Annotated in this window: 53 protein-coding genes (2 of these 53 cut by a window edge); 35 read left to right on the plus strand and 18 right to left on the minus strand. The window is 70.4% G+C overall.

Annotated elements, in window-relative coordinates; translation table 11 throughout:
- Positions 1–634: the 3' portion of an AraC family transcriptional regulator gene (locus H5411_RS48940; RefSeq protein WP_101433918.1), read on the plus strand. 356 nt of this gene lie to the left of the window's left edge; 634 of the gene's 990 nt are visible here — the last part of the coding sequence; its start codon lies off the left edge, out of view; the stop codon is at positions 632–634.
- A gap of 119 nt (positions 635–753) precedes the next feature.
- Here H5411_RS48940 and H5411_RS15010 read toward each other — a convergent pair whose 3' ends face one another.
- A complete protein-coding gene (locus H5411_RS15010; protein WP_183124135.1) occupies positions 754–1191 on the minus strand; it encodes a hypothetical protein in 438 nt (145 codons plus the stop codon).
- Between the two features lie 80 nt (positions 1192–1271).
- Positions 1272–1628 carry a hypothetical protein gene (locus H5411_RS15015; protein WP_183124136.1) on the minus strand — a complete coding sequence of 119 codons (357 nt, stop codon included), beginning with the start codon at positions 1626–1628 and terminating at the stop codon, positions 1272–1274.
- 538 nt (positions 1629–2166) lie between these two features.
- On the opposite strand from H5411_RS15015, the gene H5411_RS15020 reads away from it, so the two are divergent.
- Positions 2167–2865, plus strand: a complete 699-nt coding sequence (locus H5411_RS15020; protein ID WP_312878278.1) for a hypothetical protein — start codon at positions 2167–2169, stop codon at positions 2863–2865.
- A gap of 115 nt (positions 2866–2980) precedes the next feature.
- On the opposite strand, the gene H5411_RS15025 is transcribed toward H5411_RS15020, so the two are convergent.
- Positions 2981–4417: an MFS transporter gene (locus H5411_RS15025; protein WP_244194460.1), complete on the minus strand. Its 1437-nt coding sequence runs from the start codon at positions 4415–4417 to the stop codon at positions 2981–2983.
- Positions 4418–4596: 179 nt separating this feature from the next.
- On the minus strand, positions 4597–5361 hold the full coding sequence (locus H5411_RS15030) for an IclR family transcriptional regulator (protein ID WP_101433915.1): 765 nt from the start codon (positions 5359–5361) through the stop codon (positions 4597–4599).
- A gap of 122 nt (positions 5362–5483) precedes the next feature.
- Here H5411_RS15030 and H5411_RS15035 point away from each other — a divergent pair, with 122 nt between their 5' ends.
- The 15 genes from H5411_RS15035 to folP all read left to right on the plus strand — a co-directional run bounded on the left by H5411_RS15035 (position 5484) and on the right by folP (position 23368).
- Positions 5484–5825, plus strand: coding sequence for a bifunctional 3-phenylpropionate/cinnamic acid dioxygenase ferredoxin subunit (locus tag H5411_RS15035; RefSeq protein ID WP_101433914.1), 342 nt, complete (start codon positions 5484–5486; stop codon positions 5823–5825).
- Positions 5825–7000, plus strand: a complete 1176-nt coding sequence (locus tag H5411_RS15040; RefSeq protein WP_101433913.1) for an NAD(P)/FAD-dependent oxidoreductase — start codon at positions 5825–5827, stop codon at positions 6998–7000. The genes H5411_RS15035 and H5411_RS15040 overlap by 1 nt, the downstream gene beginning before the upstream one ends.
- A 39-nt stretch (positions 7001–7039) precedes the next feature.
- Positions 7040–8173, plus strand: coding sequence for an aromatic ring-hydroxylating oxygenase subunit alpha (locus H5411_RS15045; RefSeq protein WP_101433912.1), 1134 nt, complete (start codon positions 7040–7042; stop codon positions 8171–8173).
- Between the two features lie 37 nt (positions 8174–8210).
- Positions 8211–10496 carry an FdhF/YdeP family oxidoreductase gene (locus H5411_RS15050; RefSeq protein WP_101433911.1) on the plus strand — a complete coding sequence of 762 codons (2286 nt, stop codon included), beginning with the start codon at positions 8211–8213 and terminating at the stop codon, positions 10494–10496.
- A 14-nt stretch (positions 10497–10510) separates the two neighbouring features.
- On the plus strand, positions 10511–11599 hold the full coding sequence (locus tag H5411_RS15055; protein WP_101433910.1) for an S-(hydroxymethyl)mycothiol dehydrogenase: 1089 nt from the start codon (positions 10511–10513) through the stop codon (positions 11597–11599).
- Positions 11596–12222 carry an MBL fold metallo-hydrolase gene (locus H5411_RS15060; protein ID WP_101433909.1) on the plus strand — a complete coding sequence of 209 codons (627 nt, stop codon included), beginning with the start codon at positions 11596–11598 and terminating at the stop codon, positions 12220–12222. The genes H5411_RS15055 and H5411_RS15060 overlap by 4 nt, the downstream gene beginning before the upstream one ends.
- 111 nt (positions 12223–12333) lie before the next feature.
- Entirely contained in the window at positions 12334–13632 is a 1299-nt protein-coding gene (locus tag H5411_RS15065) for a serine hydroxymethyltransferase (RefSeq protein ID WP_183124137.1), read from the plus strand.
- Complete coding sequence (locus tag H5411_RS15070; protein ID WP_183124138.1) at positions 13629–14858, plus strand: sarcosine oxidase subunit beta family protein; 1230 nt, start codon at positions 13629–13631, stop codon at positions 14856–14858. Before H5411_RS15065 ends, H5411_RS15070 begins: the two co-directional genes overlap by 4 nt.
- Positions 14859–14869: 11 nt before the next feature.
- On the plus strand, positions 14870–15151 hold the full coding sequence (locus tag H5411_RS15075; RefSeq protein WP_101433906.1) for a sarcosine oxidase subunit delta: 282 nt from the start codon (positions 14870–14872) through the stop codon (positions 15149–15151).
- 82 nt (positions 15152–15233) lie between these two features.
- Positions 15234–17948 (plus strand): 2Fe-2S iron-sulfur cluster-binding protein, encoded by a 2715-nt coding sequence (locus H5411_RS15080; RefSeq protein WP_183124139.1) that lies wholly within the window; start codon positions 15234–15236, stop codon positions 17946–17948.
- Positions 17941–18531 carry a sarcosine oxidase subunit gamma gene (locus tag H5411_RS15085; RefSeq protein ID WP_101433904.1) on the plus strand — a complete coding sequence of 197 codons (591 nt, stop codon included), beginning with the start codon at positions 17941–17943 and terminating at the stop codon, positions 18529–18531. Before H5411_RS15080 ends, H5411_RS15085 begins: the two co-directional genes overlap by 8 nt.
- Before the next feature lie 40 nt (positions 18532–18571).
- Positions 18572–21046, plus strand: a complete 2475-nt coding sequence (locus H5411_RS15090) for a GcvT family protein (RefSeq protein WP_183124140.1) — start codon at positions 18572–18574, stop codon at positions 21044–21046.
- A 23-nt stretch (positions 21047–21069) separates the two neighbouring features.
- Positions 21070–21690 (plus strand): cyclodeaminase/cyclohydrolase family protein, encoded by a 621-nt coding sequence (locus H5411_RS15095; RefSeq protein ID WP_183124141.1) that lies wholly within the window; start codon positions 21070–21072, stop codon positions 21688–21690.
- The gene (locus H5411_RS15100; RefSeq protein ID WP_183124142.1) at positions 21687–22535 is read left to right on the plus strand and encodes a bifunctional 5,10-methylenetetrahydrofolate dehydrogenase/5,10-methenyltetrahydrofolate cyclohydrolase; all 849 of its coding nucleotides are present in this window, start codon (positions 21687–21689) and stop codon (positions 22533–22535) included. Before H5411_RS15095 ends, H5411_RS15100 begins: the two co-directional genes overlap by 4 nt.
- The gene (gene folP, locus H5411_RS15105) at positions 22532–23368 is read left to right on the plus strand and encodes a dihydropteroate synthase (protein WP_183124143.1); all 837 of its coding nucleotides are present in this window, start codon (positions 22532–22534) and stop codon (positions 23366–23368) included. Before H5411_RS15100 ends, folP begins: the two co-directional genes overlap by 4 nt.
- Before the next feature lie 23 nt (positions 23369–23391).
- Here the strand turns inward: folP and H5411_RS15110 are convergent, their stop codons facing one another.
- On the minus strand, positions 23392–24066 hold the full coding sequence (locus H5411_RS15110; protein WP_101433899.1) for a GntR family transcriptional regulator: 675 nt from the start codon (positions 24064–24066) through the stop codon (positions 23392–23394).
- Positions 24067–24176: 110 nt separating this feature from the next.
- Here H5411_RS15110 and H5411_RS15115 point away from each other — a divergent pair, with 110 nt between their 5' ends.
- From H5411_RS15115 to H5411_RS15125, 3 genes are read left to right on the plus strand one after another with little or no spacing between them, the layout of a single operon-like run.
- On the plus strand, positions 24177–25550 hold the full coding sequence (locus H5411_RS15115; protein WP_183124144.1) for an L-serine ammonia-lyase: 1374 nt from the start codon (positions 24177–24179) through the stop codon (positions 25548–25550).
- A 10-nt stretch (positions 25551–25560) separates the two neighbouring features.
- Positions 25561–26409 carry a formyltetrahydrofolate deformylase gene (gene purU / locus H5411_RS15120; protein ID WP_101433897.1) on the plus strand — a complete coding sequence of 283 codons (849 nt, stop codon included), beginning with the start codon at positions 25561–25563 and terminating at the stop codon, positions 26407–26409.
- Positions 26406–27545, plus strand: coding sequence for a chorismate-binding protein (locus H5411_RS15125; RefSeq protein ID WP_183124145.1), 1140 nt, complete (start codon positions 26406–26408; stop codon positions 27543–27545). The genes purU and H5411_RS15125 overlap by 4 nt, the downstream gene beginning before the upstream one ends.
- 68 nt (positions 27546–27613) lie before the next feature.
- Here the strand turns inward: H5411_RS15125 and H5411_RS15130 are convergent, their stop codons facing one another.
- Both H5411_RS15130 and H5411_RS15135 read right to left on the minus strand, forming a co-directional pair.
- Positions 27614–28708, minus strand: a complete 1095-nt coding sequence (locus tag H5411_RS15130; protein ID WP_183124146.1) for a hypothetical protein — start codon at positions 28706–28708, stop codon at positions 27614–27616.
- A 164-nt stretch (positions 28709–28872) separates the two neighbouring features.
- Entirely contained in the window at positions 28873–29013 is a 141-nt protein-coding gene (locus H5411_RS15135) for a hypothetical protein (RefSeq protein WP_183124147.1), read from the minus strand.
- Between the two features lie 323 nt (positions 29014–29336).
- On the opposite strand from H5411_RS15135, the gene H5411_RS15140 reads away from it, so the two are divergent.
- Complete coding sequence (locus H5411_RS15140) at positions 29337–29795, plus strand: DUF6292 family protein (RefSeq protein ID WP_183124148.1); 459 nt, start codon at positions 29337–29339, stop codon at positions 29793–29795.
- Between the two features lie 428 nt (positions 29796–30223).
- Positions 30224–31036 (plus strand): ANTAR domain-containing protein, encoded by an 813-nt coding sequence (locus H5411_RS15145; RefSeq protein WP_183124186.1) that lies wholly within the window; start codon positions 30224–30226, stop codon positions 31034–31036.
- Positions 31037–31141: 105 nt separating this feature from the next.
- On the opposite strand, the gene H5411_RS15150 is transcribed toward H5411_RS15145, so the two are convergent.
- The 3 genes from H5411_RS15150 to H5411_RS15160 all read right to left on the minus strand — a co-directional run bounded on the left by H5411_RS15150 (position 31142) and on the right by H5411_RS15160 (position 35090).
- Positions 31142–33127, minus strand: coding sequence for an erythromycin esterase family protein (locus H5411_RS15150; protein WP_183124149.1), 1986 nt, complete (start codon positions 33125–33127; stop codon positions 31142–31144).
- A gap of 132 nt (positions 33128–33259) precedes the next feature.
- Positions 33260–34456 carry a tRNA uracil 4-sulfurtransferase ThiI gene (thiI, locus tag H5411_RS15155; RefSeq protein ID WP_312878282.1) on the minus strand — a complete coding sequence of 399 codons (1197 nt, stop codon included), beginning with the start codon at positions 34454–34456 and terminating at the stop codon, positions 33260–33262.
- A gap of 256 nt (positions 34457–34712) precedes the next feature.
- Positions 34713–35090, minus strand: coding sequence for a hypothetical protein (locus H5411_RS15160; protein WP_183124151.1), 378 nt, complete (start codon positions 35088–35090; stop codon positions 34713–34715).
- A gap of 478 nt (positions 35091–35568) precedes the next feature.
- Here H5411_RS15160 and H5411_RS15165 point away from each other — a divergent pair, with 478 nt between their 5' ends.
- Positions 35569–36009 carry an Hsp20/alpha crystallin family protein gene (locus H5411_RS15165; RefSeq protein WP_183124152.1) on the plus strand — a complete coding sequence of 147 codons (441 nt, stop codon included), beginning with the start codon at positions 35569–35571 and terminating at the stop codon, positions 36007–36009.
- 369 nt (positions 36010–36378) lie between these two features.
- Positions 36379–36951, plus strand: a complete 573-nt coding sequence (locus H5411_RS15170) for a DUF6292 family protein (RefSeq protein WP_183124153.1) — start codon at positions 36379–36381, stop codon at positions 36949–36951.
- Between the two features lie 571 nt (positions 36952–37522).
- Here the strand turns inward: H5411_RS15170 and H5411_RS15175 are convergent.
- Both H5411_RS15175 and H5411_RS15180 read right to left on the minus strand, forming a co-directional pair.
- Positions 37523–38242, minus strand: coding sequence for a DUF6292 family protein (locus H5411_RS15175; protein ID WP_183124154.1), 720 nt, complete (start codon positions 38240–38242; stop codon positions 37523–37525).
- 109 nt (positions 38243–38351) lie between these two features.
- Positions 38352–38555, minus strand: coding sequence for a cold-shock protein (locus H5411_RS15180; RefSeq protein WP_101433882.1), 204 nt, complete (start codon positions 38553–38555; stop codon positions 38352–38354).
- 419 nt (positions 38556–38974) lie between these two features.
- Here H5411_RS15180 and H5411_RS15185 point away from each other — a divergent pair, with 419 nt between their 5' ends.
- The 3 genes from H5411_RS15185 (at position 38975) to H5411_RS15195 (ending at position 41463) form a co-directional block, all read left to right on the plus strand.
- Entirely contained in the window at positions 38975–39142 is a 168-nt protein-coding gene (locus H5411_RS15185; protein WP_183124190.1) for a hypothetical protein, read from the plus strand.
- Complete coding sequence (locus tag H5411_RS15190) at positions 39139–40155, plus strand: fatty acid desaturase family protein (protein ID WP_312878283.1); 1017 nt, start codon at positions 39139–39141, stop codon at positions 40153–40155. Before H5411_RS15185 ends, H5411_RS15190 begins: the two co-directional genes overlap by 4 nt.
- Before the next feature lie 117 nt (positions 40156–40272).
- Positions 40273–41463 (plus strand): permease, encoded by a 1191-nt coding sequence (locus H5411_RS15195; RefSeq protein WP_312878284.1) that lies wholly within the window; start codon positions 40273–40275, stop codon positions 41461–41463.
- A gap of 106 nt (positions 41464–41569) precedes the next feature.
- Here H5411_RS15195 and H5411_RS15200 read toward each other — a convergent pair whose 3' ends face one another.
- On the minus strand, positions 41570–42523 hold the full coding sequence (locus H5411_RS15200; protein WP_183124156.1) for an aldo/keto reductase: 954 nt from the start codon (positions 42521–42523) through the stop codon (positions 41570–41572).
- 129 nt (positions 42524–42652) lie between these two features.
- Here H5411_RS15200 and H5411_RS15205 point away from each other — a divergent pair, with 129 nt between their 5' ends.
- A complete protein-coding gene (locus H5411_RS15205; RefSeq protein ID WP_183124157.1) occupies positions 42653–43594 on the plus strand; it encodes a helix-turn-helix transcriptional regulator in 942 nt (313 codons plus the stop codon).
- 34 nt (positions 43595–43628) lie between these two features.
- Here the strand turns inward: H5411_RS15205 and H5411_RS15210 are convergent, their stop codons facing one another.
- Entirely contained in the window at positions 43629–45101 is a 1473-nt protein-coding gene (locus H5411_RS15210; RefSeq protein WP_246368984.1) for a sulfatase family protein, read from the minus strand.
- 308 nt (positions 45102–45409) lie between these two features.
- Here H5411_RS15210 and H5411_RS15215 point away from each other — a divergent pair, with 308 nt between their 5' ends.
- Together H5411_RS15215 and H5411_RS15220 are read left to right on the plus strand one after the other, a co-directional pair.
- A complete protein-coding gene (locus tag H5411_RS15215; RefSeq protein ID WP_183124158.1) occupies positions 45410–46006 on the plus strand; it encodes a bifunctional DNA primase/polymerase in 597 nt (198 codons plus the stop codon).
- Positions 46007–46089: 83 nt separating this feature from the next.
- Positions 46090–47031: a glycoside hydrolase family 43 protein gene (locus tag H5411_RS15220; RefSeq protein WP_183124159.1), complete on the plus strand. Its 942-nt coding sequence runs from the start codon at positions 46090–46092 to the stop codon at positions 47029–47031.
- Between the two features lie 6 nt (positions 47032–47037).
- Here the strand turns inward: H5411_RS15220 and H5411_RS15225 are convergent, their stop codons facing one another.
- Both H5411_RS15225 and H5411_RS15230 read right to left on the minus strand, forming a co-directional pair.
- Positions 47038–48303 (minus strand): cation:proton antiporter, encoded by a 1266-nt coding sequence (locus tag H5411_RS15225; protein ID WP_183124160.1) that lies wholly within the window; start codon positions 48301–48303, stop codon positions 47038–47040.
- A gap of 1 nt (position 48304) precedes the next feature.
- Positions 48305–50806 carry an ATP-dependent Clp protease ATP-binding subunit gene (locus tag H5411_RS15230; protein ID WP_183124161.1) on the minus strand — a complete coding sequence of 834 codons (2502 nt, stop codon included), beginning with the start codon at positions 50804–50806 and terminating at the stop codon, positions 48305–48307.
- Positions 50807–50936: 130 nt separating this feature from the next.
- On the opposite strand from H5411_RS15230, the gene H5411_RS15235 reads away from it, so the two are divergent.
- Positions 50937–51203 carry an adhesin gene (locus H5411_RS15235; protein WP_101433874.1) on the plus strand — a complete coding sequence of 89 codons (267 nt, stop codon included), beginning with the start codon at positions 50937–50939 and terminating at the stop codon, positions 51201–51203.
- On the opposite strand, the gene H5411_RS15240 is transcribed toward H5411_RS15235, so the two are convergent.
- Positions 51190–51588 (minus strand): hypothetical protein, encoded by a 399-nt coding sequence (locus H5411_RS15240; RefSeq protein WP_101433873.1) that lies wholly within the window; start codon positions 51586–51588, stop codon positions 51190–51192. The genes H5411_RS15235 and H5411_RS15240 overlap by 14 nt on opposite strands.
- Positions 51589–51694: 106 nt before the next feature.
- Here H5411_RS15240 and H5411_RS15245 point away from each other — a divergent pair, with 106 nt between their 5' ends.
- From H5411_RS15245 to ligD (H5411_RS15255), 3 genes are read left to right on the plus strand one after another with little or no spacing between them, the layout of a single operon-like run.
- Positions 51695–52255 carry a DNA polymerase ligase N-terminal domain-containing protein gene (locus tag H5411_RS15245; RefSeq protein WP_183124162.1) on the plus strand — a complete coding sequence of 187 codons (561 nt, stop codon included), beginning with the start codon at positions 51695–51697 and terminating at the stop codon, positions 52253–52255.
- Positions 52252–53196, plus strand: coding sequence for a non-homologous end-joining DNA ligase (gene ligD / locus H5411_RS15250; protein WP_183124163.1), 945 nt, complete (start codon positions 52252–52254; stop codon positions 53194–53196). Before H5411_RS15245 ends, ligD (H5411_RS15250) begins: the two co-directional genes overlap by 4 nt.
- On the plus strand, positions 53193–54056 hold the full coding sequence (ligD, locus tag H5411_RS15255; RefSeq protein WP_183124164.1) for a non-homologous end-joining DNA ligase: 864 nt from the start codon (positions 53193–53195) through the stop codon (positions 54054–54056). Before ligD (H5411_RS15250) ends, ligD (H5411_RS15255) begins: the two co-directional genes overlap by 4 nt.
- A gap of 59 nt (positions 54057–54115) precedes the next feature.
- Here ligD (H5411_RS15255) and H5411_RS15260 read toward each other — a convergent pair whose 3' ends face one another.
- Entirely contained in the window at positions 54116–54859 is a 744-nt protein-coding gene (locus tag H5411_RS15260; protein ID WP_183124165.1) for a S1 family peptidase, read from the minus strand.
- A gap of 187 nt (positions 54860–55046) precedes the next feature.
- On the opposite strand from H5411_RS15260, the gene H5411_RS15265 reads away from it, so the two are divergent.
- Positions 55047–55770, plus strand: partial view of a hypothetical protein gene (locus H5411_RS15265; protein ID WP_183124166.1) — the 5' portion only. It continues 191 nt past the right edge of the window; the window shows 724 of its 915 coding nt (coding positions 1–724); the start codon lies at positions 55047–55049; the stop codon falls past the right edge of the window.

Consider the following 55770-nt stretch of genomic DNA (forward strand, 5'->3'; position numbering starts at 1 on the left):
CGACGGTCCCGAGACCGTTCTGGTCTGCGGCGCGTACCTGGTCGAACGGACGCCGCAGCACCCGTTCATCGCCTCCTTGCCCGACGTCGTGCATGTCACGGCGGGCCAGATGCGCGGCACCAGCCTCGCCGCCGCCGTGCACTTGCTCACCACCGAGGTCGACCACGCCGGCCGCGGCACGCCCGCCGTGGTGGCTTCGCTGCTCGACCTGCTGTTCACCTACACTTTGCGGTCCTGGTTCCTTGACCAGCCTGATCAGCCGGCCGGGTGGGCCCGCGCGCTCCACGACCCCGCGGTGGGCCCCGCGCTCGCGCTCTTGCACGACGACCCCGGCAGACCCTGGACCGTGGAGGCGCTCGCGCGCGCCGTCGGCGTCCCGCGTGCCCGGTTCAGTCGCCGCTTCACGTCGACGACCGGGCACACGCCGATGGAATACCTCGGTATCTGGCGGATGACCGTGGCCGCCCGCCTGCTGCGCGAGGGCCAAGCCCCGCTGCGCCAGATCGCCCGGAAGGTGGGTTACGACTCGGAATTCGCGTTCGCTCGTGCTTTCAAACGGGTCGTCGGTCACGCTCCCGGTCGTTATCGGGCGATGCACCATAGCCAGGAGGATTCCGCTGATACGCGGCAGTGACCCGTGGTTGCCTTCGCGGATCGGCCAACGGTGCCTCACCAAAATCGGGGAACCAACGGCACCGACGCTACGGATTCACCGCCTGGGGGTTTTGAAAGAAACCGCGCGCTCGGAGCTGGTCACGGTGCGAGGGTTTGCAGGGCCGACGGGGCGTTGTAGCAGCGAGGGGAGCCGACTGGGCCGCTGGGCACCGGGATCCGGGTGCTGCCGATCGCGGCGGTCGCGCCGCACACCTGCACCGGCAGCAGGCTCGTGCCGGGACGTCCGGGCTCGCCGCCGTTGTCGCATTCCCGTGCGGACGCGGGGCCGCCGACCACGGGCACGCTGTATCCGCATACCTGCACGGGCGCGGCCGAGATGTTCGGATTTCCGCCGTCCGCGTTGGCGCACCGGCCCGACGACGCGGAGCCGCCGATCGTGCCGATCGGCGCGCTGCTGCCGCAGATCTGCAGCGGTACTCCGTTCACGTTGGCGGCCGAAGCGGGCGACTGCGCGAGCAGGAGTCCCGCGGCGGCGCTCCCGAGGGTTAGTGCGAGGGCGGTGACTGCGCGTTTCATGGCAATCCCTTTCTGCCGGGTGCGGGGCGGCCCGAATCGGTGGAAATACTCGGGCCGCCCGCGCCCGCTGTGGGTGTGTGTCAGTTGACCGAAGCGTTCGTGCAGTCGCCGCTCTTCGCGGGCGATCCCGCGAGCACGCCGCCGCCGACAATCGGCGTGTTCGAGCCGCAAATCTGCCACGGCAGCACATTCGCGTTGGTCCCGGAGGGCGTGTACGCATTCCGGCAATTCCCGGAGGTCGCGCCCGAGCCGGCTCCCAGCAACCCGCCCACGATCGGCGTGTTCGAACCGCAGATCTGCCACGGAGCGCCGTTGAGATTGTTATTTCCGGGCGGGGTCGGAAGCGTCGCCGCCGACGCGGTGCCCCCGCCGAACGCGAACATGCCCGCGGCCGCCGCGGCGATCGCACCTGCCGCCGCCAATTTCCTGATCTGCATGATTGTCCTTTCCCTGCTGGTGAATTCAAGGCAATTCTCCGGTGCGGGGACCAGTGCAACCGAGTGTTGGTTATGCGACAGGAATGGGCAACCATTCGGACGCGAACGGGGTCACCCCGGCGGCGGCTCGATACCCGTCATAGCGCCGCCGTCGATATTCGAAGCCGCTGAATCGCTCGCCTGGGTATTCTCTCCCGGCCGCGAGACACCCGGGGTAGCCCGCGAAGAAGCGCGTCGGCAGTTTCATGCGGAGTGGCATCGGTGACGACCGGCTGTGCTGGCAGCCGCTTCCGCTGCCGCGCGGCGCCCGTGACGGTCCATCCGGCAGCGATCATCCGGGCTTCCCGGCTGGTGCCCGTCCGTCTCGTCGACGGCTCAGCTCGCCGCGCGGTGACGGAAGAGTCACGTGGGCTTTGTGACGCGGGTGGGATTCCGCCGACGCCGCGTGTCGCGCCCACGCGGATCGCGTCGCGTCGGAGAGTCTGTGCCGGCTGGCGTCCCGGACGGGCAGGGACGCCTCCGGCAGGAAGGGAAAAGCGTGCGGAATAAGGGTTTTCGTCCGGCTAGGGCGGTTCGTCTGGCTGGTGTCGTCGCGGCGGGGGTGCTGGCGTGCGCCGCGTGCACGTCGAGCCATAGCTCAGGCCACCAGGCCGCGGGCGGCGAATCGCCGAGCCTGGCCGGCGACCATGCGGGCCTGGCCGCCGGGAACTCCTCGACCCCGGTGCCGGGCACGGGCTCGTGTCGTCTGGGCAGCCGCAACGGGCAGCCGGTCCCGGATCCGGCCTGCACGCCCGGGGCGGTGAATCCGCAGGTGAACCAGGCGGACATCGGGTCCACGGTGTGCAAGAGCGGCTGGACCAAGACCGTGCGGCCTCCGACGTCCAAGACCAACAGCATGAAGGCGGCCACGGCGAAGGCTTACAGCCTCCAGCCGGGTGCGACCGGCGAGTACGACCATCTCGTCTCGCTCGAGCTCGGGGGCGCGCCGGACGACCCGCGCAATCTGTGGGTCGAGCCGGGGAAGATCCCCAACCCGAAGGACGCGGTCGAGAACAAGCTCAAGGACGCCGTCTGCAGCGGCCTGATTCCGTTGACCACCGCGCAGACCGCGATCGCGCATTCCTGGACCACCGCGTTCGACGACGCCGGGTTGCGCGTCAACGGCGGAACCGTGTGCCTGCGCGCCGACCCCCACAAATGTGTCAAAGGGCAGCGGGGAGACGACACCGGCGAGTAGTCGCTGCCTGCCGGGTTCCCCCGGAACCGTCCGGATCCGGGGGAACCGGTCCCGTTCAGGAACGTCGAGCTTCCCGGCCGGGAGGCCAACCGCCGGAGTTCCAGTGAAGGCGCCGTCAACGCGCGGACGGATCTTCGACTGGAACTCCGCCGGTCGCCTGGTCCGGCGTGAGCAGCTCCGAGGTGGAGGCGAGAGGTGCCGAACCCGGCAGGGCGCGGCCGGCTGGCTCCTTCAGGGACAGCGTGGCCAGGAGTCCGATCACGCCGGCTCCGATCAGGTAGTAGCCCGGCCAGTCCAGGTTGCCGGTGCCGGTCACCGCGACACCGATGACAGTCGGGGCGGTGCCGGCGAACGCGGAGACGAAGATGTTGAAGATGATCGACAGGCTGCCGTAGCGGATGAAGGTCGGGAACAGAGCGGGCAAAGTGGACGGTGTCACGGCGGCGAAGCACAGCAGGGTGAAGCCCATGATGAACAGACCGGCGACCTGTCCGGCCAGACCGTGGCGCAGCAGCCAGACCGAGGGAAGGCCGGCGACGACGAGCAAGAGACTGCCGGTGAGCAGGATCGGTTTGCGGCCGATGCGGTCGCTCAGCTTGCCGACGAAGAGGATCACGGCGAGCATCGCGATCATGACGATCACCTGCAGCGTGCTCGACACCGACTCGCTGGTGCCGGTCACGCCGTGGCTGGGGAGCGTGCCGGTGAGGTAGGTCGGCACGTAGTTCGTCAGCACGTAGTTGGTGACGTTCCAGGCGATGACGAGACCGCCCGCGATCCAGGCCTCCGACCGGTGTTTCGTGAGCAGGACGCGGAACATCCGGCGCAGCGACATGGTGGCCATGGCCGGCGACCGGCGCATCAGCTGGCGGAACGCCGGAGTCTCTTCGAGCCGCAGCCGGAGGTAGATCCCGACCGCGCCGACCGGGAGCGCGATCATGAACGGGATCCGCCAGCCCCACGCCAGCAGGTCGTCCTGCGGCAGCACGGTGATCAGCAGGGCGCTGATCCCTGCGCCGAGCGTGTAGCCGACCAGGGTGCCGAATTCCAGCCAGCTGCCGAAGAAGCCGCGGCGGCGGTCCGGGGCGTACTCGGCGACCAGGGTGAGCGCTCCGGCGTATTCGCCGCCGGCGGAGAAGCCTTGCAGCATCCGGATGAACAGCACGATCAGCGGCGCGGCGATCCCGATCGTGCCGTAGCTGGGCACGAGCCCGAGCAGAAGCGTGGCGCCCGCCATCAGGAGGACGGTCGCGGACAGCACCCGGGTGCGGCCGATCCGGTCGCCGAGCGGGCCCAGGATGAACCCGCCGAGCGGGCGGACCAGGAACGCCGCGGCGAACGTGGCGAGTGTGAGCACCGGCGCCCAGCTTCCTGCTTCGGGGAAGAAAACCCGGTCCAGCGCGATGGCGGCGAGATAGGAATAAATGCCGAAGTCGTACCATTCGGCGACATTGCCGACCGCGGCGGCCATCGAGGCTCGGCGGATCGTTTTCTCGTCTTCGATCGCGATCGCGCCGACGGTCCCTCCGGGGCCCTCCGGTGCCGCGGTCACCGCGTTTCCTCCGTTCGGCCGGTCATGGATTCGGGCGGCGTGCAGCGGCAGGGATTCATGATCGTCCTTGAGTCATGAGGCGGCTGATATATCTATTGACGCTATTAGGTGTGTCACGGCTGGTCAAGGGCGTCCGCGAAGCGTCCATTGAGGACAGTGGGGTTACCGGCGGGTTCGGATCAGGCGTCCGCGAAGCGGTGGAGGCGCTCGAGGATCTCTTCGGCGCCGTCGGCGAGAATTCGCGCGACCTCGCGGAAATCCCTGGGGCGCAAGGATGTTTTTCCGGCTGACACGCTGAGCGCGCCGACGATCCGGCCGCCTGGTCCGCGCACCGCGACGGCGACCGAGTTGAGGTCCGGTTCGAGTTCCCCGCTCGTCGCCGCCCAGCCGCGGTCGCGCGTCCGGTTCAGATCGGCGAGCAGCACGCCGGGTGCGGTGATGGTGTGCGGGGTGAAGCGTTCGCGCGGCCGCTCGAGCATTTCGCCGAGTTCTTCGAAGCCGAAACTGGCGAGCAGGACTTTCCCGCTCGCGGTCGCGTGCAGCGGCGCGCGCAGGCCGATCCAGTTGCGTTCCGTCTCCGGCTCTTGGACGACGGCGGTGACGCCGTCTGCTTCCCGGACGCTCAGGCTCACGGTGCCGCGGAGTTCGGCGGCGAGGCGGACGCAGACCGGGCGGCTTTCGCGCGCGATGTCCAGTTGCGTGGCAGTCGCCCCGGCGAGCCGGACGATCCCGAAGCCGAGCCGGTACCGGCCCCGGTTCCCGGTCTGCTCGACGAGCCGGAACCGTTCGAGCGCCGACATCATCCGCGACGCGGTCGACTTGTGCACGCCTATTTCGCGGGCCAGATCGGTCAGTCGGGACGGCCCGTTCCGGGCCAGCAGCACCAGGATCGACAGTGCTCTTTCGACGGCCTGGGTGGTCGAGCGCGGCTCGGTGTTGTTCATTGCGCAACTCCTCGTCCGGGTGGGCGAAGCAGGAAATCCATCGTTGACGGATGGGGGCGGCTGCCTCATCGTGTGTTGCGGATAGTGTCACGCGTTCCGCAATACGCAACAGGAGTCGAGCGATGATCTGTGCCGGCGCGGTGTCCGACCTCCCCGACGGAGAGTCCGTCCGGATCGAGGCCGAGGTCCCGATCGCGGTCTTCAACGTCGAGGGCGAGTTCTACGCGATCGACGACACGTGCACCCATCAGGACGCGTCCCTTTCGGACGGCTGGGTCGAGGGGTGCGCGGTCGAATGTCCTTTGCACGCAGCGTGTTTCGACTTGCGGACCGGTGTGCCGAGCGGGCCGCCGGCGCGCCGGCCGGTGCGGACCCACGAGGTGGTCGTGTCCGACGGCCTGCTCTATGTGAACGTGCCCGCCACCGCGCCGGCCGCCGGAACGCTCGTGGCCGAGGCCGTCTGATGCGTGCGGTGACCATCGTCGGCGCCTCGCTCGCCGGTCTCAGCGCGGCGAGGGCGTTGCGGGACAAGGGGTTCGAAGGACGGCTCGTCGTCGTCGGGGACGAACCGCACGCCCCGTACGACCGGCCGCCGCTGTCGAAGGAATTCCTCGCCGGCACCGCCTCCGAGGCCGACCTGGCGCTGGCGACTCCGGAAGACGAGTCGCTTGCAGCGGAGTGGCGGCTCGGCTGCCGGGCCGTTTCGCTCGACGCCGCCGAGCGGGCGGTCGTTCTCGAGGGCGGCGAGCGCATCGTCTCGGACGGCGTCGTCGTGGCGACCGGGGCACGGGCGCGCGAACTGCCGGGCCCGGTGCCCGACGGAGTCCACACTCTCCGGACGTTCGACGACGCGCTCGCCTTGCGCAAGGCGCTGGTTCCCGGTGCCCGGCTCGTGGTCATCGGCGCCGGCTTCATTGGCTCGGAGGTGGCGTCGACCGCAGCCGCGCTCGGCGTCGAGGTCGATGTGGTCGAGGCCGCCCCGGTCCCGCTGGAGAAGCCGCTGGGCGCGGAGATGGGCGCGGTGTGCGCCCGGCTCCACGCCACCCGGGGCGTCCGGCTGCGCACCGGTGCCGGTCTGGCCGAGGTGACGGGGTCTCCGCAGGCGACCGGCGTCCGGCTGACCGATGGCACCGAGTTGCCGGCGGACGTGGTGCTCCTCGGCATCGGTGCGGCACCCCAGGTGGAGTGGCTCGCCGGCTCCGGACTCGAGCTCGACGACGGGGTGGTCACCGACGCCCGCGGCGCTACCTCCGTCCCCGGCGTGTTCGCGGTCGGCGACTGCGCGAAGTCGCACCGGACGCTGATCGGTGCGGCGACGCGGCTCGAACACTGGACCAATGCGGTGCAGCAACCGTCCGCCGCGGCCGCCGCCCTCCTCGGTCAGGAGCACACCGCGCCGGCGCATCACGAAGTGCCCTATTTCTGGTCGGATCAGTACGGCCACCGCATCCAGTTCGCCGGGCACCGCGGCCGCGCCGCGCGGGTCGAAGTGGTCGAAGGCGACCCGGACTCCTTCGATTTCCTCGCGCTCTACCGCGATCGGGACGGCGATCCGGTCGCGGTGCTGGCCATCGGCCGGGTCCGCTCGTTCGGGCGCTGGCGCCGGCAGCTGGCCGCCCCGCGCGCGGCACGGCTCTGAACCCCCCGAACTCTTCTCCCACGCACAGAAGGACCGCACATGAGCTCTGTCGAAACCCGCCCGGAGCAGACCGGGTCGAGCCTCATCCCGACGCTGCCGGGCGCGCACTACACCGATCCCGCGATCTTCGAACTCGAACAGTCGCGGATCTTCCAAGCGCACTGGTTCGCGGTCGCGCGCGGTTCGGACCTGCCGACCGCCGGGAATTTCCGGAAGGTCGACGTCGGCGGCGAAAGCGTGCTGCTCGTGCGCGGCCGCGACGGCGCTCTGCGCGCCTTCCTCAACGTCTGCCGCCACCGCGGTGCCCAGTTGTGCGTGGAGGACTCCGGCAGCGTCCGCCGGAACCTGCAGTGCCCCTACCACGCGTGGACCTACGGGCTCGACGGTTCGCTCGTCGCCGCGCCGAATCTCAACTCGATGGCGGACGTGGACCGGAAGGAATACGGGCTGATCCCGGTCGCGCTGCGGGAATGGCTCGGCACTGCCTGGGTGTGCCTCGCCGACGAGCCGCCTTCCTTCGAGGAGACGGTGCAGGGCGCGGTGACCGCCCGGCTGGGGGACCCGGCGGCGATCGACGGCTGGGGCATCGACACCCTCGTCGTCGGCCGCCGGATCGTCTACGACGTCAAGGCGAACTGGAAGCTGATCGTCGAGAACTTCATGGAGTGCTATCACTGCGCGACGATCCACCCGGAGCTCACCGAGGTCCTGCCGGAGTTCGCCGACGGGTACGCGGCGCAGTACTACGTGGGCCACGGCGCGGAATTCGGAGACGAGGTCGCCGGGTTCACCGTCGACGGCCGGGCCGGCTTCGACACCCTGTCCGGCGTCGGCGAGAACCACGACCGCCGCTACTACGCGATCACCGTCAACCCGCAGGTGTTCATCAACCTGGTGCCCGACCACGTGATCTTCCACCGGATGTACCCGATGGCGGTCGACCGCACGATCGTCGAATGCGACTGGCTGTACCCGCAGGAGGTCGTCGACAGCGGCGCGGACCTGGCGCATTCGGTCGAGCTCTTCCACCGGGTGAACCAGCAGGACTTCGACGCCTGCGAACGGTGCCAGCCGGCGATGTCCTCGAAGGCCTACGCCAAGGGCGGCGTGCTCGTCCCGTCCGAGCACCACATCGGCGAGTTCCGGGACTGGGCCGCCGCGGCGATCAGCTGACGGCGAGCGGGAAACACGGAGAGGTCCGAGGTCGACGGTGTCCGACGAATACCCCGAAGAAGCCGGATTGACAGTCCGCCCGCCGGCGACGCACGCGGCGGGGCTGAAGGCGGTCCGGGTTTCGCTCCGCCGCGCGCTGGCCCAGATGGGGCCGGCGAAATCGGCGAAGAACCTGTTGTCGCTCAACCAGGTCGACGGATTCGACTGCATGTCCTGCGCGTGGCCGGATCCGCTGGAGGGCCGGCACACCGCGGAGTTCTGCGAGAACGGCGCGAAAGCTGTCTCGTGGGAGGGGCAGCGCGACACCGTCGGCCCGGACTTCTTCGCCCGGCATTCGATCTCCGAGCTGGCCGGCCGGAGCGGGTACTGGCTGGAAAGCCAGGGCCGGCTGGCGCACCCGATGGTGCGCCGGGACGGTGCCGACCACTACGAGCCGATCTCCTGGGCTGACGCGTTCGCGCTCGTGGGCGAGCATTTGCGTGCACTCGAGTCCCAGGACGAGGCGCTCTTCTACACGTCCGGCCGGGCCTCGAATGAAGCCGCGTTCGTCTATCAGCTGTTCGCCCGCGCATTCGGCACCAACAACCTGCCGGACTGCTCGAACATGTGCCACGAGTCGACGTCCGTCGGCCTCGCCCGCACGATCGGCGTCGGCAAGGGCACGGTGACCCTCCAGGACCTGCACGAGGCCGACTTGATCGTGATCTCCGGCCAGAACCCGGGCACGAACCACCCGCGGATGCTGTCCGCGCTGGAAAAGGCCAAGCGCAACGGCGCCAAGATCCTCGCGGTCAACCCGCTGCGCGAGGCCGGGCTGCTCAAGTTCAACAATCCGCAGACCCCGCGGGGGCTGACGATCGGCACCGGCCTCGCCGACCGGTATCTGCGGATCCGGTCGAACGGCGACCTGGCCCTGTGGCGCGGCGTCGCCCGGCTGCTGCTGGAGGCCGAGGACGCGAATCCCGGCACGATCGTCGACCGCGAGTTCGTCCGGCAGTCGACCACCGGCTGGGAAGCCTGGGAAAAGCACGTCCGCGGCGTCGACTGGGACGAGGTCGTCGCCGCCACTGGGTTGGCTCGCGAGGAGATCGAAGCGGCCGCGGCGATGATGGCCGAGTCTCAGCGCACCGTGCACTGCTGGGCGATGGGGATCACCCAGCACCGCAACGCGGTCGCCACCGTGGGCGAGATCGTGAACGTCGCCCTGATGCGCGGAATGATCGGCAAGCCCGGTGCCGGGCTGTGTCCGGTGCGCGGCCATTCCAACGTCCAGGGCGACCGCACGATGGGCATCTGGGAAAAGCCTCCGGAGTCCTTTTTGGACGCACTGGGTGCGGAGTTCGGCTTCGAGCCGCCGCGCGAGCACGGGCACGACGCCGCCGACGCGGTGCGCGCGCTCCGGGACGGGCGCGCGAAGGTGTTTGTCGGGCTGGGCGGCAACTTCGCCGAGGCGATGTCCGACACCGCGGTCACCGAAGCGGCTCTGCGGTCCGCCGCGCTGACTGTGCAGATCTCCACCAAGCTGAACCGGAGCCACCTTGCCGCGGGCAAGGACGCCCTGATCCTGCCCGCGCTCGGCCGCACCGAACAGGACCACACCGGCGGCATCGTGCAGCGGGTCACCGTCGAAGACTCAATGTCGGTCGTCCACGCGTCCCGCGGGCGGGCGAAACCGGCCGCGCCGCTGCTGCGGTCGGAGGTGGCGATCGTCTGCGGAATGGCATACGCCGCGCTCGGCGACCGGTACGGCATTCCGTGGCCGGAATTCGCCGCCGATTACGCGCGGATCCGCGAGCGCATCGGCCGCGTGGTGCCCGGCTGCGAAGGATACGAAGAGAAAATCAGCCGGCACGCCGCTTTCACGCTTCCGCATCCGCCGCGCGACACGCGGACCTTTCCCACCCCCGAAGGCAAAGCGGTGTTCACGGTCAGCCCGCTCGAGGTGCTGACCGTGCCGGAGGGCCGGCTCATCCTCCAGACGCTGCGCAGCCACGACCAGTTCAACACCACCGTTTACGGGCTGGACGACCGCTACCGGGGCATCCGCTCCGGACGCCGGGTGGTCTTCGTGAACGAGGCGGACCTGCGCGAGCTGGGGTTGCGCGACGGAGACCACGTCGACCTGGTCTCGGAGTGGCCGGACGGCGAACGCCGGGCGCCGCGGTTCCGCCTCGTCGCCTACGACACGCCGAAGGGGTGCGCCGCCGCGTACTACCCGGAGACCAATCCGCTCGTCCCGCTCGATTCGCAAGCCCTGGAGTCCGGCACGCCGACGTCCAAGTCGGTCGTGGTCCGGCTCGAACCCGTTCGACCCGTCGAGTAAGGAGCAGGTGCACCATGGCACAGCACGTTCAGGGCGTCGTCGCCCTCGCCGAAGGCAAACCGGTGTCGGTCGAGACGATCGTCGTGCCGGACCCGGGCCCGGGAGAGGCGGTGGTGCGCGTCCAGGCCTGCGGGGTCTGCCACACCGACCTGCACTACCGCGAAGGCGGCATCAACGACGAGTTTCCCTTTCTCCTCGGACACGAGGCCGCCGGGACGGTGGAATCGGTCGGCGAAGGCGTGACCGACGTGGCCCCCGGCGACTTCGTGATCCTGAACTGGCGCGCGGTGTGCGGGCAGTGCCGCGCGTGCCGCAAGGGCAAACCCCAGTATTGCTTCGACACGCACAACGGGAAGCAGAAGATGACCTTGCTGTCGGGGCAGGAGCTGAGCCCGGCGCTGGGCATCGGGGCGTTCGCGGAGAAGACGCTCGTCGCGGCCGGGCAGTGCACGAAGGTGAATCCGCGGATCCCGCCCCAGGTCGCCGGCCTGCTCGGCTGCGGGGTGATGGCCGGTCTCGGCGCGGCGATCAACACCGGCGGGGTCGGCCGCGGCGATTCGGTCGCGGTCATCGGCTGCGGCGGGGTCGGCGACGCGGCGATCGCCGGTGCGGTCCTGGCCGGAGCCACGACGGTGATCGCCGTCGACCGGGATCCCCGGAAACTGGACAAGGCCAAGGAATTCGGCGCGACGCACACCGTCGACGCCCGGGATCTCGACGCGGTCGAGGCGATCGTCGGCTATACCGGCGGCTTCGGCGCGGACGTCGTGATCGACGCGGTGGGCCGGCCGGAGACGTGGAAACAGGCCTTCCGCGCCCGGGACCTGGCCGGCACCGTCGTCCTGGTCGGCGTGCCGACGCCGGAGATGACGGCACCGGAACTTCCGCTGATCGAGTACTTCTCCCGCGGCGGCGCGCTGAAATCCTCCTGGTACGGCGACTGCCTTCCGGAACGCGACTTCCCGGCGATGGTCGACCTCCACCTGCAGGGCCGGTTGCCGCTGGACAAGTTCGTCTCCGAGGAGATCGCGCTGGACTCCGTCGAGGACGCGTTCGAGAAGATGCGGCAGGGGAACGTGCTGCGCTCGGTGGTGGTCCTGTGAACCCGATCGAGCACCTCGTCACCTCCGGCACCTTCTCGCTGGACGGCGGCACCTGGGACGTCGACAACAACGTCTGGCTGATCGGCGACGACCGGGAGGTCCTGGTCCTCGACCCGGCGCACGACGCGAAGGCGATCGCGGAACAGGTGGGGGACCGGCGGGTCGTCGCCATCGTGTGCACTCACGGGCACGACGACCACATCGGCCAGGCACCGGTGCTGGCGGACACCTTCGGCGCGCCGATTCTGCTGCATCCCGACGAAGCGCCGCTGTGGGCGCTGACCCATCCGGATCGCCGGCCCGACGGGGAACTCCGGGACGGAGAAGTGCTGACCGCGGGCGGGATCGACCTGCGGGCGTTCGTCACGCCAGGGCATTCGCCCGGCTCGACGAGCCTGTACGCACCGGAGCTCAAGACCGTGTTCACTGGCGACACTCTGTTCCAGGGCGGCCCCGGCGCCACTGGCCGGTCGTTTTCCAGCTTCGACACCATCATCGCCTCGATCCGGGACACGTTGCTGACCCTGCCCGAGGACACGGCAGTGCGCACCGGCCACGGCGAAAGCACCACGATCGGCGCCGAAGCCCCGCATCTCGCGGAATGGCTCGCGCGCGGGCACTGATCACCCGGAAACCGCCCCGGAACGGCTCTTGACCCGGCTCTCCTCGCCGACTTAGCCTGACCCTTATCTGATATATCAATCGTCTACTACGAAGGAATCGGGGACTGCCGCATGTCCGTCACGGTCGATCGTCAGGAGAGCAGCGCCGCTCAGGTGCTGGGGCTTCCGCTGGCTCAAGCGGATCCCGAGGTGCACGCGGCGGTCGGCCGGGAGCTGGGCCGGCAGCGGCGGACGCTGGAAATGATCGCGAGCGAGAACTTCGCGCCGCTCAGCGTGATGCAGGCGCAGGGCTCGGTGCTGACCAACAAATACGCCGAGGGCTACCCAGGCCGCCGGTACTACGGCGGCTGCGAGCACGTCGACGAGGTCGAGCAGCTGGCGATCGACCGGGCGAAGGCGCTGTTCGGCGCGGAGTTCGCGAACGTGCAGCCGCATTCGGGCGCGCAGGCCAATTCGGCGGTGCTCAACGCGCTGCTGAAGCCGGGCGAGACGTTCCTGGGCCTGGACCTCGCGCACGGGGGACATCTGACGCACGGGATGCGGTTGACGTTCTCGGGTAAGTACTTCACTCCCGTGCCGTACCACGTGCGCGAGAGCGACCACCTCGTCGACATGGCGGAGGTGGAACGGCTGGCGAAGGAACACCAGCCGAAGCTGATCGTCGCGGGGTGGTCGGCGTACCCGCGGCAGCTGGACTTCGCGGAGTTCCGCCGGATCGCCGACGAGGCCGGGGCGTACTTGATGGTCGACATGGCGCATTTCGCGGGGCTGGTGGCGGCGGGGCTGCATCCGTCGCCGGTGCCGCACGCGCACGTGGTGACCTCGACGACGCACAAGACCCTCGGCGGACCGCGCGGCGGGGTCGTGCTGGCGACGGCGGACCTGGGCAAGAAGCTGAACTCGAGCGTGTTCCCGGGACAGCAGGGCGGTCCGCTGGAGCACGTGATCGCGGCGAAGGCGGTCGCGTTCAAGCTCGCCGGGGAGCCCGCTTTCCGGGAGCGGCAGGAGCGGACGCTGGCCGGGGCGAAGATCCTGGCCGAGCGGCTGCTGGCGGAGGAGAACGTCGGGGTGGTCTCCGGCGGGACGGACGTGCATCTGGTCCTCGTCGACCTGCGGGAGTCCGCATTGGACGGTCAGCAGGCGGAGGATCGGCTGCACCGCGCGGGAATCACGGTGAACCGCAACGCGGTCCCGTTCGACCCGCGGCCGCCGATGGTGTCCTCGGGCGTCCGGATCGGGACGCCGGCGCTGGCCGCGCGCGGGTTCGGCGCCGAGGATTTCGCGGAGGTGGCCGACGTGATCGCGCTGGCCTTGCGGCCGGAGACCGGAGAGTCCGAATTGGACGCGTTGGCCGCGCGCGTCTCGGCACTGGCCGAGCGGCACCCGCTCTACCCGGAGGTGGTCGCATGACCGTCGCACCCGGTGCGCACCTGCCCGAACACCCGGATTTCCTGTGGCGCAACCCGGAACCGAAGAAGACCTACGACGTCGTGATCGTGGGCGGCGGCGGGCACGGCCTGGCGACCGCCTACTACCTGGCCAAGAACCACGGCATCACGAATGTCGCGGTGCTGGAGCGCGGCTGGCTCGCGGGCGGGAACATGGCCCGCAACACGACGCTGATCCGCTCGAACTACCTGTGGGACGAGTCGGCGGCGATCTACGAGCACGCGCTGAAGCTGTGGGAAGGGCTGGAGGACGACCTCGGCTACCCGATCCTGTTCTCCCAGCGCGGCGTGCTGAACCTCGCGCACACCGAGCAGGACGTGCGCGACTCCGTCCGCCGGGTCGAGGCGAACAAGCTCAACGGCGTCGACGCGGAATGGCTGGGGCCGGACGAGGTCGCGAAGATCTGCCCGATCGTGAACGTGTCCGACGACATCCGGTATCCGGTGCAGGGCGCGACGTACCAGCCGCGCGCGGGAATCGCGAAACACGACTACGTCGCTTGGGGTTTCGCCACCCGCGCCGACGAGGCCGGGATCGACCTGATCCAGGACTGCGAGGTCACCGGGTTCACCGTGGACGGCGACCGCGTCACCGGCGTGCGGACCAGCCGCGGCGACATCGGGTGCGGGACGGTCGCGTTGTGCGCGGCCGGGCACACCTCGGTGCTGCTCGACCAGCTGGGCGTGCGGTCGCCGTTGCAGTCGCATCCCTTGCAGGCGCTGGTGTCCGAGCTGCTGGAGCCGGTGCATCCGACGATCGTGATGTCGAACGCGGTGCACGTCTACGTTTCGCAGGCGCACAAGGGCGAGCTGGTGATGGGCGCGGGCGTGGATTCCTACAACGGCTACGGCCAGCGCGGCGCGTTCCACATCATCGAGCGGCAGATGGCCGCGGCGGTGGAGCTGTTCCCGGTGTTCGCGCGTGCGCATCTGCTGCGGTCGTGGGCCGGGATCGTGGACGTCACGCCGGACGCGTCGCCGATCGTCGGGCACACGCCGTACGAGAACGTGTTCGTCAACGCCGGGTGGGGAACCGGCGGGTTCAAGGCGACGCCGGGACTGGGCTGGTGCTTCGCGCACACCGTCGCACACGGCGAGCCGCATCCGTACGTCGCGCCGTTCGGCCTCGACCGTTTCGCCACCGGTGCGCTCGTCGACGAGCACGGCGCCGCAGCCGTCGCGCACTGAGAGGACTTGCCATGCAACTGATTCGCTGCCCGTGGTGCGGGCCGCGCGAGGAAACCGAATTCCACTACGGCGGACAGGCCGAGGTCGCCTATCCCGCCCGGCCCGCGGACCTGTCCGACCAGGAATGGGCCGAGTTCGTGTTCTACCGCGACAACCCCAAGGGCCCGTTCGCCGAACGCTGGAGCCACGCGACCGGGTGCCGCAAATGGTTCAACGCCGTCCGCGACACCCGCAGCTACGCATTCCTTGCCACGTATCGGATCGGCGAACCGCGCCCGGAGGTGACCGCATGAGCGCCGCTTGCCAGCGAATCATCGCCATTCATGCTGTCGCCTCCCGGACAGCCAGCGTGAAACTCCTCAAGGAGGCGACGGCATGAGCCGAGTCAACGGCTACGGCCGCGTCGACCGGAGCAAGACGCTCACGTTCACCTTCGACGGCCGCAGCTACACCGGGCATCCCGGCGACACGCTCGCGTCGGCATTGCTGGCCAACGGCGTGCATCGCCTCGGGACCAGCGTGAAATTCGGCCGACCGCGCGGGATCGGCGCGGCGTGGACCGAGGACCCGACCGGCCTGGTGCAGATCGAGGAGCCGTTCCCCGAACCGATGCTGCAGGCGTCGGTCGTGGAACTGGTCGACGGACTCGTCGCGCGTGGCGTGCCCGGGCAGGGGCGGCTGGCCGAGATCGCCGACACCGCGCGGTACGACCGCAAGCACACCCACACCGACACCCTCGTGATCGGCGCCGGACCGGCCGGGCTGCACGCCGCCCGGTCAGCCGCGCGAACGGGGCAGAGCGTGGTGCTGGTCGACGACCGCGCTACACCCGGCGGAATGCTGACCGGTACTGAACAACTGGACGGCAAACCGGCACCGGAGTTCGTCGAAGACGTCGTGGCCGAACTGGCGGCGAACCCGGACGTGCTGCACCTGCAGCGCACCACGGCGTTCGGCCAGTACGACGACGGATTCGTCCTCGCGCTGGAGCGGCGCACCGACCATCTCGGACCGGACGCGGCGGGCGCCCGGCAGCGGGTCCACCGGATCCGCGCGCAGCACGTCGTCGTCGCGACGGGCGCGCACGAACGGCCGATCGTGTTCGAGGACAACGACCGGCCCGGGATCATGCTCGCTTCCTCGGCGCGGGACTTCCTGCACCGCTACGGCGTTCTCGTCGGCCGCGAGGTCGTCGTGTTCACCAGCGACGACCGTGCCTACGCGGCGGCGGTCGACCTCGCCGGCGCCGGGGCGCACGTGACCGTCCTGGACGCGCGCGACACGCTGCCGCGCGAGGAAGAGGCGCGGGCGAACGCGCACGGCGTGACCGTGCATCCGTCCACTGTGGTCACCGGAACCGAAGGCGGCACCCGGGTCTCCGCGGTGCTCGCCACGACCCCGGACGGACGGGTGCGGCTGCCCGCGGACACGCTGCTGGTCTCGGGCGGCTGGAATCCGACCGTGCATTTGTTCAGCCACATCAAGGGCGCGCTGGCTTATGACGCGGCACTCGGCGCGTTCCGCCCGGCCGCTCCGCTGCCCGGGGTCGCTGTGATCGGGGCCGCGAACGGGGACTTCGACTCAGCCACTCCGACCAAGATCCTCTGGCGCACCGACGGCGATCCGGCACGGCAGTTCGTGGACATCCAGCGCGACGCGACCGTCGCCGACATCCGGCGCGCGGTCGGCGCGGCGCTGCGTTCGGTGGAACACGTCAAGCGCTACACCACGATCGGCACCGCCCACGACCAAGGCAAGACGTCCGGCGTGCTCGCCTCGGGCATCACTGCCGAACTGCTCGGCCGCCCGATCGAGGAACTCGGTACGACCACGTTCCGACCGCCGTACACGCCGGTCGCCTTCGCGGCGCTGGCCGGACGCGAGCGCGGCAGCCTGTTCGACCCGGAACGGGTCACCTCGCTGCACGACTGGCACCTCGAGGCCGGAGCGGTGTTCGAGGACGTCGGCCAGTGGAAGCGGGCCCGCTACTACCCGCAGCCGGGCGAGGACATGGACGCCGCGGTGCTGCGCGAGTGCGCCGCGGTCCGCGGCGGGGTCGGCATGCTCGACGGGTCCACCCTCGGCAAGATCGACGTGCAAGGACCGGACGCGGGCGAGTTCCTCGACCGGCTCTACACGAACATGATGAGCACGCTGAAGGTCGGCCGGGTCCGCTACGGCGTCATGTGCGGCAACGACGGCATGTTGCTCGACGACGGCACTGTCCTGCGCATCGCGGAGAACAGGTATCTGGTCACCACGACCACCGGCGGCGCGGCGGCCGTGCTGGACTGGATGGAGGAGTGGCTCCAGACCGAGTGGACCGACCTGAAGGTGTATCTGGCGTCGGTCACCGAGCACTGGTCGGTGTTCCCGGTCGTCGGGCCGCGTTCGCGCGACGTGCTCGCCGAAGTGTTCCCGGACGTCGACGTTTCCAACGACGCGTTCCCGTTCATGTCCTGGCAGGACACCGTGCTGGACGGAGTGCCGGTGCGGCTGGCGCGGATCTCGTTCTCCGGCGAGCTGGCGTGGGAAGTGAACGTCAACTCCTGGTACGCGCCGGCGTTGTGGGAGCGGCTGCTGGCGGCCGGGGAGCAGTACGGAATCACGCCCTACGGCACGGAAACCATGCACGTCCTGCGCGCGGAGAAGGGCTACCCGATCATCGGCCAGGACACCGACGGCACGGTCAGCCCGCAGGATCTCGGCATGAGCTGGGCGGTGTCGAAGAAGAAGGAAGACTTCATCGGCAAACGCTCGTTTTCCCGGCCGGAGAACCACAATCCGCTGCGCAAGCAGTTCGTGTCGCTGCTGCCCACCGACCGCAGCACGCGGCTGCCGGAGGGATCGCAGATCGTGGAACGCTGCCCGGACGGGAAGCTGCCCGACCCGCCGGTGCCGATGCTCGGACACGTCACCTCCAGCTACCGCAGCGCGGAGCTGGGCCGGCCGTTCGCGCTCGCCCTGGTGAAGAACGGACGCGCCCGCGTCGGGGACGTCGTGCACGTCCCGGTCGGCGGCGTCCTCGTCGAGGCCGAAATCGGCAGCACCGTGCTGGTCGACCCGGAAGGAGCCCGCCGCGATGGCTGACGTCCTGTATCGCACCCACCCGCTCACCGCCTGGCAGCCCGCCCTCGATGCGCTCGGCGACGAGATCGCCGGCTGCACTGTCGACGCCGAGAATCCGGTGGCCGCCGTCGATGTCCGTGTCGACCCGGACGGGTGCGGCCTCGCGGCGCTGGGCCGGGTGCTGGGCGCGGCGTTGCCGACCGAACCGAACACCTGGACCCCGACCGGTCAAGGCCAGCTGGTGTGGCTCGGTCCCGACGAATGGCTGGTGACGGACGCGAACGCGCTGCCGCACGAGCTCGAGGAAGACTTGAGCTGGGTCGTGTCCGCCTACGACGGCGCGGTCGTCGACGTGTCCGCGCAACGGACCAGCCTGCGGTTGCGCGGGGCCAAGGCGCGGGAGCTGCTGTCCTTCGGCTGCTCGCTCGACCTGCGGCCGGCGAAGTTCCCCGCCGGCGCCTGCGCGCAGACCGCCGTCGGCCAGGCCGGCGTGCTGCTGCTCGCCCTCGGCAAGGACGACCTGCGGCTCTTCGTCCGGCCGTCCTTCGCCGGCTACCTCGCCGAATGGCTGCTCGACGCGGCCGAGGAATTCCGCGCCCCCTAGCACTTTTCCCGCAGCGGCCGTCCCCTTCAGGAGAGATCCCATGAGCACCACCCCCCGCGTCGTCGTCATCGGAGCCGGGATCGTCGGCGCCAACCTCGCCGACGAGCTCACCGAGCGCGGCTGGACCGAGGTCACCGTTCTCGACCAAGGCCCGCTTCCGCTCGCCGGCGGCTCCACCTCGCACGCGCCCGGCTTGGTCTTCCAGACCAACGGATCCCGGACCATGACCCGCTTCGCGACCTACACCGTCGAGAAGTTCAAGAGCCTCGACGTCGACGGCGCCTGGTGTTTCAACCAGGTCGGCGGACTGGAGATTGCGACCACGCCGGAGCGGCTGGCCGACCTGCACCGCAAGCAGGGCTGGGCGACCTCGTGGGGCGTGCCCGGCGAGGTCGTCGGACCGGAGCGCTGCGCGGAGCTGTACCCGCTGCTCGACCGCGACCAGGTGCTCGGCGGGTTCCACACGCCCACCGACGGCCTGGCCAAGGCGTCCCGGGCGGTCACGGCGCTGGCCCGGCGCGCGCAGTCGCGCGGCGCGGTCTTCCGAGGCTCGACGCGCGTCACGGAAGTCCTCCAGCAGGGCGGGCGCGTCACCGGCGTGCGGACCGCCGCCGGGGACGAGATCCCGGCCGACATCGTCGTGTCGTGCGCCGGGTTCTGGGGACCGGCGGTGGGCGAACTGGCCGGGATGCGGGTGCCGCTGCTGCCGGTGGCGCACCAGTACGCGCGCACCGGGCAGGTCGCCGGGCTCGTCGGCCGCAACGACGAGCAGATCGAAGCGCGCCTGCCGATCCTTCGCCACCAAGACCGCGACCTGTACTACCGCGAGCACAACGACCGGCTGGGCATCGGCACGTACGCGCACCGCCCGATGCCGGTGCGGCTGGGCGACCTGCCCGAGGTCGAGGACGGCGACCTCACCGAGGCGGCGATGCCGTCGATGCTGCCGTTCACCGAAGAGGACTTCGCGCCGTCGTGGGAGGCCAGCAAGCAGCTGCTGCCCTCGCTGCGGGACAGCAAGATCGACACCGGGTTCAACGGGATCATGTCGTTCACCCCGGACGGCGGCCCGCTCGTCGGGGAATCCCCGGACGTGGCCGGGTTCTGGATCGCCGAAGCGGTGTGGGTGACCCATTCCGCGGGCGTCGCGCGCTCCGTCGCGCAGCTGCTGGTCGACGGCCGCAGCGAGATCGAGCTGCACGGCTGCGACGTGCACCGGTTCGACGAGATCGAAACCACTCAGTCCTATGTGGACGAGACCGCGCAGCGGAACTTCGTCGAGGTCTACGACGTGCTGCACCCGTTGCAGCCCAAGCTGTCGCCGCGCGACCTGCGGGTGAGCCCGTTCCACGCGCGGCAGAAGGAACTCGGCGCGTTCTTCCTCGAAGCGCACGGGTGGGAGCGGCCCCACTGGTACGAGGCCAATGCCCGCCTGGTCAAGGAGTTGCCGGCCGAATGGCAGCCGCCGTCGCGCGACGCGTGGTCGGCGATGTTCCATTCGCCGATCGCGGCGGCCGAAGCGTGGAAGACGCGGACGGCGGTGGCGATGTACGACATGACGCCGCTGAAGCGGATCGAGGTCTTCGGCAGCGGCGCGGTGGCGTTCCTGCAGCGGCTGACCACCGGCAAGATGGACAAGTCGGTCGGGTCGGTGACCTACACGCTGGCGTTGGACGAAGCCGGCGGGATCCGCAGCGACCTGACCGTCGCGCGGCTCGGCGAGCAGCTGTTCCAGGTCGGCGCCAACGGAAACCTCGATCTGGACTACTTCCGCCGGCAGGCGCCCGCGGACGGCAGCGTGCAGCTGCGCGACATCACCGGCGGCACCTGCTGCGTCGGGGTCTGGGGGCCGCTGGCCCGAGACCTGGTCCAGCCGTTGACCGACGACGACTTCTCCCACGAGGCGCTGAAGTACTTCCGGCTCAAGCACGCGACCATCGCCGGGATCCCGGTCGTCGCGATGCGACTGTCCTATGTGGGCGAACTGGGCTGGGAGATCTACACCAGCGCCGAATACGGGCAGCGGCTGTGGGACGCGCTGTTCGAAGCCGGTCGTCCGCTCGGAGTGATCGCCGCGGGCCGGGCCGCGTTCAACAGCCTGCGCCTGGAGAAGGGCTACCGCGCTTGGGGTTCGGACATGAACACCGAGCACAACCCGTACGAAGCCGGGCTGGGTTTCGCGGTCAACGCCAAGAAGACCGGCTATGTCGGCTGCGACGCGGTCGCCGAGCTGAGCAACGACACCGTGTCCCGCCGCCTCGCCTGCCTGACCGTCGACGACGGCCGCAGCGTGGTCCTCGGGCACGAGCCGGTGTTCCTGGACGGCGAACCGGCCGGGTACGTCACCTCCGCGGCGTTCGGGCACACGATCGGCAAGCCGGTCGCGTACGCCTGGCTGCCCGCGTCGGCGACGGTCGGCACCCAGGTGGAAATCCAGTACTTCGACCGGCGGGTGCGGGCGACCGTGACCGCGGAACCGCTGGTCGACCCGGAAATGGCGCGGATCCGTCGCTGAGCGGCGAGAACAGGACGACACCCATGCGCACGGAAACCCTCGACGCGTTCCTGGATTCGCTGGCCGGGCGGGTGCCCGCGCCCGGCGGCGGAGCGAGCGCGGCACTGCACGCGGCTCAGGGCGCCGCGCTCGCCGGCATGGTCGCCCGGTACAGCGTCGGCCCGAAATACGCCGAGCACGCTGGAACGATCGCGAAAATCTGCGACAGCGCCGACGACCTGCGCGAGCAGGCCTCGGTGCTCGCCGAACAGGACATCGCCGTCTTCAGCCGGGTCGGCGCGGCCTACGCGCTGCCTCGCGCGACCGACTCCGACAAGGCGGCCCGCTCCGCCGCGATCGCGGACGCACTGATCGCGGCGGGACGAGTCCCGGCCGCGGTGCTCGCGGTGGCCGAGCAAGTGCTCGGGCTCGCCGAGCAACTGCTGCCGATCGGCAACCGGAACGTCGTCAGCGACGTCGCGGCGTCCGCCGACGCGGCCCGGGCCGCTGCCTCCACTGCCCGGGTGAACGTCGAGATCAACCTCGCCGGCATCACCGACGCCGAGGCGCGCGCGGAACTGTCCGGTGCGCTCGCGCCGGTCGACGATCTCCTCGCGCGTGCCGACGCGCTGACCGCCGCGGTGCGGGAGGTGATCGCCCGATGACCGCGGTGCTGAGCGGGACCGAACTGGCCCGGAACCTTCGCGCGGAAGTCACCGCGGCCGCGGCGGCGCTGACCGGGGCCGGGACCTCGGCCCGGCTCGCGGTGGTCGTCGCCACCGACGACGAGTCGAGCGCGTGGTACGTCCGCTCGATCGCCGGTGCGGCGCGGAAAACCGGCATCGACTGCGACGTCGTCGACCTAGGGCCGCAGGCGAAGCCCGGGCAGATCCGCGCCGCGCTGACGGCCTTGAGCGAGGATCCGGCCGTGCACGGGATCATGCTGCAGACGCCGTTGCCGGACGGTGCCCATTTCGAAGATCTCGCCTCGGCGATCGCCCCGGAGAAGGACGTCGACGGAGCGAATCCGCTTTCCCTGGGCAGACTGAGCGCGGGGCTTCCGGCGTTCGCGCCCGCGACCGCCGCCGCGGTGCTCGCGCTGCTGGACCACTACGACGTCCCGCTCGCGGGGCGCACCGCGGTCGTGGTCGGGCGGTCGAACGTCGTCGGGAAACCGGCCGCGCAGCTGCTGTTGCAGCGGGACGCGACCGTGGCCGTCTGCCACCGCCACACCAAGGACCTCGCCGCACTGACCCGCCCGGCGGACGTCCTCGTGGTCGCGGTCGGCCAGCCGGGCCTGATCAAGGCCGAGCACGTCGGCCCGGACGCGATCGTCGTCGACGTCGGCACCAACCCGACGGCCGACGGCGGGCTCGTCGGCGACGTGGACGAACGGGCCGTCTCCGGCCGCGCGGGCGGGCTCACCCCGGTGCCCGGCGGAGTCGGCCCGGTGACGACCGCCCTGCTGCTTCGGCAGACCATCCAATCGGCAGCCGGGAGATTCCCGTGACGACAGGAACGCTGCGGTCTCCCGCCCACGAGACACTGCTGGGGAAGCTGAGCCGGCCAGGGCACCTGGTCTGCGGAATCGTCAACGTCACGCCCGATTCCTTCTCCGACGGCGGGCGCGACCCGGCCGCCGCCCTCGACCACGCGCTCCGGCTCGCCGACGAGGGCGCCGACCTGCTCGACATCGGGGGCGAGTCCACCCGGCCGGGCGCGCATCCGCCCTCGCTCCAGGAAGAACTGGACCGGGTCACCGGGGTCATCGAGCAGCTGGCCGCCCGCGTGCCCGTGCCGTTGTCGATCGACACCTCCCGGCCGCAGGTGATGGACGCGGCGGTCCGGGCGGGAGCCGTCTTGATCAACGACGTGCGGGCGCTGCGGTACCCGGACGCGGTGGAGACGGCGGCCCGGCTCGGCGTGCCGGTCTGCCTGACGCACATGCTGCGGCCGCCGCACGCGATGCAGCAGGACCCGCGCTACGACGATGTCGTGGCCGAGGTGCGGGAGTTCCTCCGCGACCGGATGGACGCGTGCCTGCGGGCCGGGATCCCGCGCGAGCACCTGGTCGTCGACCCGGGGTTCGGATTCGGCAAGACGCTGGAGCACAACCTGGCGCTGCTGCGGTCTCTCGGCCGGTTCGCCGACCTCGGCGCGCCGGTCATGGCCGGGCTCTCCCGCAAGGCGATGCTCGGCCGGCTGACCGGCCGCCCGGTCGGGCAGCGGGAGGCCGCCTCGGTCGCCGCGGCGATGGTGGCGGCGCAGCGCGGGGCGAAGATCCTCCGCGTCCACGACGTGGCCGCGACGGCCGACGCGCTCACCGTCCTGGCGGCGGCATGACCACGGCAGCCGCGCAGGCGGCGTCAGATGACCGCGCGCACGGCTTTCTCGAAGCCGGTCACGTGCTCGCGAGCCAGCCGTTCGGCGGTCTTCGCCTTGCCACTGGCGATCGCGCGCAGCAGGCCGACGTGCTCCTCGACGTGCTGGTCGAAATGCGGCATCCGGTCGAGGAAAAGACAGAAGATCCGGGTGGCGAGGTTGTTGTAGCGGACCAGGGTGTCTTCCAGATGCGGGTTCCCGGCCGCCCGGTAGATCGCGCGGTGCACGCGCAGGTCCCACTTCATCAGGGTGTCCCGGTCCAGGGCGCGGGCGTCGGTGTCCTGGAGGTCGTCGGCGAGCTCCGCGAGGCGGGTCCGCACCGGTCCGGCCGCGCTGTCCGCGGCCCGGCGGGCGGCCAGCGGCTCGAGCTGGACGCGGATTTCCGAGATATAGGCCAGGTCCGTGATGTCCACGGCGGTCGCGAACGTCCCGCGGCGCGGGTAGGACACCACGAGCCGGTCGGTCTCCAGGCGCTTGAGCGCCTCGCGGACCGGCGTGCGGCCGACGCCCAGCGAGGCGCTCAACGCGGCGTCGTCGATCGCGGACATCGGCGGGATGTCCAGCATGATCAGCTGGTCCTGGATGGCCGCGTAAGCGCGGTCGGCGAGCGACGCGGGCAGCTGGTCGGGTTCATCGCGAGCAAGGGTCACGAAACCCATGGTAAGCCCGGGAAACCCAGGATCGGCGGCGTGATGTCCACCGCGGCCAGTGTTGATACATCAATCCGGTGTCTGAAGTCGCCGGTGCCGCGAGAACTCCGGGAGCGACGATGACGATCAGCGTGTTCGACCTCTTCAAGGTCGGGATCGGCCCGTCGAGCTCGCATACGGTCGGGCCGATGCGCGCGGCGTACGAGTTCGTCGAACGGCTTCGGGCGGCCGGCGAGCTGCCGCGGGTGCGGCGTGTCCGATGCGAGCTGTTCGGCTCGCTCGGCGCCACTGGGCACGGACACGGCAGCGTGAAGGCGGTGGTGCTCGGGCTGTCCGGCGAGCAGCCGCATCTCGTCGATCCGGTCGCGGCCGGCCCGGCGGCGGACGCGGTGCGCGCCGAAGGGCTGCTCTGCCTCGGCGGCGAGCACAAGATCGCGTTCTCGCCCGACGACGACGTGGTGCTGCATCGCCGCAAACGGCTGGACTTCCACAGCAACGGCATGGTGTTCGAGGCGTTCGACGCGGACCGGACGCGCATCGAGCGGCGGGAGTACTACTCGGTCGGCGGCGGATTCGTGCTGGACGAAGACGAGGCGGGCCGGCCGGTCCTGGTCGCGGACGCCACGCCGGTCCGGTATCCCTTCACGACCGGCGACGAACTGCTGGCGCTGACCGCCGAGTCCGGGTTGCGGATCAGCGACCTGATGCTCGCCAACGAACTTTCGTGGCGCACCGAAGACGAGATTCGCGCCGGACTGCTGGAGATCTGGGCGGTCATGCGCGAATGCGTCGACCGCGGCACGCGCACCGGCGGAGTGCTGCCCGGCGGGCTCAAGGTCCGGCGGCGCGCGGCGCGGCTGCGCGAACGGCTCGAATCCGGTGTGGACGAAGACGATCCGTTGCGCGCCATGGAATGGGTGACCTTGTTCGCGCTCGCGGTCAACGAGGAGAACGCCGCCGGCGGCCGGGTCGTGACCGCGCCGACGAACGGCGCCGCCGGGATCGTGCCCGCAGTGCTGCACTACGCCGCGAAATTCCTGCCGTCGTTCTCGCCTGAGCAGGCCGTGCGCTTCCTGCTCACCGCGGGCGCGATCGGCCTGCTGTTCAAGGAGAACGCGTCGATTTCGGGTGCCGAGGTCGGGTGCCAGGGGGAGGTCGGTTCCGCGTGCTCGATGGCCGCCGCGGGACTCGCCGAACTGCTCGGCGGCACGCCTGAGCAGGTGGAGAACGCCGCCGAGATCGGGATCGAGCACAACCTCGGCCTCACCTGCGACCCGGTCGGCGGGCTCGTGCAGATCCCGTGCATCGAACGCAACGCGGTCGCGTCGGTGAAGGCGATCACCGCCGCGCGGCTGGCGGTGCGCGGCGACGGCGCGCACCACGTGTCCCTGGACAAGGCCATCAAGACCATGCGCGAGACCGGCGCGGACATGAAGGACAAGTACAAGGAGACCGCCCGCGGCGGGCTGGCCCTGAACATCGTCGAATGCTGAGGAGCTCCCGATGACCCATTCGTTCACGCTCACCCTGAGCTGCCCCAACCGCACCGGCATCGTGCGCGCCGTCAGCGGCTTTCTCTACGAACACGGGTGCGACATCGGCCAGCACCAGCAGTTCGACGACGCGATGAGCGACCGGTTGTTCATGCGGACCCAGGTCAGCGCCCCCGAGGAAACGGACCTGGACGCGCTGTCGCGCGCCTTCTCGGACATCGCCACGGAATTCCAGATGACCTACGCGTTCAGCGCGAACCGGAATGCGCGCGTGCTGGTCATGGTCTCCAAGCTCGGGCATTGCCTCAACGACCTGATTTTCCGCTGGCGCGCGGGAAGTCTTGGCGCGGACCTGGTCGCCGTGGTGTCCAACCACGAGGACCTGCGGCCGATGGCGGAGGCGGCCGGGCTGCCGTTCGTGCACGTGCCGGTCACACCCGAGACCAAGGCCGACGCCGAGGCGCGGCTGCTGCGGCTGGTCGACGAGTTCGACGCCGAACTCGTCGTCCTGGCCCGGTACATGCAGATCCTGTCGGACGAGACCAGCAAGGCGCTGTACGGCCGGGCGATCAACATCCACCACTCCTTCCTTCCCGGCTTCAAGGGCGCCAAGCCCTACCACCAGGCGTACGGCCGCGGCGTGAAACTGGTCGGCGCGACCGCGCACTACGTCACCTCCGACCTCGACGAGGGGCCGATCATCGAGCAGGAGGTCATCCGGATCGACCACACCTACGATCCCCGTGCGCTGCAGACAGTCGGCCGCGACGCGGAGGCGCTCGCGTTGTCGCGGGCCGTGCGGTGGCACTGCGAGCGACGAGTCCTGCTGAACGGCCACAGCACGGTCGTCTTCCCATGACGCCACCCGGCCCGGCGCGCTTCGACGACCTGCGCGCCGGGACCGGACTGCGGTTCGCCGCGCCCAGCGGGATCCTGGCCGCGTATCGGCCGGCGGACGTGGTGCCAGTGCTGGAAGCCGTCGAAGCGGCGACTGCGCGGGGAAAGTGGGCCTACGGCTTTGTTGCGTACGAGGCCGCGGCCGCGTACGGGTTGGACGTGCATCCGGAGCCACCGGAAGGCCTGCCGCTGGTGTGGTTCGGCGTGACCGACCAGCCGCAGGAGGCGATCTCGTCGACGTCCGTTGACGAGTACGACGTGCATTGGCGTGAGCACTGGTCGCGTACCGAGTATCACGGCCTCGTGCACCGGGTGCGCGAGAAGATCGCCGCGGGGGAGACGTATCAGACCAATCTGACCGTGCGCGTGCGCGGACCGTTCTTCGGTGACCCCTCTGGGTTGTATCGGGATCTCTGTTCGGCACAACGAGGTCCCTGCCACGCCCGCCTCGACACCGGCCGGTTCGTGATCGCCAGCGCGAGCCCCGAGTTGTTCTTCGAACGCCGCGGCGACGAGCTGCTTTTACGGCCCATGAAAGGAACCGCCCCCGCCGGGCCGACCCCGTCCGACGACCGTGCCCGGGCACGCGAGCTGCGCAGCGACGAGAAGGAACGCGCCGAGAACATCATGATCGTGGACCTGATGCGCAACGACGTCGCCCGCGTAGCGGTGCCGTCGTTGCTGCGAGTGGAACGGTATCCGACCGTGCTGCAGCTGACCTCCGAGGTGACCGCGAGGCTGCGGCCCGGGACCGGATTGCCGGACCTGTTCGCCGCGCTCTTCCCGTGCGGATCGGTCACCGGTGCGCCGAAAGCTCGCACCATGACGCTGATCCGGGAACTGGAGAACACGCCCCGAGGTGTCTACTGTGGAGCGATCGGCTGGGCGGCGCCGCCGAGCGCGCCGGTCCGGTCCCGGTTCAGCGTCGCGATCCGCACCGCTGTGGTCGATCGTGAGGCAGGCACGGCGGAGTACGGGGTGGGCGGCGGAATCACCTGGGGCTCGAGTGCGGACGCGGAACATCGCGAGCTGCTGGCCAAGGCACAAATCTTGCGACGGGACGAGTCATTGGCCCGGGTGCCCGTCGGCCGAGGCTGAAGGGGGCGGATCCGTCTCGGTCCTTGCCCTGGTTCGGTCGTGACGGCGAGGAATCCGTGCCGCGCCGGTCAGTCGCGCTCGATGCGCCCGAGTTTCGCGTGGCCGAGGACCGGGTAGCCGGGCAGTCCGATGAAGACAGTGCCCTTTTTCGGATGGCCCGCTACCCACACGACCCCGGACGCCCGGGCTGAGGCGACGAGGGAGACTCCGGCGAGCCACGCCGCGCGGGTTCCTTCCGGTGAGGTGACCCGGCAGGAGAGTTTCCCGCGATCGCCGCCGTTTCTCACCGAGTCGGAGACGATCCGCAACGGGGTCCATGAGGTTGTCCGGGCTGCCCGAGGTGCGCGGATCAGCCAGTGGCGCAGGGACACCGCTGACGTCCAGACGAGGGTGGCGGCCAGATAGAGCCCCAAGAACGTGGCGAACCCGAGGAGTTCGTCGGATTTCCGGTAGGGGCGCAGCAGCAGCGGCGCGTAGGTGGCGCCCAGCCAGACCGCCAGCGCGAGTCTCAGGCCGGCGTCCGCGATGATCCGGGGCCGGTAGAGCCGGATGATGAGGTGGAACAGCGCGTTGCGGGTCGGATCCGGTATCCGAGGGGGCACCGGACGCGCCGAGCCTGGCAGTGTGCGGGCGCGCAGAACGGCTGGCGTCACTACGCCGGGCACCACGAACCCCGCACGGCCCGAAGGCTCGGGGCCGACCGCCCAGACGTAACCCCGGCTGTTGGTCAAGCCGTTCACCGCGGGCGGGCCGACGCGGAACCACTGGTCGTTCGCCAGCCTCAGGTAGAGCGCACGCTTCGTGGCCCGGAGCATGTCGTCGTCCACGAGCACCTTGCGGAACGGCAGGTCGAGCAACCGCTTCCGCACCTTCTGCGGGGAACGAAAGGCGATCCGGGCGAGCAACCGGAGCCTGGCGGCGGCGAGGACGGCGACAACGGCGGGAAGAGCGAGGTAAGTCTTCGACCGGGCGAACACGATTATCGCGACGCACACCGCCAAGCAGGCGAACGGGACGAGGACGCGGATGTACCGCGTGCTCCGCCGCCCGCGGAGGCCTAGCGCGAACCATCTGTCTTGTCCGGACGGACGGCCCTCTTCCGGCTCGACGGCGACGACGCGGTCCGGCACCGGCGGCGTGTCGGCAGCGGGGACTGCGCTCATCGGCGAATCCGTCCTGACCAGGCGGCTCCTGATCGGACCCGAGTGAGCAAGAGATTAGTACGCGCGCCCACGAACGTCATCAGCCGCTCCGGTCCGCGTCGACCTCTCGCGCGCTGTCGTGACAAGCACTCTGCGGGCAGCCCCGCCTGCGGGTCGCGTCGTCCTCACGACTCGATGGCCGCCAGGATCGCCGCGGCGAACGGGGCCGGGTCGAGGTCGCCGCGGACGGCGAGTTGCTGGCGGCAGCCGTCGCAGAAGGCCACGAACGCTTCGGCGTCGAGGTGGGCTTGAGTGACTCTCGGCATAAAAGAACGACCATTCGTTTTATTTTGATACCGTCCGAACCCTCCCTCAGCTCACGCCGCCGGGTTACCAGGCCGCCACCCTCGGCCATCCGATCGGCGTCCGGGACTATCTGCTCACCGCAAAGCCGCCTACAGCTAACGAGGACAGGAACGGCAGCGCCACGTCCAATCGTGGAACGACCCCGGGCAGCTCGGCGCACGACACACGCTCGGCGACGGTGCCGCTTCCGTTGTCGCAAGAATGACGAGGCGCAAAGCGGGTACAGCGAATGGGTGGGCGCTTCTGCTGTGGGAAGCGGTCGCGGAAGGAGGCATTCGCACCGGTGAAACCGGATCCGGGACACGCCGACATCAAGGCCTTGCGCAGCTACGTCGAGGCCGTCGCAGTGCTGCTGTATGTCGAGCCGTCCGCGTCCTGGAGCGAGCACAGCAGCCCGTCGACCGCTTACGTCGCGCTGGCCGACCGATGCCCGCGGCACGCGGACCGGTTCCTGATGCTGCAGTGGGCCGAGGACAGCGGGTGGTGCCTCGCGCTCGAACCCCAAGGTGCGGAGGAGCCGGTGGTCCTCGCCCACTGGCCGAAACCGGTACGACCGGCTGCCGTCGTGGTGGCCCGCCGGGTCCGTCAAGCGCTGGCGGAGCTGGCACGGCCCCGCGAGAACGCCACGCGGAGCAGGCAGGACTGCGGGCCCAAACCCGCCGCGGACGTTCCGGAGCGCCGAAGGAACGCGCGGGGCTCGAACGGCCGATATCCGCCCGCTCCGACGCCTGGAGTCTCCTAGCCGCCCGGAGCCGGCTGCCCCGAGCGGGGGCGCTGACGAGCGGCGATCGACTGGCTCCGCGGGCGAACGGCGATTCCGGTGTGCGCTTCAGGCAGTCCTGGGGGGCGAGACGGCCCCGCCGGCTGTGGTTGTCAACCGGCGGGGCCTGGTCGCAGCCATGCCCGGGCAGAACTGCGACCTCCGCGGTGAGGTACCCGTCTCAGCGGGCGGTACTCGTGGCAGCACAGGGAGTTCGCTGGAATCGCACCGTCGGCAGGCAGCTGAGATTTGCCGGATCTCTCGCGATGCGCGTGTTACGGTCGGTTCGTTGTCAGCAGACCGTGCGGGACACGGGAGTCAGGGCCTTCGGCTGCGCCTGAAGGGTCACCGCCACCACCATATCGTCCATGACCGGCGCGGGACGTGGAGAAACACAGCAGGTGCTCTCGATGGCCGAGGAAGATCCGTGGGCTCGGGACCGGGCCGAGTTCGTCCGTCAGGCCGAGCACCGCGGCCGCTACCCCGGCGGCGTCTTTCCGAGCCCGCTGGTGGCGCAGTTCACCGAGCTGACGCGGGGGTTGCTGGCGTGCACCAGCGTCGGCGAGGTGCTGGAACGGGTGGTGGACGCGACCTACCGGTTGGTGGAGGGCGCCGATTTGGTGTCGGTGACGCTGCGTTCCCCGAGCGGGGAGTTTTTCACCCCGGTCGAGACCGATCCGGTGGCCAGCGAGCTGGACCAGGTGCAGTACCGGGCGGGGGAGGGGCCTTGCGTGGACGCGGCGCGGCTGGACGGGCCGGGGCACGTGCACAGCGACGACCTGGCGGGGGAACGCGCCTGGCCGGACTTCGCCAAGGCAGCGTCCAACCACGGGTTCGTCGCGGTGCTGGCGACCACCCTGCTGCCTGATGCGCGTCCGCCGAGGCTGGCCGGCGCGCTCAACATCTACAGCAGGCGGCGCGGTCTGCTCGGGCCGGAGGCGGCGAACATCGCGCTTCTGCTGGCCACGCACGCGTCGCTGGCGCTGGCCGGGACGGAGGCGGTCGAGCGCGCGGAGTTGCGGGAGGCGCAGCTGCGCCGCGCCCTCGACAGCCGCGACGTCATCGGCCAGGCGAAAGGCATTCTGATGCACCGGCGCGGCATCGGCGCCGACGAGGCTTTCGACCTGCTGCGGGAAACCTCCCAGCAGCTCAACGTCAAACTCGCCGAACTCGCCGCCATGCTGGCCAGCCGCCACACCGAAATCGACCCGACGGACCGCTGACCTCGGTGCGGGACGACGACGTCCTGGTGGCTCGTGCGGGTCACCCTGGCCAGCACGCGGCGTCCCGGCGGCTCGCCAGGTCACGGAGATCGCTGTCCGCGCCGCTCAGATCGCGGACGGGTAGGTCTCGGGTACTTCGCCAGCTGTCCAGCGGGCGGTGCGTTCCAGCGGCGCCAGCGCGCGCGTGTCGTCGAGGTGGATCAGCGCGTCGAACTGGTCGGGCACCCGCGCGTGGAAGTAGTGGCTCTGCCGCTCAGTCCGCGGCCGGTAGACGACCCCGATCGCGCGTTCGAGCATCGGGGCGCGGAGGGCGTCGGCCGCTTTCGGGGCCGCGCGGAAGTCGAGCCAGAACCCTTCATCGCCGACGTCGTGCCCGAGTTCCTCGATGCTGTCGGCCATCCCGGGCCGCACGCGTTTGCGTTGCGCGGGACCACCCCAGTCGTCGGCGGCGGTCACCGTGCCGGCGTAGGTGCTGAAGCCGATGCTGCGGCTGTCGCCGCGGTGCCGTTCCCGGACGAGCTGGCCAAGGTTGAGCTCGCCGCGCGCGGCCAGGTCGGTGACCCGAGCGTCGCCGAGGTGCGAATTGTGCGCCCAGACAACGACTTTCGCCGGTTCGCCGCGCCTCCTGCTCAGGTGCCCGGCGAGTGCGTCGAGCGTGTGCGCCATGTGCCGGTCGCGCAGGTTCCACGACTCGGCCGACGAGCCGAACATCGCCCGGTAGTACTCGGCGGCGTTGCGCACCGTTCGAGCGTTCATCTCGGCGTAGAAGTGCTCGTCCTCGGCCAGCAGGTCACCGGTGGGCGCGGCCTGCCGCAGCTCCTGCAGCTGCGCGATGACCTCGTCCTCGCACGTCTGGCCCGCGCCGAACGCCGCGGCGAAGCCGTAGGACTGACCGTCGTCGCTGCGGTAATGGTCGAAGCACGCGTAGCGCTTCTTGGCGCGCGAAGCGGCTTCGGGATCGGTGCTCTCCAGGTAGGAGATCACCGCCTCGATGGAGCGGTGGAGGCTGTAAAGGTCCAGGCCGTAGAAGCCGGTCTTGTCGACATCGCGCGCGAGGCGGTCATTGTGCTCGCGCAGCCAGCCGACGAAGTCCAGCACCACCGTGTTGCGCCACATCCAGGTCGGGAACCGCTGGAATCCGCGCAGCGCCTCCTCGGCTACGTCGTCGTCGCTCCGGCCGCGCACGAACCGGTTGACGCGGTACGCGTCCGGCCAGTCGCCTTCGATCGCGACGGCGTTGAAACCCTTCTGCTCGATCAACGTGCGGGTCATGGCGGCGCGGGCGGCATAGAACTCGTGAGTGCCGTGGGACGCCTCGCCGATGAGCACGAGATGCGCGTCGCCGACCAGGTCCAGCAGGGTTTGCTCGCTCGGCACCCCGTTCTCGACCGGCTGCGCGGCCGCGCGGACGGCGGCGACCGCGGTGGGCGCGTGCGCCGGCGTGGGTGGCTCGGCGGCTCGCATCAGGCCGCGGACCTCGTCGTCGGTGGTCTGCGCGAAGTCCTGGTATGCCGTGCCGACCGCGGAGAACGGCGTCGGCGTGGTGGCACAGACGACCTCGTCGACCGCGAGCGACAGTTCGGCGCAGGTGGACTCAGGCGCTGCCGGCACGGCGACCACGACCCGGCCCGGCCGGAGCTCTTGCAGCGCCCGGATGGCCGCCCGCATGCTCGCGCTGGTCGCCAGGCCGTCGTCGACCAGGATGACGGTGCGGCCGGCGACCTCCGGCATCGGCCGCCCCTGCCGGTAGAGCCGCTCGCGCCGGGCGAGTTCGCGTGCTTCGCGCTCGGCGGCCCGCTGCAACACCTGCGGCGAGATGTCCAGGCCGCGCACCACGTCGTCGTTGACCACTGTCACGCCGCGACTGGCGACCGCGCCCATCGCCAGCTCCTCGCGTCCCGGCGCTCCGAGCTTGCGCACCGCGAACACGTCCAGCGGAGCCCCGAGCGCCGTCGCCACCTCATAGGCGACCGCAACGCCGCCGCGCGGCACGCCGAGCACGAGAACCCGCGGATCATCCCGATAATCCGCGAGGAGACGGGCGAGGGCTTGGCCGGCGTCACGACGGTCGCGGAACAGTCGATCGGACATCGGTGCCTCCTCGGATCAGTCTCCAGCGCCGATCCGAGGATTTCCGGCTGTGGCGCACCGAAACGTGGTCGGGCAGGCGCGGGTCCCGGGGGCAGCGACTGGTGCGGAACGCCGCACGGTGCCGTTGCAGTATCAGCTCTCGACGACCCCGAGCGCGGCCTCGTGCTCGTCCGCGCCCGGCCGCAGAACCTGGGCGTGGTCCAGCAGGCCGTCCACAGTGGACGGCAGGTCGAGGTGGCCTTCGAGGTCGGTCAGCTGGCCAGGGGTGGTGCGGGTCGCGACGAACGGCGGCGTGAGCAGGGAGCAGCAGTCTTCGTCGGGCAGCGCGGACACGTCGGCGGTGCCGATCCGCCGCGCCTCGGCGATGATCTCGGTCTTGTCCCAGCCCAGCAGCGGACGCAGCACCGGCAGGGTCGCCGCGTCGTCGATCGTGGCCAGATTCGGCAGCGTCTGGCTGGCCACCTGCCCGAGGCTGTCGCCGGTGACCAGCGCGTCGGCGTGCAGCCGGCGGGCGAGGGCCTCGGCACAGCGGATCATCAGCCGCCGCTGCGCGACAATCTGCAGTTCGCCCACCCCCGCGTTCGCCAGCGCGCGCTGGGCCTTGCCGAGCGGCACGAGGTGCAGGCGGGCATCGCCGTGGAACCGGCGCAAGCTGCGGACGTGGGCGTAAGCCTTGTAGGCCGACGACGGCCCGGTGAAGGGCGCGCCGGTGAAGTGGACGAACTCGCAGTGCACCCCGCGCCGCAAGATGCGGTAGGCCGCGACCGGCGAGTCGAAGCCGCCGGACAGCAGGACGACGGCCCGGCCGCCGGTGCCGACCGGCAGTCCGCCCTGCCCGGGCAGCCGCTGGGCGGACACGAAGATCTCGAACTCGTCCACCTCGACCGTCACTGTCACATCCGGGTGCTCCAGGTCGACCGGAAGGCCGAGCTCGGCCACCACCTGGGCTCCGACCTGCGCGGCCAGCTCTTCGGAGGTCATCGGGAACCGCTTGTCCCGGCGGCGCACCCGTACTCGGAAGGTGCGCTCGGGTTCGGCCCGGAGCAGGTCTACGGCCGCGGCAGCGGCCTCGTCGGCGGTCTTGCCCGCGCGCACGGCGGGCTGGACGACGCTCACCCCGGGGACATCGCGAGCACGCCGCACCAGTTCGTCGAGCTCGGCGCGCGCGGAGAGCACCAGCAGGCCCGCCCGGCGGCGCAGCCGCACCCCGGCGACGTCGGCCAGCGCGCGCCGCACGTTCTCCGCGAGCCGGTCCTCGAAATGGCGCCGGTTGCGGCCCTTGAGGGCCAGCTCGCCGTATTTCAGGAGTACACAACCGGATTCCCTCACGAAAGTACCAATACCACCGGACGGTCCGTTCGAACATCCGGTGAGGAATCGCACCCGCGTGGGGAGGCGATGACCGCACCGGCCGAGCCGGGAACGGAGCGCCGAGGTCGGAGAAAGCCATTGGCGGCAAGGCATCCCGGAGGTATGGCCGTGTGGGGCCGGGCCGCTCAAGCGTCGACCGCTCCCCGCCGACTGGCTGGTTCTCGCGCTGCAGCGGCGAATTCTCCCGATTCCCGGGTCGGTCCGGTGGCGCGGCTCAGCCGGTGCCGGACGCGGGTTCGGCCGTGTCCTCGGCGAACGACGTGAAGGAGAATTCGACTCCGTGCCTGGTGGCCGACGGGGTGATGATTCCGGCGACTCCCGGCTGGTCCAGCCGCGCGAGGAGACGGGCGAGTGCTTCGGGCGCCTCGGTCGGCTCGTCCGCGGTCTGGGCGAGGGGCCGGTGCAGAATGCCGATGTCCCAGGTGTTTCCGCCGGCTCCGCTGCCCGCGGCGACAGCGACGGTCGCGTCCAGCAGCCAGCGCGGCGCCTTGCCCGGCAAGGACGGCGTGGCGTGCGAGGTCAGCCCGACGACCTGGTCGGCGCGCAGGAGGCCGTCGCTGAGGGTCTGTATCCAGACTTTGTCGAGCCCCATGGGTTCCGGGTCCTCCGTTCGTGGCGGGGGCGGGGGTTCAGACGTGGTGGCGGCGCGCGGCGGTCATGGTCGCGACCACGCAGCCGACGACGGTCATGGCGAAGAGGACTACAGCGATCATCACAGACTCCCGGCGTGCGGAGTTCGGGCGCGGCGCCGAGGCGGTCGTGCCGCCTGGCTCTCGGTTAGCACTCGATGGCTTAGAGTGCTAATTCTGATTTAGCACTCCCGTGTCGCGATTGCAACCGACCCTGCTGGCGAGGCCGCGCACGGTGCCGACCCGGCCTCGCCGTGCCCGCGCGGGTTCGCTTCACCACGCCCTGGACCAGGGCGAGTGCCTCGACGACGGGGGTGTCCATCGCGCCGTTTTCGATGATGTCGTCTTTTCAGTGACATCGACGCTTGTCATCGTTTCGACGACATGCTAGATCTGTGGTGTGCGTCGACACCACAGCTGACACGACAGGGAGGAAACGTCATGTTGATGCGCACCGATCCGTTCCGCGAGTTCGACCGGATGGCCCAGCAGGCCTTCAACAGCGTCGCGGGGACCTGGTCGCGGCCCGCGGCGATGCCGCTGGACGCGTACCGCGTCGGCGACGAATTCGTCATCGCGTTCGACCTGCCGGGCATCGACCCCGACGCGATCGAGCTGAACATCGAGCGCAACGTGCTGACCGTCAAGGCCGAGCGCCGTCCCGCGATGACCGATCAGTCGGTGGAGATGCAGGTGTCCGAACGGCCCTTGGGCGTGTTCTCCCGGCAGCTGTTCCTCGGGGATTCCTTGGACACCGACCACATCAACGCCTCCTACGAGGCGGGCGTGCTGACGCTGCGGATCCCGGTCGCCGAGCAGGCCAAGCCCCGCAAGATCGAGATCAGCGGCGGGCGGTCTGACCGCAAGGAGATCGACGCCTGATCGGTGGCGTCGGGGCGGTCGCCATGGTGTCGGCTGCGCGGACAGTCCCGCAGCGGAGTTCTTTCGCCGTGCCGCGCCGAGTTCGACGCGGTCGTGGCGGCGAAGAGCGGGCGGCCCGCGCTGCCGCGTCCAGCCCTCCGAACCGGTCCGTCGGATCGGTCCGCCGACGCGGCCCGTCGGGCGGCGGGAGGACGCGGTGAGCCGTACAGGCAGCTTGGCGGTCGCGACGAGCAGTCGGGATCGCCCAGTTGTCGGCGGAGAGAGCACGCCGACCCCGCCCCCCACCGGCGTCTCGCCCGCTGCGAGGTCCGCACAGCTGCCGCGTGGACCGCTCCCGTCGCCACGGACAACCTCACCCGGAGGACATCAGTGACCGCAATTCTGGCTCCTGAAGAGCCGAACCGCATCGCCCGCCCGTCGCACCCGGCCGTTTTCCCCGGACGCACGGAAGACCCCGGCCGGGAACACGCCGTGGTCCTGATGCCGTTGATCGAACCCGCCGACGGGCCGGGGAACGGCGAGGTTCCGCCGGAGCTGGCCGAGAGAGGGCTGCGCCGCTACACCGCCCGGATCGCCGCCGCGGTGGGCGCGGGAGCGGAAGCCGCCTGGTGCGAGTGGGCCGACGCCCCCAGCGCCTACATCGCGCTGGACCAGCAACTGCCCGGCCACCTCGGCCGGGACGCGGCGCTGATCTGGGCCGCCGAGAGCGGCTGGTCGGTCGCGGTCGAAACCGGCTGCGGCGAGGACCTGCTGATCACCGCCGAGCTAGGCGGCGATCTGCTGCCCGCGCCGGAAGCTGTCGCCACCTGGTTCCGCGCCGTGCTCGCCGGCAAATCCGCCGACACGCACCGGCGTCCCGCCACCGCGGCGAGCACCGACATCGTCCACCGGCTCGCGAACTGGGCCAGGGACGAGCCGATTCTCGACGGCCGCAACGGCTGACGGGCAAACCCCGGGCGTCCCAAAGCTTCCGGTGGTCGCTGAGTCCTGCGTCGCCGTGCCGTTCGACGCTGCGGTTCTTGCGGCGGCGAGGCGATATTCGTTGCTGCGCGCGGAATTCGACGTAATCACTGCCGCCAGCGATTCTTCATGTGCCGCAGCACGATCGCTGGCGCGGTCCGGGAACTCGCGGAGGTAGTCGCTCGGGGAGGGTTCGGGGCTGTCTGTCCGGAGGTGGTTGCCGGAGGTTTTCGGGCCGGTATTCGCGGTGCTGTGCGGAAAAGGGCTCAAGTGATGGCACCGGGCGGCGGTGCGATTCTTGATGCGCCGCCGGGCGGGTTACCGCACAGGCAACGAAACCCGTCGGCTGGCGGTGCGCCGATCGGGGTCCGGTAACTCGCGGAGGTTGTCGCTCAACGAGGAATCGAGACTGTCTGCCCGGAGGTGGTTGCCGGAGGTCTTCGGGCCGATATTCGCGACACTGTGCGGGAAAGCGTTCGAGTGATGGCACCGGGCGGCGGTGCGATTCTTGATGCGCCGCCGCTCGATCGCCGGTGTCTCGCCGCCGGGCGGATTACCGCACAGGCAACGAAACCCGTCGGCTGGCGGTGCGCCGATCGGGGTCCGGGAACTCGCGGAGGTTGTCGCTCAACGAGGAACCGGGACTGTCTGCCCGGAGGTGGTTGCCGGAGGTCTTCGGGCCGATATTCGCGACACTGTGCGGAAAAGTGCTCAAGTGCGCCGCCAGGGTTGTCCGGTCGAGCTGGGCGGGGACTGGGCTGAGCTGTCCGTCGCGGTGTCCGTCGAGGACGTCGGCGACGAATTGCGCGACGGCGCCGGGCGGCGGTGCGATGTGGCCGCGGAGGCGGCAGATCGCGGGCGGCTGGTCATTGCCGCGCGGTTCGATGGCGATGGACCAGCCTAGCCGTTCGTCCCAGACGAGCATCAGGTCGTGCTCGGGATGCCCGGCGGTACGGGACACGAGGCCGAGGTAGGCGGTGGCGGTGTCGGTGACCTCGTGCGTCACCGCGTCGAGGGGGACACCGACGCGCTCGGCCACTTGGCTGACGTAGCCCGCCAGCGCGGAATCCAAGGTCGGCGTCGCGGCACTGGGGGCTGGTTTGAGGTCCAAAATCGACAAAAGAAGGCTTTCGTCGTGCGGATCGCGAGCCATGCGGGCCACTGTGCGGGCCGCGCGGACGCGGCTCTCCTCGTGGTCGCGCAGGTGGCGAGCACGGCTGGAGGCGTGCTGCGCCGCCGGTCCTTCAGCTGGCCGGTCGAGGGTTGAGGTCACGGTCTGCGCCTCGAAACCCGGAACGTCGAATGCGGCGGCGAGGCGGGCGGGCGAGTGGGCCCGGCGGGACGTCCGCGACGACGCGGACGCCCGGCCGAGGTGGCGGTGGTCAGAGGACCGACACCGCCGTGGCCTGCGGGCCGCGGTTGCCCTGGCCGATGTCGAACTGCACCCGGGCGTTCTCGTCGAGGCTGCGGAAACCGCCGCCGGAGATTTCCGAGTAGTGGACGAAGACGTCGCTGCCGCCGTCGTCGGGGGCGATGAAGCCGAATCCCTTTTCGGAATTGAACCACTTCACGGTGCCTTGGGTCATAGAGACATTCCTTGTCGCGTCGAACATGCGGCACCACCTCGTCCGAGGGGGCCGGGCTGCGAGCGGAAATCCGGGAATCCTGAGAGGCACCAAGACGACGCTCGCCAAAAACCTCTGCGGCGTCGAGAACAACGAGCACAAAAATCTTCAACCGTGATCAGTGGAGCACGCGGGCAGGCGTGCCGTCAAGCGAGGGCCTCTGGTGGTGGTTGCCCGCCGAAGCGCGTAACGTCGAGGCTGGCAGGCTCGTGCCCCGCTTCCGACCCTGGGTCACAAGGAGCCTTCACGACGCCGTCCGACCTGCCGCCAAGCCTCTGACCGACGACAGTGCGCCGGCCTTCGCCCGGCGCCGCCGTTCCGTGCTCATTTTTCCTCGCTGGCCGTGTTCGCCTGCCCGGCCCCTTCCCAAGGAGTTTTTGTTGCGCACAACCGTACGTTCCCGCACTGCCCGGGCACCGGTCTCGCCGGTGCTGTTCAGCCACCCGGTCTCGCACTCCGCCGGACGCACGCTGTCCGAGGCCGATCAGCGCCGCACCCGCGGCGTTCGGTTCTCCTCCGTCGCCGCGCCGGCGAGGCGGTACTGGTGAACGACAGCGCGCCGGGTTCCTACCGTCATCTGCTCTCCGAAGTCCGCGAGGCCGGGCTGCTGCGCCGCCGCCGCGGCTACTACGCAGTCGTGATCACCGCGAACCTGATGGTGTTCGCCGGAGCGTGGGTCGCGTTCGCGTTCCTGGGCGACACGTGGTGGCAGCTGCTGATCGCGGCCGTGCTGGCCGTGGTGTTCGCCCAGCTGGCGTTCGTGGGACACGACGCCGGGCACAAGCAGATTTTCCGGACCCGCCGCCCGAACGACGCGGTCGGCGTCGTGCACGGCGGTCTGGTGGGCATGAGCTACCAGTGGTGGATCGACGGGCACAACCGCCACCACGCCAACCCCAACCACGAGGACCACGACCCCGACCTCGACATCCCCGCGCTCGCCTTCACCAGGGGGCAAGCCCGCCTGAAACAGGGCTTCCTCCGCTGGATGGCCAAGAACCAGGCGTTCCTGTTCTTCCCCTTGCTCACCCTCGAGGGGCTGAACCTGCACGTGTCCGGCATCCGGGCGGTGTGGCGCGGCGAGACGAAGATGCGCCGCGTGGAGGGCGCACTGCTCACCGCGCACATCGCGGCGTACCTGACGGTGGTGTTCCTCGTCCTCTCGCCGGGCCTCGCGGTCGCGTTCGTCGTGGTGCACCAGGCGTTGTGGGGCGTTTACATGGGCTGTTCCTTCGCGCCGAACCACAAGGGAATGCCCACGATGACCGGGCGGCCCGTCGATTTCCTGCAGCGGCAAGTGCTCACCTCGCGCAACATCCGCGGCGGGAGGATGGTCGACTTCGTGCTCGGCGGGCTGAACTACCAGATCGAGCACCACCTTTTCCCCAGCATGCCCCGTCCGCATCTGCGCCGTGCCCAGCCGATCGTGGAACGCTTCTGCCTTCGCCACGACATCCCTTACGCCCAGACCGGTTTGCTGCGCTCCTACCGCCACGTCCTCGAGCACTTGCATCACCTCGGCGCGCCGCTGCGAGCGGCGGACCGCGTCCCCGGCGCCTGACCGGGGCACCGCTCACCACCGTCCTTCCCGTAATGCGGTCGACCGTGCCTGCACGGAAGATGAGGATCGACGTCTCCCGGCGTGGATACCCCTGGCGCGTATGAGGAGGTGACCGGAGTGGGTGCGATCGGACATGCGCTGGCGCTGGCCGGCTCGATGACCTGGGACATCCTGTGGGCACTCGTGCTGGGGTTCCTGCTGTCCGCGGTGGTGCAGGCGGTCGTGCGCAAGTCCACGATCGTGCGGCTCATGGGCGACGACCGCCCGCGCACCCTGGCGGTGGCCTCCCTGCTCGGCGCGGCGTCCTCGTCCTGCTCGTACGCGGCGGTCGCGCTCGCCCGCTCGTTGTTTCGCAAGGGTGCGGACTTCACCGCGGCCATGGCGTTCGAGATCGGCTCGACCAACCTGGTCGTCGAACTGGGCGTCATCATGGCCCTGCTGATGGGCTGGCAGTTCACCGCCGCGGAGTTCGTCGGCGGCCCGATCATGATCGTGCTGCTGGCGGTTCTGTTCCGGCTCTTCGTGCGGAAACGGCTTGTCGACAAAGCGCGGGAGCAGGCAGAGCGCGGGCTGGCCGGCTCGATGGAAGGCCACGCCGCGATGGACATGTCCGTGCGGGGCGGCGGTTCCTTCGCCAAGCGGCTGTTCTCCCGGGACGGCTTCACCTCGGTGGCGCACGTGTTCGTCATGGAATGGGCCGCGATCCTGCGCGACCTGGTCATCGGCCTGCTGATCGCCGGCGCGGTCGCCGCGTGGGTGCCGGAATCGTTCTGGCGCGCGTTCTTCTTCACCGACCACCCGGTGGTCTCCGCGCTGTGGGGACCGCTCGTCGGCCCGGTCGTGGCGATGCTGTCGTTCGTCTGCTCCATCGGCAACGTCCCGCTGGCCGCGGTGCTGTGGAACGGCGGCATCAGCTTCGGCGGCGTCGTCGCGTTCATTTTCGCCGACCTGCTGATCCTGCCGATCCTGAACATCTACCGGAAGTACTACGGCACCCGGATGACCCTGGTGCTGCTCGGTGCTTTCTACGCGGCCATGGTCGGCGCGGGCTATCTGGTCGAGCTGATCTTCGGGACCGCCGGTCTCATCCCGGCCCAGCGGTCCGCGACCGTGATGCGGGAAGGCATCTCGTGGAACTACACGACCTGGCTCAACATCGCCTTCCTCGTCCTCGCGGCCGCGCTGCTCGTCCGGTTCTTCCGCACCGGCGGCCGGGACATGCTGCGCATGATGGGCGGATCACCGGACGGGGCCGCCGAACACGACCACAGCGGGCACGATTCCCATCCCGGCCACGACCAGCCGTAGCGGCGGCATTCCCGGCCTTGGGTTTCGCCGCCGGGTCTATGTCCATTGTGGACTCTCAGCACCGTATCCGACGGCAGATGTCCACAACGGACACATCCCTCGGCCCCTACATTTCGTGCTCCCAGGACCCGCGCGTGTCGACGTTCGCGGCGTCCGCCAGCGTTTCCAGTTCCGCGATCTCCTCGTCGGCGAGCTCGAGGTCGCGAGCGCGGACCAAACCGTCGACGTGCTCCGGCTTCGTGACTCCGATGATCGGCGTGGTGCCCTTGGCGATGGCCCACGCGGTGGCGACGTCGGCGGCGGACGTGCCTCGGGTCTCGCCGATGTCCCGCATCCGGTCCGTCAGCGTCCGCAGCCGGGGCAGGATGCCGTTGTACACCGCCGCCCGGCTGCTGCCCTCCGGCAACGGGTTGGCCGGGCTGTACTTGCCGGTCAGGGCCCCTTGCTCGAGGACCATGTAGGAGAAGAACGGCACGCCGCGCTCGCGGCAATGGTCGAGGATGCCCGTGCGCTCGGAGCCGCGGTACAGGAGGCTGTAGTGGTTCTGCACCGCCTCCACGCGGAAGCCCGCCTCGCCGAGGATCCGGTCGGCGAGAGCGATCTCCTGCAGGTTGTGGTTCGAGACGCCGACCTGCTTGATCCGGCCGCTTCGCAGCAGCGGAATCAGGAACGGGGTCCAACGGGCGACGTCGGCCGGGTTGTGGATCCAGTACAGATCCACGTAATCCGTGCCCAGCCGGGCGAGGCTCTGCTCCAGCATGGCCGAGACCGGGTCGTCGCCGTCGCCCGCGATCTGCGGAGTGAACTTCGTCGACAGCTGGTACTCGCTGCGGTCATAGCCCATCAGCGCCTGGGCGAGAACTGTCTCCGAGCGGCCCATGCCGTACACCGCGGCGCTGTCCCACAAGGTGAATCCGCTCGACTGCGCCTTCTCGACGACCTCTCGCAGGCCGGATTCGCTCAGTCGACTGCCGAAGTAGCCGTCGCCCGCTTCGCCGCTGTCTCCCCAGGCCCAGGTGCCCAGCGCCGCCGCTGGCACAGTCAGCGTCTTGCTCGTCATGTCTTGCCTCCGGTGTCCGAACGTTCGATTCCCAGAAGACCGCGATCTCCGGCCCCGGGGAAGGTCGCGTTCACCGGGGGTACAACGTCAACCCCCTTCGCGGCGTGACCAGCGGCTATCGTGAACGGCATGGACCAGCAGCCGGCCAATCGCGGCGAAATCCGGGACTTCCTCGTCAGCCGGCGCGCCAGGATCACCCCGGCGCAGGCCGGGCTGCCGACCAGCTCGCGTCGCCGGGTCGCCGGGCTGCGGCGGGAGGAGGTCGCCGTCCTCGCCGGGGTCAGCACGGACTGGTACACGCGGCTGGAGAAAGGACACATCGGCGGCGTGTCCGAAGACGCCCTCGCCGCGGTCGCTCGCGCCCTGCGCCTGGACGACGACGAACGCACCTACCTGTTCGACCTGGCCCGGTCGTCGCGGCCGGCGAGCCGCACGCCGTCGCGTCGCCGGGACGTCGAGATCCCGGCCCGGGTCCAGTGGCTGCTCGACTCCATGACGATGTCCTCGGCGTTCGTGCGCAACGGCCGCGCGGACCTCGTCGCCAGCAACCCCCTGGCCCGAGCCCTGTTCGCGCCGATGTTCGACAGCGCCACCGTCGACCGGCGCGGCCGCCCCAACCTCGCCCGCTACATCTTCCTCGACCTCGGAGCGCGCGACTTCTTCGTCGACTGGGACGCCGCCGGCATGGCCACCGCCGCCCTGCTGCGCGCCGAGGTCGGACGCGAGCCTCGCGACCGGGCACTGCGCGAACTCGTCGGCGAGCTGTCGACCCTCAGCCCCGAGTTCCGCGGCCACTGGGCCACGCACGACGTCCTGATGCGCCACGACGGCATCAAGCGGCTCCAGCACCCGGAGGTCGGGCGACTCGAACTGATCTTCCAGTCCCTCGACCTGCCCCTGTCCGGCCGGGCCGTGCACGACCTGGTCGTCTATACGGCCGAACCCGGGAGTGCGTCCGAGGATCGGCTGAAACTCATGGCCAGCTGGGCAGCCACGCAGTCCCGCGCGGTGCGGGACGCTTCGGAAGGAGTCGCCAGTGACGGGGCAAGCAGCCCGTCCGCGGACCAGTAACTTCCTGGGGAAGGCGCTGTCTTGGCTGCGGACTTCAGTGTCGGCAGGCCTGCGTACCGTGGCAGAGGGTCATCGCCCGCAGGGTGTCGTGCAGCTGTTGTGCTTTGTCCGCTGGTAACTGAGCGGCAGTGTTGTGCAGTTCCTGGGGATCTGTGCGGCGGTCGTAGTACTCCTTGGCGCCGTCGGCGTATTCGACGTAGGTGTAGTCGGCGCTGCGGATGGCCTCGTAGGTGGTCGGGTTGCCGCTGTTCTTCGTCGGTTTGTCCGGGTCCGTCTTGTCGAAGTCGGGACCGTGGTGTTCGACCAGCCCGACACTGCGCCATGCCGGGGGCGTGGTGCCGTTCAGCAGCGGCAGCAAGCTTTCGCCGTCCACCTGTGCCGGGGTCGAGGCTCCGGCCAGCGCCTCGAAAGTCGGCCGGAGGTCGATGTTCTCCGCGGGCTGGTTCACTGTCGCGCCGGCTTTGACGCCGGGGCCGGTGACCACCAGCGGCACGTGCACATCGGTGTCGAACGCCGTCTGCTTTCCGGGGGTGAGCCGGTACTCGCCCATGTGGTAGCCGTTGTCCGAGGTGAAGACGAGGTCGGTGTTCCCGCGCACGCCGGCCTTGTCCAGCGCTGCTTGCACCGTGCCGATCATCTTGTCGACCGACTGCACGGCTTGCGCTCGCTTGCGGAAGTCCTTGTCGATCTTCTGTTTTTCCTGGTCGGTCAACGGTGTGCGGGACGCGAGCCACGACGGCGGCGAAGACGGCAGCGAGTCGAACGCGGGTCCGCGCGGTGCGGTGAGCCCGGGGAACGCGTTGGCGTCGCGGGGCGCGGGGGTGTAGGGGCTGTGCGGGGCGAAGGTGGCGAGTTCCAGGACGAACGGGGTGTGTCCGGCCGCCGAATCGGTGACGAACCGGGCGGCCTTGCCCGCCATGACGTCGACGAGGTAGTCCTCGGGTTTCTTGCCGTAGTGCTTGACCGTGCCGTTTTCGTTGAGGTCGTAGTTGAACTCCGGGTAACCGTTGCCGGCGACGTCCCATTCGTTCCAGCCGGGCGGGACTCCGTCGGACTTGGGGGTGTATCCGTTGAGGTATTTGCCCATCATCGCGGTGCGGTATCCGGCTTGTTGCAGCGAAGTCGCGTAGGTCGACTTGTCGTCGCCGCGGCCGTGGAACGTGGCGTAACCGCCGTCCTCGCCGCCATTGGTGAACACGCCGGTGTTGTGCGGAAGCATGCCGGTGAACAGCGACGACCGCGACGGGCAGCAGAGGGAATCGGTGACGGTGTAGTTGGCGAAGGACGTGCCGTTCTTGACCATGTCCTGCACGTGCGGCAGATACGGCAGCAGGTTCGTCGACAAATCGTCGGTGAGCACGAGGACGATGTTCGGCTTGCTGCCCGGCGCGCCAGGAGGCCCGGCGGCCTGGGGCGACACCGAACCGCCTGCCTCGCAGGCGACGGCCGTCGAGGCCACCGCCATCGCCAGCACCGAGATCAGAAACAAACGAGCGCGTTGCGGCATGCTCGCACGCTAGGACCGTGAGCTCCGAACTCGATTCGAGTTGTGTTCGAGCTCGGTAAAGTTCGCTCGAACGTGCCGCGTGAGTTTCGCGGGGAATGACCTGGTCCGCGTCGCGCGAATGGACGATGACCGCACCGCCCGACACGAGGTCGCACTGCCGGTTTCCTGCCGGTTCCCGGGCGGTTCGCTGGCTGGTCCGCGACGCCCCGCAGCCGCATCGTGGTCGGTGCGGCATCCCGGCTGCCGCACCGTACCCGTTCGGCGTCCTGGGACCCGGGCGGGCTTGTCTCTCGGAAGGGACTCTTGCGATGGCCGTCGTTGCGCGCGGAAGCCGTTCACGCTGTTTGGCTCGGGACCACGGGGCCGCGCTGCGGTCGTTGCGGGCGGCGGCCGAGCAGTACGCCGCGCGGGGCTGGCCGGTGCTGCCGGGGCCGGTGTGCGACGGATTGACGAACTGGCATCCGGTCAGTTTCGAGCTGCTGGGCGGACGGGAGCCGACGGTGCCCCGGTCCGAGGCCACTGCCGACCTTCGGGTGGTTTCCGGATGGTGGTCTGCGCATCGGCAGGCGATTCTCGCCCCGGTCGGCCAGCACTTCGGCGTCGTGCGCGCACCGGCGCACCTTGGCTGGCGGGTGCTCGCCGCGTTCGGCGGCGGTCGGCCGCTCGGTCCGATGGCGCTTTCGCCGCACGGGGCGTTCTTTTTCGTCGAGCCCGGCCTCCGCGGGGAGCATGCTCTGGCGTCCGGGGCGGAGGTAGTTCCACCGGGGGACCTCGTGGTGCTTCCGCCGAGCAGGGTCGTCTCCGGGGTGGTGCGGTGGCGCATCTCCCCGGTGGACCGCGACGCGCTGGGCGACGGTGCGGAGATTCTGGGCAAGCTCGCCGAACTTTCCCGCCAAACCGGGTAGTTTCGACGGCGGCGTACACCCTTCCCAGTGGCAACCCCGTGATGAGCGGGCGATCCCGTTAGCGGGCAAGGACAATCGTGGGCATGCGCTCCTTACGCCGGGCCGGTGCCGCGCTCGCCGCCGTTCTCCTGTGCTTCGCCCACTGCCCGGCCGCGTCGGCGGCCAGCGCGCCTCAGCTCCTGCTGGGACAGGACTTTCCGGACCCCGACGTCGTCAAGACCGGCTCGGGATACTTCGCGTTCTCGACGACCACCGGCTCCGGGAAGATCCCGGTCGCGAGCGCGCCCGCGCCGGAGGGGCCGTGGCGGATCGCCGGCGACGCGCTCGCTTCCGTGCCGAAGTGGGCGAAGCCGGACGGCGGGTTCTGGGCGCCGGACGTCACCGAGGCGGCGGACGGAACCTTCGTGCTGTACTTCGCCGCCACCCGAGTCCCGAACGGGCCGATGTGCCTCGGCACGGCGACTTCCACGCAGCCGTCAGGCCCGTACCAGCCGGACGGCGACGAGCCGCTCGTGTGCGTGCCCGGGGACAAGGGCGATATCGATCCGCAGACGTTCCTCGACTCCGACGGCACCCGGTACCTGCTGTACAAGGGGAACGGCGCGGCCTCGGGCCCGCCGGCGGTGATCTGGTCGCAGAAGCTGAGCCCCGACGGCCGGACGCTTTCCGGCCCCCGCACGGAACTGCTGCGCGCCGACCTGCGCTCGGAGAAGAACGTGGTCGAGGCGCCCTCGATGGTGAAAACCCCGTCTCGCTACGTGCTCTTCTATTCCGCCGACACGTTCCAAAGTTCCGGTTACCACACCGGTTACGCCACTGCGCCGACCCTCGCGGGCACGTTCGTGAAGGCAGACGCCCCGTTTCTCTCGACCGAGCAGCTCGGCGGCGCCGTCGACGGGCCGGGCGGCGCCGACGTGGTCGACGGGAACGTCTACTTCCACGGCTGGCTGGGCGGCGGACGCCAGGCCCGCGGCCTGTACCGGCTGCCGATCAGGTTCTCCGGCGATGTCCCCCAGCTCGGGTGACGGAGACTACCCGGGCGGCGAGGGTTCCTCCGGGAGATGCCGGGGCAGATGCGCGCCCTGCTCCTCGACCCGGCGCATCACCGGGGCCGCCAGAATCCCGTGTATCAGCACCGAAAGCGCCACGGCCAGCGCGCCCACCCGCCACAGCCGACCGGCTCCTGGCAGATCAGCCTGGTGGAGCCCGTAGGCCAGGTAGTAGAGGGTTCCGATCCCGCGCACGCCGAAGAACGCGATGGCCAGCGCGGCGCGTCCGCGGGCCGGCGAACGGATGAGCGAACCGATCCCGGCGAGCGGCCGGACGACGAACACCGCGACGGCCGCGAAGAGGATTTCGAGCGGGGTGACGCCGCGCAGCAGGCCGTCGCCGAGGACGAAGCCCAGCCCCAGCAGCGTGATGGCGACGAAGAGCCGTTCGAGCTGGCGGCCGAAGGTGTGCAGGACCTCGTGGTAGCCGTGCGAGCGTTCGCTGGTCCGCACGCACACCGCGGCGGTGAACACCGCGAGGAAACCGTTGCCGTGCAGCAGTTCCGCCACCGCGAACGGCAGAAAGGCCAGTGCCAGCAGGACCAGCCCGTCGGAGTACTCGGCCAGCCGGAAGCGCGACGACGGGATGCGGAAGAACGCCCACGCGAGCAGCCGGCCGACGGCGAGCCCGACCACCACGCCGATCGGCAGCGGCAGCAGCACGTCGGTGCCGACCGACACGTGCGGGCCGGCCAGCAGCAGCGCGACGAGGACGAACGGCATGGCGAGACCGTCGTTGAGGCCCGCTTCCGTGGTGAGGGTGAAGCGGATCTCGTTGTCCCGAGCCAGATCCGGGTCCGCGCCGGGCGCCGGGACCCCGACGTCGCCGGCCAGCACGGGGTCGGTGGGGGAGAGCGCGGAACCCAGCAGCAGCGCGGCGGCGGGGGCGAGTCCGAGCCACCACCAGCCCAGCAGAGCGACGGCCGCGATCGACAGCGGCATCGCGACGAACAGCAGCCGCCACGGCGACATCCATTTGCGCAGCCCGAACGGCCGGTCCACGGACAGGCCGGCGCCCGCGAGCGCGAGCACGATGCCGAGCTGGGTGAACGACTCCACGACGTTCGCGTGCTGGGCGGGGGAGGCCCAGTCGCCGAGGTAGGGCAGCGGCAGCAGGCCGAGCAGCAGCCCGGCGAGCAACATCACCAGCGGGGTCGAGAACGGGCGGTCGGCGACCAGTTTCGGCAGTACGGCGGCGGCGAGCGCGAGGAGTCCGGCGACGCCGAACACGACCGGGAGAGATGGCACCTCAGGCGGCCGCCGACGTGTCGAAGCGGAGCCCCTCGTCGCCCGCGTCCACGCGCACGACGGTGCCCGGCGCGACGTCTCCGGCCAGCAGCCGGCTCGACAGCGGGTTGTCCACGTGCCGCTGGATCGCGCGCCGCAGCGGCCGCGCGCCGAACTGCGGTTCGTAGCCCAGCTCGCTGATCCGCCGCACCGCTTCCGGCGTGAACTCGACGGTGAGGCCCTGCGCGTGGGCACGCCGTTTCGTACGCTCCAGCAGCAGTTCCGTGATCCGGTCGAGCTGGTCTTCCTCCAGGCGGCGGAAGACGACGATCTCGTCGATCCGGTTGAGGAACTCCGGGCGGAACGATTCGCGCAGCCGCCGCAGGAGGCGTTCGCGCAGCTGGTCGCCGTCCCCGTCGGCGGGCTGGACGAAGCCGAGCGCGCCGTGCGTCGAGCTGCCGACCAGGTCGGAGCCCAGGTTGCTGGTCATGATGAGGACGGTGTTGGCGAAGTTGACCGTCCGGCCGCGGCCGTCGGTGAGACGGCCGTCGTCGAGGACCTGCAGCAGCACGTTGAACAGGTCCGGATGCGCCTTCTCGATCTCGTCGAGCAGCACGACGGAGTACGGGCGGCGCCGCACGGCCTCGGTGAGCTGCCCGGCGTCCTCGTAGCCGACGTATCCGGGCGGCGAACCGATCAGCCTGCTGACGGTGTGCCGCTCGGAGTACTCGCTCATGTCGATGCGCACCATGCTGTCCTGGTCGCCGAACAGCGCCTCGGCCAGCGCCCGCGCGAGTTCGGTCTTGCCGACGCCGGTCGGGCCGAGGAACAGGAAGCTGCCGAACGGCCGGTCGGGCTCGGCGAGCCCGGCGCGCGACCGGCGCACCGCCTCGGCGACCGCGCGCACGGCGTCGTCCTGGCCGATCACGCGCTCGTGGAGGTGCTCTTCCAGGCCGAGCAGGCGTTCCCGTTCGGTCTCGGTGAGCCGCGCGGCGGGCACGCCGGTCAGCCGGGAGACGACCTCGGCGATGTCCGCTTCGGTGACCTCCACCGGGCCGCCGGGCCGCTCGGCGGGTTGTTCGAGGCGTTTCCGCAGGTCGGCGGCCTCGTCGCGGAGCGAGGACGCGCGTTCGAAGTCCTCCTCGGCGACGGCCTGTTCCTTCTCGCGCTGCAGCTGGTCGAGCCGGCTCTGCAGCTCGCGCTGGCCGTCCGGCTTGGTCCGCGCGCGCAGCCGGACGCGGGCTCCGGCCTGGTCGATCAGGTCGATCGCCTTGTCCGGAAGGAAGCGCTCGGTCAGGTACCGGTCGGACAGGTCGACGGCCGCCCGCAGCGCGTCGTCGGTGTAGTGGACCTGGTGGTGGGCCTCGTAGCGGTCGCGGAGGCCGTGCAGGATCGACACGGCGTCCTCGACGGTCGGCTCGGGCACCAGGATCGGCTGGAACCGGCGTTCCAGCGCGGGATCGCGTTCGATCCCGGTCCGGTATTCGTCGAGCGTGGTCGCCCCGACGATGTGCAGCTCGCCGCGCGCGAGCGCGGGTTTGAGCATGTTCCCGGCGCCCTGGCCGCCGCTGCCCTCGGTCGCTCCGGCGCCGACGATGGTGTGCAGCTCGTCGACGAAGATGATCAGCTGGTCGCGGTGCTCGCGGATCTCCTTCAGCAGCGCGGACATCCGCTCCTCGAAATCGCCGCGGTAGCGCGTGCCGGCGACCATCGCCGTGAGGTCGAGCTGCACGACGTGGCGGCCGCTGAGGATGTCGGGCACGTCGTCGTCGGCGAGCCGCTGTGCCAGGCCCTCCACGATCGCGGTCTTGCCGACGCCCGCCTCGCCGATCAGCACGGGGTTGTTCTTGGTACGGCGCGAAAGCACCTCGACGGTCTGCTCGATCTCGTCGTCGCGGCCGATCACCGGGTCGATCCGGCCCTCGCGGGCGCGGGCGGTGAGGTCCTCGCCGTACTGGGCGAGCGTCGGGGTCTCCTGCAGCGGCGACGGCGGTGCGCCGGCCGGACTGTCCGCGGCGGAACCCTGCCGGAGCCGGTCGGCGGCGACGCCCTCTTCCCGCAGGATGCGGCCCGCTTCGGACTCCTCGTTGGCGGCGAGCGCGGCCAGCAGGTGCTCGGGGCCGATGAACGGAGAGCCGAGGCCGCGGGCGAGCTGGTGGGCGTCGATCAGCGTGCGTTTCGCACCCGGGGCCAGCGCGGTCGCCGTGGTTTCGCCGGACGCGGCGTGGTCGCGTTCGATGCGCCCGGCGACCTCGGCCGGGTCGACCCCGGCGCGGGTCAGCGCCTGCGCGGTGGCCGGCAGCTGGGTCGCGGCCCACAGCAGGTGCTGCGTGTCGACGTGCCGCGCGCCCCACGCGCCCGCGCGGTTCGCCGCCTCCGCGACGAGCCCGCGGGCCTGGTCGGTGAGCAGGCGCGACACGTCGACCGAGTAGCCGCGCCGGCCGGGCGCGGCCTGGCCGAAGAACTGCGCCAGGAACTGGTCGAACGGGCTGTTTCCCTGTCCGGGCGGGAAAAATCCGGTCATCGGAGCGCTCACATCTCAGGACGGCTCGGAATCGGGGTCGGGAATCCGCTTACCCGCTGCCCGCCGCGGTAAACGGACGCCCGGCCCGCGCGCCGCGTCTAGCCGCGGCCCGGGCGGGTAACCGGGCGCCATGCTGAAAATCGATCCCGACGCGGCCCGCACCATCCAGCGCCTCGCGACCGAACAGGGTGTCGCCCCGGAGGGCGGGCTGCGCATCACCGCCCGCCAAGGCTCCGCGGAGCTGTCGACCTCGGTCTCCGCGCTGGCCACGGAAACCGACACCGTGCTGACCGACGACGAGACCGGCGCCCGCGTGTTCCTCGACCAGGCCAGCTCCGACGAGCTCGACGGCCGGGTCCTGGTCGTCGGCGACCGCGGAGTGTTCACCGTGCGCTGAAGCCCGGGAGGCCGGCGGCCCAGAGCAGGCAGTGCACCACCCCGGTGAGCCGCGGTTCCCGCACGGCCAGGCTGAGCTGCACTTCGAGGGCCTCGAAGTCGCCGTTCAGCTCCGCGAGCACCGCCCGCAACGCCGCCCGCACCGCGGGCGGGAGGTCGTCCACGTCGGCGGCCCCCGCGTGCTCGTCGACCGCGACGGCCGTGAACACCGCGTCTTCGGGCTGCGGTCCGAACCGGTCCGTGACCGCCGCGGCGCAGCGGTGCACCAGACCGCGCAGCACTCGCAGCCGCACGGGAAGGGAGTCGAGTTCGCCGAGCAGCCGGACCACCTCGTCGAGGTCGCCGGTGCGGGTCGCGAGGACGAGGTCGTCCGCGATGGGGGTCATGGGTCCCTCCTGCCTGCCGGGAACCGTTCGCTTACCCGGGCGGCGCGCCGTCAATCACGTTTCGCCCCTCCCGCGCCCGGGCACCCGGGCGACCGGAGGTGGTGGGATGCCCTCGAAGGACCGGCTGGCCGAATACCGGGCCAAGCGCGACCCGCGCCGGACTCCCGAACCGAGCGGGGGCCGCGGGAACGCCGAACCGGTGTTCGTCGTCCAGCGGCACGACGCGAGCAGCCTGCACTTCGACTTCCGCCTGGAGATCGGCGGCGTGCTCGTCTCGTGGTCGGTGCCGAAGGGCCCGTCGCTGAATCCCTCGGACCGGCGGCTCGCCGTCCGCACCGAGGACCACCCGCTCGACTACGCCCGTTTCGAGGGCGCCATCCCCGCCGACGAGTACGGCGGCGGCACCGTGATCGTGTGGGACACCGGCACGTTCGACGTGCTCACCGACGAGTCCGCGGAACAAGCCCTCGAAGCCGGCCACCTCAAGGTCGGCCTGCACGGCGAGAAGCTGCGAGGCGCCTTTTCCCTGATCCGCCGCGACTCGTCTGGCCAGGAGCAGTGGCTGCTGATCAAAAAGAACGACGAGGGCGCCGACCGCCGGCGCAAACCCGCCAAAACGCAGCCCGAATCCGTGCTCACCGGCCGCACCAACCGGGACCTCGAATGACCGGGCCCGGCTGGCGCGAGCCGACCCTCGCCACGCTCACCGACCGCCGCTTCTCCGACGAGGGCTGGATCTACGAGCGCAAGCTCGACGGAGTGCGCGCCATCTGCGTGCGCGACAGCGGCACCCCCACGCTGTACTCCCGCAACCGCAAGGCGATGGACAACGCGTACCCGGAGATCGTGGAAGCCCTTGCCGCGCAAGGGGGACCGCGCTTCGTCGCGGACGGCGAGATCGTGGCCTTCGACGGCGACCAGACCAGTTTCGCCGCGCTCCAGCCGCGCATCCACCTCACTGATCTGGAGCGCGCCCGCGCGACCGGCGTACGCGTGTACTACTACCTGTTCGACCTCCTGTACTACGACGATCAGGACACCACGCCGCTATCGCTGCGCCAGCGCAAGGCGATCCTGCGCGACGCCTTCGTCTTCGACGACCCGCTCCGCCTGTCGGCGCACCGCAACACCGAAGGGGAGAAGTACTTCGAGGAGGCGTGCCGTCGTGGCTGGGAGGGTGTGATCGCGAAACGCGCCGACGCGCCGTACCACCACGGCCGCTCGCCGGACTGGCTGAAGTTCAAATGCCAGCAGGGGCAGGAAATGGTGATCGGCGGGTTCACCGCCCCGCGGGGCAGCCGGCTCGGCTTCGGCGCGCTGCTGCTGGGCTACCACGAAAAGGGGCGGCTGCGGTACGCGGGCAAGGTCGGCACCGGCTTCGACCACCAGCTTCTGACCTCGCTGCACGCCGAATTGACCCGGCGCGAAACCGACCGCTCGCCGTTCGCCGATCCGGTGCGCGAGCCGGGTGCGCACTGGGTACGGCCCGAACTGGTCGCCCAGATCGGGTTTTCCGAGTGGACGCGCGACGGCCGGTTGCGCCATCCGCGGTTCACCGGCCTGCGCGAGGACAAGAAGCCGTCCGACGTGATCCGGGAGCACCCGTGAAGATTTCCCATCCCGACAAGGTTTTCTACCCCGACGACGGCCTCACCAAGGGCGACGTCGTCGAGCACTACCGCACGGTCGCGTCGGCGATGCTGCCGCACCTGCGCGGCCGGCCGCTTACGCTGCGGCGCTATCCGGACGGCATCGAGGCCGAGGGCTGGTTCCAGAAGCACCCGGGCGAGCACTTCCCGTCGTGGCTGCGCACCGAACGCGTGCCGCGGCGAGGCGGCGGCACCGACGAGTACGTCGTGTGCGACGACGAGGATTCGCTGCTGTACCTGGCCGATCAGGGCACGGTGGAGTTCCACGTCTGGCTGTCCACTGTGGACGCTCCGGAGAAGCCGGACCTGCTGGTGCTCGACCTGGACCCGCCGGACGGCACCGACGTCGCCGACCTGCGCACCGCGGCCCGCCGCGTCCGCGACCACTACGCCGACGCCGGACTCAGCGCGTACCTGCAGGCTACGGGCGGCCGCGGCTTCCACGTGGTGGCACCCCTCGACGCCACGGCCACCACGGACGTCGTCCTGGAACTCTCGCGAGCCTTGGCGGACCGCGTCGCGTCCGCCGATCCGGACCACCTGACCACCGCGCAGCGCAAGGACAAGCGCGGCGACCGCGTCTTCGTCGACGCGAACCGCAACGGCTACGCCCAGACGTTCGTGGCCCCGTACTCCCTGCGCGCCCGCCCCGGAGCGGCCTCGGCGACCCCGCTGGACTGGTCGGAACTCGGCAAGGCCGAGCCGAACGGCTGGGGTCCGGACAAGCTGCACCGGCGGCTGGCGCGCAAGGACGACCCGTGGCGGGGGATGGGGAACGACGCCGGGTCGGCGGAGAAGGCGCTGGAGAAGCTCAGCTGAGCCGCGCGGCCCGCGCCGGAGGGGTGCGCACGGACCCCTCCGGCGCGGAACCGTGCCCATCAGACTCCGGAGACCTGCTGAATCCAGTCCCGCCCGGCGGCGACGCTGCCGTAGGTCGTGGAGCTGGAGCGGTCGCTGGTCGAGCACACACCGACCTGGATGCCGTCGTCGACCATCGGGCCGCCCGAGTCGCCGCCGGCCACCGCGCCGTTCGGGGTGCTCGCCGTGATTGCCGGGCCGCCCGCGTTGTCGGTGTCCTGGGTGTCCGAGATGGTCACCACGGCCTGCTTCAGCACGCTTGACTGGTGATGGCCCTCGTCGGTGCTCTGCGTCGCGCCCCAGCCGTAGACGGTGGCGCTGTCGCCCTCTTGCGCGTCGGTGGAGCTGCTGGCGAGACGAGCGAACGTGCTGCCGCCGTCGGTGTCCAGCTTGATCAACGCCAGGTCGCCGCCGGAGTAGACGTAGGTGGAGGCGGCCTTGGCGTGCACGCCGCCGCTGGCGCTGTTGGAACCGATGTACAGGTCGATGTCGGTGAGGCGCTGCCCGTTGTTGTCGTACATGCAGTGCTTCGCGGTGAGGACCCACCGGCTGCCGATCAGCGTGCTGGTGCAGAAGAAGGTGTAGCCGTTCGCGTGGCCGTTAAACCGCGTGATGTAGCCGGGGTTCTGCGCGGTGCTGCCGCCGATGATCGACGGCTGGGCGGCGGGTGCCGCCGGGCTCGCGGACGCCGGGGTCACGGCGAACGCGCCGAGCACCGCGCAGGAACCGGTCAGCACGGCGAAGGCCCGGGAGAGTGCGCGCATGTCGCTCCTTGGGGAAAGCGGTTCCGATGGGGACGTTTTCGAACGTAAGCAGCGCGGTCGGGCGGCGGAATCCGCCGAACCGCCCGTGGCGGGCAAGCGGAGGCGACGCGACTTTCGGCGGGTTGCCAACCGGTGAACGGATGCCGACAATCCGTTGCGACGGGTCCGTTTTCCCAGGAGAGGCGAAATGCGGTTGTTCGCCCCGGCTGCGGGCAGGGAGGTGCTGGTCCAGGCGCTGGCCGAGGGCCCGTTCGAACGCGCCCTGACCCTGGCGATCGAGCGCAGCGGCCTCGGCCTGGCGCGGCTGCGCGAACGGCTGGCGGCGTCCGGCGTGCCCGTCAGCACGACGACCCTCAGCTCGTGGCGCATGGGCCGCAGTCGTCCGGAACGGCCGGAATCGTTGCGGGCGCTGGCTTTGCTGGAATCGGTGCTGGACGTGCCGCCGGGTGCGCTGCGCGCGTTGCTGGACCAGCCGCGCACCGGGGCCCCGGCCCCTCGTGCGGCGCGATGGGACCGGTTGTGGGAGAACCGCAGCCTGCTTCCGATGGTGCTGAATTCGTTCGAGGACCCGTCACCGGAATCGGTCAGCGTGCACGAAACGCTGCACGTGGACGCCGGGGGACGGATGCGCAGTCTCCACGTGCGAGAGGTGCTGCGGGCGCGGGACGAACCGGCGTTCGCGCGCATCGTGGCGCTGCGCGGGTACACGCCCGGGCGGTCGCCGGAGCTGGAGTCGGCGCGGTACTGCCGCCCCGGCTGCGTGCGGACGAGGCCGGAGCAAGCGTTCTCGGTGACTGAACTGGTGCTGGACCACCCGCTGGCTCCCGGCGAGACGGCGATCGTGGAGTACCGGTGCGCCTTCCGGGACGAGGAACCGGATTCGCGCTACGACCGGCGGTTCCGGCTGCCCG

It is taken from the genome of Amycolatopsis echigonensis (assembly GCF_014174495.1).
Lineage (GTDB): Bacteria > Actinomycetota > Actinomycetes > Mycobacteriales > Pseudonocardiaceae > Amycolatopsis > Amycolatopsis echigonensis.

What these genes read in the sequence shown, in the direction of transcription:
- H5411_RS15150 (WP_183124149.1), bottom strand. Translation starts at nt 33,127, where the DNA reads ATGTCCGATCGACTGTTCCGCGACCGTCGTGACGCCGGCCAAGCCCTC.
- H5411_RS15075 (WP_101433906.1), top strand. Translation starts at nt 14,870, where the DNA reads ATGCAACTGATTCGCTGCCCGTGGTGCGGGCCGCGCGAGGAAACCGAA.
- H5411_RS15210 (WP_246368984.1), bottom strand. Translation starts at nt 45,101, where the DNA reads ATGCCGCAACGCGCTCGTTTGTTTCTGATCTCGGTGCTGGCGATGGCG.
- H5411_RS15035 (WP_101433914.1), top strand. Translation starts at nt 5,484, where the DNA reads ATGATCTGTGCCGGCGCGGTGTCCGACCTCCCCGACGGAGAGTCCGTC.
- H5411_RS15145 (WP_183124186.1), top strand. Translation starts at nt 30,224, where the DNA reads ATGGCCGAGGAAGATCCGTGGGCTCGGGACCGGGCCGAGTTCGTCCGT.
- H5411_RS15215 (WP_183124158.1), top strand. Translation starts at nt 45,410, where the DNA reads ATGGCCGTCGTTGCGCGCGGAAGCCGTTCACGCTGTTTGGCTCGGGAC.
- H5411_RS15115 (WP_183124144.1), top strand. Translation starts at nt 24,177, where the DNA reads ATGACGATCAGCGTGTTCGACCTCTTCAAGGTCGGGATCGGCCCGTCG.
- H5411_RS15220 (WP_183124159.1), top strand. Translation starts at nt 46,090, where the DNA reads ATGCGCTCCTTACGCCGGGCCGGTGCCGCGCTCGCCGCCGTTCTCCTG.
- H5411_RS15260 (WP_183124165.1), bottom strand. Translation starts at nt 54,859, where the DNA reads ATGCGCGCACTCTCCCGGGCCTTCGCCGTGCTGACCGGTTCCTGCGCG.
- H5411_RS15110 (WP_101433899.1), bottom strand. Translation starts at nt 24,066, where the DNA reads ATGGGTTTCGTGACCCTTGCTCGCGATGAACCCGACCAGCTGCCCGCG.
- H5411_RS15160 (WP_183124151.1), bottom strand. Translation starts at nt 35,090, where the DNA reads ATGGGGCTCGACAAAGTCTGGATACAGACCCTCAGCGACGGCCTCCTG.
- H5411_RS15240 (WP_101433873.1), bottom strand. Translation starts at nt 51,588, where the DNA reads ATGACCCCCATCGCGGACGACCTCGTCCTCGCGACCCGCACCGGCGAC.
- H5411_RS15180 (WP_101433882.1), bottom strand. Translation starts at nt 38,555, where the DNA reads ATGACCCAAGGCACCGTGAAGTGGTTCAATTCCGAAAAGGGATTCGGC.
- H5411_RS15090 (WP_183124140.1), top strand. Translation starts at nt 18,572, where the DNA reads ATGAGCACCACCCCCCGCGTCGTCGTCATCGGAGCCGGGATCGTCGGC.
- H5411_RS15245 (WP_183124162.1), top strand. Translation starts at nt 51,695, where the DNA reads ATGCCCTCGAAGGACCGGCTGGCCGAATACCGGGCCAAGCGCGACCCG.
- H5411_RS15045 (WP_101433912.1), top strand. Translation starts at nt 7,040, where the DNA reads ATGAGCTCTGTCGAAACCCGCCCGGAGCAGACCGGGTCGAGCCTCATC.
- purU (WP_101433897.1), top strand. Translation starts at nt 25,561, where the DNA reads ATGACCCATTCGTTCACGCTCACCCTGAGCTGCCCCAACCGCACCGGC.
- H5411_RS15085 (WP_101433904.1), top strand. Translation starts at nt 17,941, where the DNA reads ATGGCTGACGTCCTGTATCGCACCCACCCGCTCACCGCCTGGCAGCCC.
- H5411_RS15230 (WP_183124161.1), bottom strand. Translation starts at nt 50,806, where the DNA reads ATGACCGGATTTTTCCCGCCCGGACAGGGAAACAGCCCGTTCGACCAG.
- H5411_RS15080 (WP_183124139.1), top strand. Translation starts at nt 15,234, where the DNA reads ATGAGCCGAGTCAACGGCTACGGCCGCGTCGACCGGAGCAAGACGCTC.
- H5411_RS15135 (WP_183124147.1), bottom strand. Translation starts at nt 29,013, where the DNA reads ATGCCGAGAGTCACTCAAGCCCACCTCGACGCCGAAGCGTTCGTGGCC.
- H5411_RS15070 (WP_183124138.1), top strand. Translation starts at nt 13,629, where the DNA reads ATGACCGTCGCACCCGGTGCGCACCTGCCCGAACACCCGGATTTCCTG.
- H5411_RS15100 (WP_183124142.1), top strand. Translation starts at nt 21,687, where the DNA reads ATGACCGCGGTGCTGAGCGGGACCGAACTGGCCCGGAACCTTCGCGCG.
- H5411_RS15235 (WP_101433874.1), top strand. Translation starts at nt 50,937, where the DNA reads ATGCTGAAAATCGATCCCGACGCGGCCCGCACCATCCAGCGCCTCGCG.
- H5411_RS15200 (WP_183124156.1), bottom strand. Translation starts at nt 42,523, where the DNA reads ATGACGAGCAAGACGCTGACTGTGCCAGCGGCGGCGCTGGGCACCTGG.
- H5411_RS15040 (WP_101433913.1), top strand. Translation starts at nt 5,825, where the DNA reads ATGCGTGCGGTGACCATCGTCGGCGCCTCGCTCGCCGGTCTCAGCGCG.
- H5411_RS15205 (WP_183124157.1), top strand. Translation starts at nt 42,653, where the DNA reads ATGGACCAGCAGCCGGCCAATCGCGGCGAAATCCGGGACTTCCTCGTC.
- H5411_RS15055 (WP_101433910.1), top strand. Translation starts at nt 10,511, where the DNA reads ATGGCACAGCACGTTCAGGGCGTCGTCGCCCTCGCCGAAGGCAAACCG.
- H5411_RS15125 (WP_183124145.1), top strand. Translation starts at nt 26,406, where the DNA reads ATGACGCCACCCGGCCCGGCGCGCTTCGACGACCTGCGCGCCGGGACC.
- H5411_RS15030 (WP_101433915.1), bottom strand. Translation starts at nt 5,361, where the DNA reads ATGAACAACACCGAGCCGCGCTCGACCACCCAGGCCGTCGAAAGAGCA.
- ligD (WP_183124163.1), top strand. Translation starts at nt 52,252, where the DNA reads ATGACCGGGCCCGGCTGGCGCGAGCCGACCCTCGCCACGCTCACCGAC.
- H5411_RS15165 (WP_183124152.1), top strand. Translation starts at nt 35,569, where the DNA reads ATGTTGATGCGCACCGATCCGTTCCGCGAGTTCGACCGGATGGCCCAG.
- H5411_RS15095 (WP_183124141.1), top strand. Translation starts at nt 21,070, where the DNA reads ATGCGCACGGAAACCCTCGACGCGTTCCTGGATTCGCTGGCCGGGCGG.
- H5411_RS15015 (WP_183124136.1), bottom strand. Translation starts at nt 1,628, where the DNA reads ATGCAGATCAGGAAATTGGCGGCGGCAGGTGCGATCGCCGCGGCGGCC.
- H5411_RS15065 (WP_183124137.1), top strand. Translation starts at nt 12,334, where the DNA reads ATGTCCGTCACGGTCGATCGTCAGGAGAGCAGCGCCGCTCAGGTGCTG.
- H5411_RS15010 (WP_183124135.1), bottom strand. Translation starts at nt 1,191, where the DNA reads ATGAAACGCGCAGTCACCGCCCTCGCACTAACCCTCGGGAGCGCCGCC.
- H5411_RS15130 (WP_183124146.1), bottom strand. Translation starts at nt 28,708, where the DNA reads ATGAGCGCAGTCCCCGCTGCCGACACGCCGCCGGTGCCGGACCGCGTC.